Annotated in this window: 51 protein-coding genes, 1 pseudogene and 1 riboswitch (2 of these 53 only partly in view); of the genes and pseudogenes, 35 read left to right on the top strand and 17 right to left on the bottom strand. The window is 71.3% G+C overall.

From position 1 onward, the window contains the following. The 4 genes from ACZ60J_RS14745 to ACZ60J_RS14730 form a co-directional block, all read right to left on the bottom strand. A protein-coding gene (locus ACZ60J_RS14745; protein WP_469681943.1) for a hypothetical protein crosses the window boundary here: on the bottom strand, positions 1-698 show its 5' portion. It extends 46 nt beyond the left edge of the window; only the first 698 of its 744 coding nucleotides appear in the window; the start codon lies at positions 696-698; the stop codon falls past the left edge of the window. Continuing rightward, positions 695-2,668 carry a phosphatidylglycerol lysyltransferase domain-containing protein gene (locus ACZ60J_RS14740; protein ID WP_469681941.1) on the bottom strand — a complete coding sequence of 658 codons (1,974 nt, stop codon included), beginning with the start codon at positions 2,666-2,668 and terminating at the stop codon, positions 695-697. Before ACZ60J_RS14740 ends, ACZ60J_RS14745 begins: the two co-directional genes overlap by 4 nt. An 82-nt stretch (positions 2,669-2,750) precedes the next feature. Continuing rightward, on the bottom strand, positions 2,751-3,812 hold the full coding sequence (gene cobT / locus ACZ60J_RS14735; protein ID WP_469681939.1) for a nicotinate-nucleotide--dimethylbenzimidazole phosphoribosyltransferase: 1,062 nt from the start codon (positions 3,810-3,812) through the stop codon (positions 2,751-2,753). A 95-nt stretch (positions 3,813-3,907) separates the two neighbouring features. Continuing rightward, positions 3,908-5,113: a bifunctional adenosylcobinamide kinase/adenosylcobinamide-phosphate guanylyltransferase gene (locus tag ACZ60J_RS14730; protein ID WP_469681937.1), complete on the bottom strand. Its 1,206-nt coding sequence runs from the start codon at positions 5,111-5,113 to the stop codon at positions 3,908-3,910. A gap of 198 nt (positions 5,114-5,311) precedes the next feature. Here ACZ60J_RS14730 and ACZ60J_RS14725 point away from each other — a divergent pair. Together ACZ60J_RS14725 and ACZ60J_RS14720 are read left to right on the top strand one after the other, a co-directional pair. Further along, a pseudogene (locus ACZ60J_RS14725) lies at positions 5,312-6,627 on the top strand (RNA-guided endonuclease InsQ/TnpB family protein). Continuing rightward, positions 6,587-6,799, top strand: coding sequence for a hypothetical protein (locus tag ACZ60J_RS14720; protein ID WP_469681935.1), 213 nt, complete (start codon positions 6,587-6,589; stop codon positions 6,797-6,799). The pseudogene ACZ60J_RS14725 and the gene ACZ60J_RS14720 overlap by 41 nt, the downstream one beginning before the upstream one ends. A 104-nt stretch (positions 6,800-6,903) precedes the next feature. Here ACZ60J_RS14720 and ACZ60J_RS14715 read toward each other — a convergent pair whose 3' ends face one another. Both ACZ60J_RS14715 and ACZ60J_RS14710 read right to left on the bottom strand, forming a co-directional pair. Beyond that, on the bottom strand, positions 6,904-7,626 hold the full coding sequence (locus ACZ60J_RS14715; protein ID WP_469681933.1) for a class I SAM-dependent methyltransferase: 723 nt from the start codon (positions 7,624-7,626) through the stop codon (positions 6,904-6,906). Between the two features lie 89 nt (positions 7,627-7,715). Beyond that, on the bottom strand, positions 7,716-8,315 hold the full coding sequence (locus ACZ60J_RS14710; RefSeq protein ID WP_469681931.1) for a DUF3043 domain-containing protein: 600 nt from the start codon (positions 8,313-8,315) through the stop codon (positions 7,716-7,718). Between the two features lie 241 nt (positions 8,316-8,556). Here ACZ60J_RS14710 and ACZ60J_RS14705 point away from each other — a divergent pair, with 241 nt between their 5' ends. Together ACZ60J_RS14705 and pspAA are read left to right on the top strand one after the other, a co-directional pair. Further along, positions 8,557-9,351 carry a PspA/IM30 family protein gene (locus ACZ60J_RS14705; protein ID WP_469681929.1) on the top strand — a complete coding sequence of 265 codons (795 nt, stop codon included), beginning with the start codon at positions 8,557-8,559 and terminating at the stop codon, positions 9,349-9,351. A 13-nt stretch (positions 9,352-9,364) separates the two neighbouring features. Next, on the top strand, positions 9,365-9,643 hold the full coding sequence (gene pspAA, locus ACZ60J_RS14700; RefSeq protein ID WP_469681927.1) for a PspA-associated protein PspAA: 279 nt from the start codon (positions 9,365-9,367) through the stop codon (positions 9,641-9,643). A 51-nt stretch (positions 9,644-9,694) separates the two neighbouring features. Here the strand turns inward: pspAA and ACZ60J_RS14695 are convergent, their stop codons facing one another. After that, entirely contained in the window at positions 9,695-10,459 is a 765-nt protein-coding gene (locus tag ACZ60J_RS14695; RefSeq protein WP_469681926.1) for a hypothetical protein, read from the bottom strand. Between the two features lie 70 nt (positions 10,460-10,529). On the opposite strand from ACZ60J_RS14695, the gene ACZ60J_RS14690 reads away from it, so the two are divergent. From ACZ60J_RS14690 to ACZ60J_RS14680, 3 genes are all read left to right on the top strand, one after another. Beyond that, on the top strand, positions 10,530-11,351 hold the full coding sequence (locus ACZ60J_RS14690; protein ID WP_469681925.1) for an adenosylcobinamide-GDP ribazoletransferase: 822 nt from the start codon (positions 10,530-10,532) through the stop codon (positions 11,349-11,351). 267 nt (positions 11,352-11,618) lie between these two features. Then, positions 11,619-12,335, top strand: a complete 717-nt coding sequence (locus ACZ60J_RS14685) for a response regulator (protein ID WP_469681924.1) — start codon at positions 11,619-11,621, stop codon at positions 12,333-12,335. 212 nt (positions 12,336-12,547) lie between these two features. Beyond that, entirely contained in the window at positions 12,548-15,679 is a 3,132-nt protein-coding gene (locus ACZ60J_RS14680) for an efflux RND transporter permease subunit (protein ID WP_469681922.1), read from the top strand. A 99-nt stretch (positions 15,680-15,778) separates the two neighbouring features. On the opposite strand, the gene nadA is transcribed toward ACZ60J_RS14680, so the two are convergent. Continuing rightward, complete coding sequence (gene nadA, locus ACZ60J_RS14675; protein ID WP_254383450.1) at positions 15,779-16,981, bottom strand: quinolinate synthase NadA; 1,203 nt, start codon at positions 16,979-16,981, stop codon at positions 15,779-15,781. A 319-nt stretch (positions 16,982-17,300) separates the two neighbouring features. Between nadA and erpA the strand changes: the two genes are divergently transcribed. Further along, complete coding sequence (gene erpA, locus ACZ60J_RS14670) at positions 17,301-17,657, top strand: iron-sulfur cluster insertion protein ErpA (protein ID WP_243330017.1); 357 nt, start codon at positions 17,301-17,303, stop codon at positions 17,655-17,657. A 67-nt stretch (positions 17,658-17,724) separates the two neighbouring features. Here the strand turns inward: erpA and ACZ60J_RS14665 are convergent, their stop codons facing one another. Both ACZ60J_RS14665 and ACZ60J_RS14660 read right to left on the bottom strand, forming a co-directional pair. Continuing rightward, positions 17,725-19,227, bottom strand: coding sequence for a hypothetical protein (locus ACZ60J_RS14665; protein ID WP_469681920.1), 1,503 nt, complete (start codon positions 19,225-19,227; stop codon positions 17,725-17,727). A 93-nt stretch (positions 19,228-19,320) separates the two neighbouring features. Continuing rightward, complete coding sequence (locus tag ACZ60J_RS14660; RefSeq protein WP_469681919.1) at positions 19,321-19,539, bottom strand: hypothetical protein; 219 nt, start codon at positions 19,537-19,539, stop codon at positions 19,321-19,323. A gap of 131 nt (positions 19,540-19,670) precedes the next feature. Between ACZ60J_RS14660 and ACZ60J_RS14655 the strand changes: the two genes are divergently transcribed. Continuing rightward, a complete protein-coding gene (locus ACZ60J_RS14655; protein WP_469681918.1) occupies positions 19,671-20,648 on the top strand; it encodes a carbohydrate kinase family protein in 978 nt (325 codons plus the stop codon). A 255-nt stretch (positions 20,649-20,903) separates the two neighbouring features. On the opposite strand, the gene ACZ60J_RS14650 is transcribed toward ACZ60J_RS14655, so the two are convergent. Continuing rightward, positions 20,904-22,286, bottom strand: coding sequence for an aminotransferase class V-fold PLP-dependent enzyme (locus ACZ60J_RS14650; protein ID WP_469681917.1), 1,383 nt, complete (start codon positions 22,284-22,286; stop codon positions 20,904-20,906). Between the two features lie 303 nt (positions 22,287-22,589). Between ACZ60J_RS14650 and ctaC the strand changes: the two genes are divergently transcribed. From ctaC to ACZ60J_RS14630, 4 genes are all read left to right on the top strand, one after another. Beyond that, positions 22,590-23,564: an aa3-type cytochrome oxidase subunit II gene (gene ctaC / locus ACZ60J_RS14645; RefSeq protein ID WP_469681916.1), complete on the top strand. Its 975-nt coding sequence runs from the start codon at positions 22,590-22,592 to the stop codon at positions 23,562-23,564. Continuing rightward, the gene (gene ctaD, locus ACZ60J_RS14640) at positions 23,561-25,291 is read left to right on the top strand and encodes an aa3-type cytochrome oxidase subunit I (protein WP_469681914.1); all 1,731 of its coding nucleotides are present in this window, start codon (positions 23,561-23,563) and stop codon (positions 25,289-25,291) included. Before ctaC ends, ctaD begins: the two co-directional genes overlap by 4 nt. Next, positions 25,288-25,686: a cytochrome c oxidase subunit 4 gene (locus ACZ60J_RS14635; protein ID WP_274552284.1), complete on the top strand. Its 399-nt coding sequence runs from the start codon at positions 25,288-25,290 to the stop codon at positions 25,684-25,686. The genes ctaD and ACZ60J_RS14635 overlap by 4 nt, the downstream gene beginning before the upstream one ends. Before the next feature lie 138 nt (positions 25,687-25,824). After that, positions 25,825-27,072 carry a L,D-transpeptidase gene (locus tag ACZ60J_RS14630; RefSeq protein ID WP_469681913.1) on the top strand — a complete coding sequence of 416 codons (1,248 nt, stop codon included), beginning with the start codon at positions 25,825-25,827 and terminating at the stop codon, positions 27,070-27,072. 138 nt (positions 27,073-27,210) lie between these two features. Here ACZ60J_RS14630 and ACZ60J_RS14625 read toward each other — a convergent pair whose 3' ends face one another. Then, entirely contained in the window at positions 27,211-27,612 is a 402-nt protein-coding gene (locus ACZ60J_RS14625) for a hypothetical protein (protein ID WP_469681911.1), read from the bottom strand. A gap of 212 nt (positions 27,613-27,824) precedes the next feature. Here ACZ60J_RS14625 and ctaE point away from each other — a divergent pair, with 212 nt between their 5' ends. From ctaE to ACZ60J_RS14590, 7 genes are all read left to right on the top strand, one after another. After that, complete coding sequence (gene ctaE, locus ACZ60J_RS14620) at positions 27,825-28,445, top strand: aa3-type cytochrome oxidase subunit III (RefSeq protein WP_008738823.1); 621 nt, start codon at positions 27,825-27,827, stop codon at positions 28,443-28,445. Positions 28,446-28,522: 77 nt separating this feature from the next. Continuing rightward, entirely contained in the window at positions 28,523-29,332 is an 810-nt protein-coding gene (qcrC, locus tag ACZ60J_RS14615; RefSeq protein WP_469681910.1) for a cytochrome bc1 complex diheme cytochrome c subunit, read from the top strand. Continuing rightward, positions 29,329-30,387, top strand: a complete 1,059-nt coding sequence (qcrA, locus tag ACZ60J_RS14610) for a cytochrome bc1 complex Rieske iron-sulfur subunit (protein WP_469681908.1) — start codon at positions 29,329-29,331, stop codon at positions 30,385-30,387. The genes qcrC and qcrA overlap by 4 nt, the downstream gene beginning before the upstream one ends. Next, positions 30,384-32,036: a cytochrome bc1 complex cytochrome b subunit gene (gene qcrB, locus ACZ60J_RS14605; RefSeq protein WP_469681906.1), complete on the top strand. Its 1,653-nt coding sequence runs from the start codon at positions 30,384-30,386 to the stop codon at positions 32,034-32,036. Before qcrA ends, qcrB begins: the two co-directional genes overlap by 4 nt. A 211-nt stretch (positions 32,037-32,247) precedes the next feature. Next, a complete protein-coding gene (trpD, locus tag ACZ60J_RS14600) occupies positions 32,248-33,312 on the top strand; it encodes an anthranilate phosphoribosyltransferase (RefSeq protein WP_469681905.1) in 1,065 nt (354 codons plus the stop codon). Between the two features lie 105 nt (positions 33,313-33,417). Then, positions 33,418-33,534: riboswitch (SAM riboswitch) on the top strand. A gap of 251 nt (positions 33,535-33,785) precedes the next feature. Further along, on the top strand, positions 33,786-35,174 hold the full coding sequence (locus ACZ60J_RS14595) for an aminotransferase class V-fold PLP-dependent enzyme (protein WP_469681904.1): 1,389 nt from the start codon (positions 33,786-33,788) through the stop codon (positions 35,172-35,174). 13 nt (positions 35,175-35,187) lie between these two features. Continuing rightward, positions 35,188-35,778, top strand: coding sequence for a ferredoxin (locus ACZ60J_RS14590; RefSeq protein ID WP_469681903.1), 591 nt, complete (start codon positions 35,188-35,190; stop codon positions 35,776-35,778). A gap of 4 nt (positions 35,779-35,782) precedes the next feature. On the opposite strand, the gene ACZ60J_RS14585 is transcribed toward ACZ60J_RS14590, so the two are convergent. Together ACZ60J_RS14585 and ACZ60J_RS14580 are read right to left on the bottom strand one after the other, a co-directional pair. Then, entirely contained in the window at positions 35,783-36,064 is a 282-nt protein-coding gene (locus ACZ60J_RS14585; protein ID WP_469681901.1) for an Lrp/AsnC family transcriptional regulator, read from the bottom strand. Continuing rightward, a complete protein-coding gene (locus ACZ60J_RS14580; protein WP_469681899.1) occupies positions 36,061-36,783 on the bottom strand; it encodes a rhomboid family intramembrane serine protease in 723 nt (240 codons plus the stop codon). Before ACZ60J_RS14580 ends, ACZ60J_RS14585 begins: the two co-directional genes overlap by 4 nt. Before the next feature lie 147 nt (positions 36,784-36,930). Between ACZ60J_RS14580 and ACZ60J_RS14575 the strand changes: the two genes are divergently transcribed. From ACZ60J_RS14575 to ACZ60J_RS14545, 7 genes are all read left to right on the top strand, one after another. Continuing rightward, on the top strand, positions 36,931-37,170 hold the full coding sequence (locus ACZ60J_RS14575; RefSeq protein WP_008738811.1) for a hypothetical protein: 240 nt from the start codon (positions 36,931-36,933) through the stop codon (positions 37,168-37,170). Positions 37,171-37,209: 39 nt separating this feature from the next. Further along, positions 37,210-38,574 (top strand): NYN domain-containing protein, encoded by a 1,365-nt coding sequence (locus ACZ60J_RS14570; RefSeq protein ID WP_469682431.1) that lies wholly within the window; start codon positions 37,210-37,212, stop codon positions 38,572-38,574. A 259-nt stretch (positions 38,575-38,833) separates the two neighbouring features. Then, entirely contained in the window at positions 38,834-39,865 is a 1,032-nt protein-coding gene (locus ACZ60J_RS14565; protein ID WP_469681897.1) for a C40 family peptidase, read from the top strand. Between the two features lie 255 nt (positions 39,866-40,120). Beyond that, complete coding sequence (locus tag ACZ60J_RS14560) at positions 40,121-41,173, top strand: C40 family peptidase (RefSeq protein WP_469681895.1); 1,053 nt, start codon at positions 40,121-40,123, stop codon at positions 41,171-41,173. A 25-nt stretch (positions 41,174-41,198) separates the two neighbouring features. Continuing rightward, positions 41,199-42,380, top strand: a complete 1,182-nt coding sequence (locus ACZ60J_RS14555) for a hypothetical protein (RefSeq protein WP_469681894.1) — start codon at positions 41,199-41,201, stop codon at positions 42,378-42,380. Positions 42,381-42,549: 169 nt separating this feature from the next. Beyond that, entirely contained in the window at positions 42,550-43,692 is a 1,143-nt protein-coding gene (locus tag ACZ60J_RS14550; RefSeq protein ID WP_469681893.1) for a glycosyltransferase family 4 protein, read from the top strand. A 180-nt stretch (positions 43,693-43,872) separates the two neighbouring features. Then, the gene (locus ACZ60J_RS14545; RefSeq protein WP_469681892.1) at positions 43,873-45,489 is read left to right on the top strand and encodes a GMC oxidoreductase; all 1,617 of its coding nucleotides are present in this window, start codon (positions 43,873-43,875) and stop codon (positions 45,487-45,489) included. Positions 45,490-45,504: 15 nt separating this feature from the next. Here ACZ60J_RS14545 and ACZ60J_RS14540 read toward each other — a convergent pair whose 3' ends face one another. Next, a complete protein-coding gene (locus tag ACZ60J_RS14540; RefSeq protein ID WP_469681891.1) occupies positions 45,505-47,301 on the bottom strand; it encodes an AMP-dependent synthetase/ligase in 1,797 nt (598 codons plus the stop codon). Between the two features lie 228 nt (positions 47,302-47,529). Here ACZ60J_RS14540 and ACZ60J_RS14535 point away from each other — a divergent pair, with 228 nt between their 5' ends. From ACZ60J_RS14535 to ACZ60J_RS14510, 6 genes are all read left to right on the top strand, one after another. Next, a complete protein-coding gene (locus tag ACZ60J_RS14535) occupies positions 47,530-48,324 on the top strand; it encodes a metallophosphoesterase family protein (protein ID WP_469681889.1) in 795 nt (264 codons plus the stop codon). A gap of 84 nt (positions 48,325-48,408) precedes the next feature. Further along, a complete protein-coding gene (locus ACZ60J_RS14530; RefSeq protein WP_469681888.1) occupies positions 48,409-48,867 on the top strand; it encodes an SRPBCC family protein in 459 nt (152 codons plus the stop codon). A gap of 471 nt (positions 48,868-49,338) precedes the next feature. Next, on the top strand, positions 49,339-50,487 hold the full coding sequence (locus ACZ60J_RS14525) for an ArsA family ATPase (protein ID WP_469681886.1): 1,149 nt from the start codon (positions 49,339-49,341) through the stop codon (positions 50,485-50,487). Positions 50,488-50,581: 94 nt separating this feature from the next. Beyond that, on the top strand, positions 50,582-51,124 hold the full coding sequence (locus ACZ60J_RS14520) for a DUF5304 domain-containing protein (RefSeq protein ID WP_469681884.1): 543 nt from the start codon (positions 50,582-50,584) through the stop codon (positions 51,122-51,124). Positions 51,125-51,185: 61 nt separating this feature from the next. Continuing rightward, positions 51,186-52,127: an ROK family glucokinase gene (locus ACZ60J_RS14515; RefSeq protein WP_469681882.1), complete on the top strand. Its 942-nt coding sequence runs from the start codon at positions 51,186-51,188 to the stop codon at positions 52,125-52,127. Positions 52,128-52,203: 76 nt separating this feature from the next. Next, positions 52,204-52,953 carry an endonuclease/exonuclease/phosphatase family protein gene (locus ACZ60J_RS14510; protein ID WP_469681880.1) on the top strand — a complete coding sequence of 250 codons (750 nt, stop codon included), beginning with the start codon at positions 52,204-52,206 and terminating at the stop codon, positions 52,951-52,953. 443 nt (positions 52,954-53,396) lie between these two features. On the opposite strand, the gene ACZ60J_RS14505 is transcribed toward ACZ60J_RS14510, so the two are convergent. Together ACZ60J_RS14505 and ACZ60J_RS14500 are read right to left on the bottom strand one after the other, a co-directional pair. Further along, positions 53,397-53,963 carry a hypothetical protein gene (locus ACZ60J_RS14505; protein WP_469681878.1) on the bottom strand — a complete coding sequence of 189 codons (567 nt, stop codon included), beginning with the start codon at positions 53,961-53,963 and terminating at the stop codon, positions 53,397-53,399. Further along, complete coding sequence (locus ACZ60J_RS14500) at positions 53,956-54,735, bottom strand: alpha/beta hydrolase (protein ID WP_469681876.1); 780 nt, start codon at positions 54,733-54,735, stop codon at positions 53,956-53,958. The genes ACZ60J_RS14505 and ACZ60J_RS14500 overlap by 8 nt, the downstream gene beginning before the upstream one ends. 163 nt (positions 54,736-54,898) lie before the next feature. Between ACZ60J_RS14500 and ACZ60J_RS14495 the strand changes: the two genes are divergently transcribed. Beyond that, positions 54,899-55,654, top strand: a complete 756-nt coding sequence (locus ACZ60J_RS14495) for a lysophospholipid acyltransferase family protein (RefSeq protein ID WP_469682429.1) — start codon at positions 54,899-54,901, stop codon at positions 55,652-55,654. A 38-nt stretch (positions 55,655-55,692) separates the two neighbouring features. Continuing rightward, on the top strand, positions 55,693-56,385 hold the 5' portion of the coding sequence (gene macS, locus ACZ60J_RS14490) for a MacS family sensor histidine kinase (protein ID WP_469681874.1). Its footprint extends 516 nt past the window's final position; 693 of the gene's 1,209 nt are visible here — the first part of the coding sequence; the start codon lies at positions 55,693-55,695; its stop codon lies off the right edge, out of view.

The raw sequence follows: 56,385 nt of genomic DNA, 5'->3' as shown, positions 1-56,385 counted from the left end.
GGAGGGGCCGCGTCCCGGGGCCGCCCGAGCGGGGCCCGGGAGCGCTCGGGTCCCCACTTGGCGCGGACCAGGCAGATCAGCATCACCGAGGCGATCGCGGCCAGGTGTTCCTTGCCCGCCAGGTTGTCCTTGAAGAGCAGCTCGCCGATCATCACCAGGATGACGAGGGAGCCGGTCAGGTAGGCCCGGTAGCGCCAGCAGACGTAGACGGCGAGTCCGACCACCGCCGCCGAGGGCCCGGTGTCGTTGACGATCCTGTCCGACACGGGCAGGCCGAAGGGGTGGTCCGGACCGAGCGAGAGCCCGATCCGCGCGTACGTGGTCCCGGCCAGGGTGGCCACGTAGCCGATGACCAGCGTGCGCCACCAGCCGATGCAGATCTCCGCGATCCCGAAGACGAGGAGGATCTGCGCGAGCGCACCCCACACCGGCAGGTCCAGCGCCGGGACGAACAGCGACAGCGGGGTCCGCAGCAGGGCCAGCCAGAGCGGGTCGACGGCCTTGACCGACCCGAGGTCCTGCACCGGCTGGAAGCCCCATGACGTCTGCTGGAGGATCCAGAGGACGGCGGTCAGGCAGACCGCGCCGAGGGTCATCGGGATCGCCCGCCACCTGTCGCGGACGAGTGCGTCCCGGACCGTCCGGTACAGGGGCCCCCACTCGCGGCGGGCGAACCGCCGCAGTGAGGCAGTGGTCAACGCTTGCTCTCCAGATGTCTGCGGTGCATCCACTTCGGCAGCCCGGGTGCTTCCAGGAAGCCCTCGGCCCGGCCCGCGGCGATACCGATCCGCAGCAGGTCCGAACTCTTCTCGAAGAGCATGAACCTCGGTTCCCAGATCGGCCGGTATTTGGCGTTGGCCCGGTAGAGGGACTCGATCTGCCACCAGCGCGAGAAGAAGCTCAGCAGCGAGCGCCACAGACGCAGCACCGGACCGGCGCCGAGCTTCGACCCGCGCTCGAAGACGGAACGGAACATCGCGAAGTTCAGCGAGACCTGTGTGACCCCGATCTCCTTTGACCGCTCCAGGAGTTCGATGACCATGAACTCCATCAGACCGTTCTCGGAATCCCGGTCACGGCGCATCAGGTCCAGCGACAGCCCCTTGGGTCCCCAGGGCACGAAGGACAGCACGGCGCGCAGCTCGCCCTCGCCGTCGAAGCACTCCAGCATCACGCACTGGCCGTCGTCGGGATCGCCCAGCCGGCCCAGTGCCATGGAGAAGCCGCGCTCGGTCGCGCCGTCGCGCCAGTCGTCGGCGCGCAGCAGGAGCACGTCCATCTCCTCGGCCGGGATGTCGGCGTGCCGGCGGATGCGGACGGTGTACCCGGCCCGCTTGACGCGGTTGTACGCCTGGCGGACGGTGCGCATGGCGCGGCCCTCCAGGGTGAACTCGTCGGTCTCGACGATGGCCTCGTCGCCCAGCTCCAGCGCGTCCAGTCCGTGCCGGGCGTAGATCTGCCCGGCCTCCTCGCTCGCGCCCATCACGGCCGGCACCCAGCCGTGCTCGCGGGCCTCGGCCAGCCACGGGTCGATGGCGCCGGGCCAGGCCTCGGGGTCGCCGATCGGGTCGCCGGAGGCCAGCGAGACCCCGCCGACGACGCGGTAGGTGACCGCGGCCTTGCCGGTGGGGGACCAGATGACGGACTTCTCGCGGCGCAGCGCGAAGTAGCCCAGCGAGTCGCGGTCGCCGTGCCGGGCGAGCAGCAGCCGCAGCCTCTCCTCGTCCTCCTCGGTGATCGGGTCCACGGCGCGGCGCGAGCGGAAGGCCGCGAAGAGCACGGCGAGCAGCAGCAGCGTCGACATGACGTTGATGGCCACGTCCACCCAGCTCGGGGTGGTGATCGCGTTGTACGCCTTGTCGTCGGGGGCGAGGGTGACCAGCCGCATCACGCCGTACCGCCAGCGGGCCAGGAAGGTGGCGTCGGCGGCGTCCGGGTCGGTGTTGGTCGCACCGACCAGCAGGGCGGCGACCAGCGAGGTCACCAGCAGGCCGACGGAGGCGACCAGGCTGGCCAGCAGCGGGTTGGAGCGGTCGCCCTTGGCGTAGAACTCCCGGCGGCCCAGCAGCAGTGCGCCGACGAAGAGCGCGGTCAGCCCGAAGGCCACCCAGTTCTGCGGGTGGACGCGGAACTCCGGGTAGCAGAACTCGTACGAGCCCCCCGAGCACGGGGTGAAGGAGGCGACGGCGGCCATCGCGAAGGCCGCCAGCAGCAGCCCGCTGAGCACCAGGTTCAGGATCCAGGCCGCGCGCTTGCGGCGGCCCATGGTGACGGTGAGCAGCAGCGAGAACGCCGCGGAGGCGAAGCCCGCCGTGAGCAGGTACGGGGTGTAGAAATCGGCGGTGCTGTGCCGGCGCAGGTCCTGGCCGAGCGAGAACCACACCGCGCTGAGCAGGTTGACGAAGGTGACGGCCCGCAGGTACCAGACCGCGAAGGTGGCGCTGCGCCGCGAGCGGACGCTTCCGCGGCCGGTGCTCCGGGCGGCCCCCTGGCCGGCCGGTGCGGAACCTTGGGCGTTCGCCTGGCCGTTGGCCTGGGCGTTCGCCGGGGTGTTGGCCTGGGCGTTCCCCCGCCCGCCCCCCTGATTGTTTCTGCCGTTCGGATCCCCACCCGTACCTCGGTCGGTCTTCCGATCGGTCTCTGCGCTGGTCAAACGGACCTCTCCCATAAAAAGCGATGATATGGGGCATCGCGGTCCGTGCTGGGGTCCCGAGGGCCGCGGCCTGGTCAGGACCGCGGGCCCCGGTGACTCATTCGGTCGGCTCGGCCGCCCGTTCGGGGAGTTCCGCCGCGAGTGCGGCGGCCGCCTGGACGAGGGGGAGAGCCAGCAGCGCCCCGGTTCCTTCTCCCACAGTGACGCCGTGGTCGAGCACGGGGTTGAGTGCCATCCGGTCCAGTGCCTTCGCCTGGCCGGGCTCCCCGCTCGCCTGTCCGGCCAGCCACCAGTCCGGGGCCCGGAAAGCGGCCCGCTGGGCCACCAGCCCGCAGGCCGCCGAGACCACCCCGTCGAGGATCACGGGGGTGCGGCGCACCGCGCACTGGAGCAGGAAGCCGGTGATCGCCGCGACGTCGGCGCCGCCCACGGTGGCGAGCAGCGCGACCTGATCCCCGAGGACGGGCCGGGCGCGTCGCAGCGCGTCGCGGATCGCCGCGCACTTGCGCATCCAGGCCAGGTCGTCGATCGGCATGCCGCCGCGGCCCGTGACCACGGAGGCGTCGGTGCCGCACAGGGCGGCTACCAGGGTCGCGGCGACCGTGGTCCCGCCGACGCTCAGGTCTCCGAGGACGACCAGGTCGGTCCCGGAGTCGGCCTCCTCGTCGGCGATCCGGATGCCGAGCTGCAGAGCGGCCGCGGCCTCCTCGGCCGTCAGCGCGTCCTCGACGTCGATGCGCCCGCTGCCCCGCCGGACCCGGTGCTTGGTGATCTCCGGGGGCAGCAGGTCGGGGTCGCAGTCCAGGCCGGCATCGACGATCCGTACGGAGGCGCCGAGCCGCTCGGCCAGGATCGCCACCGGGCTCCGGCCGTCCAGGACGGCCCGTACCAGCTCGTGGGCGCCGCCGGCGGGACGTACGGAGACCCCCTCGGAGGCCACCCCGTGGTCGGCGGCGAACAGCACGACGCGCGGCCGCTCGATCGGCTTGACCGGCACCCGCCCCTGGGCGGCGGCGAGCCACTCGGCCAGTTCGTCGAGCCGCCCCAGCGCCCCGGCCGGCACGGCCAGCCGTTCACGGCGTTCCTCGGCGTCACGCCGCACGCCCGCGTCGGGGCGCTCGATCAGATCGGAGAAGTCGTCGAGATTCAGCGTGGTCATTTGCCAGAGGGTACAGCGGAGCCCCGGGGGGCTCGAACGCTCCTCACGCCCCGGGGCGTTGCCGCCGCGGGGCGGGGGCGCGTACGGCGCGGCGGCTACTGCTTCAGGGTCAGTGCCTGCCCCGCCACCACCAGGAGGACGTGCTCGCACTCCCCGGCGACCCCCGCGTTCAGCCGCCCCAGCTCGTCGCGGAACCGCCGCCCCGCCGACGTCGCCGGAACGACCCCGGAGCCGACCTCGTTGCTGACCAGCACCACCTGCCGGCGGGTGGCCCGGACCGCCGCCACCAGGTCGCCGACGCGCGCGGCCAGCTCCTTGCTCCCCCCGCCCGCCCAGACGGAGTCGTCCCAGGCACCGGCCCGGTCCATGGCGTCCGTGAGCCACAGCGCCAGGCAGTCGATGAGCAGCGCCGGCCCCTCCTGCGCCAGCAGCGGCACCAGATCGCAGGTCTCCACGGTCCGCCAGGACGCGGCCCTGCGCTCGCGGTGGAGCCCGATCCGCGCGGCCCAGTCCGCGTCGCCCTCGCGCGTACCGCCCGTGGCCACGTAGACCACCTCCGGGTAGCCGGTCAGCCGGCGCTCGGCCTCGTACGACTTGCCCGACCGGGCGCCGCCCAGGACCAGGGTCCGCCGCGGCACCTCGGGCGCCGGCCGGTACTCCCCGGCCGCCACCGTGGTCCCGTCCGGCACCGTCCGCGCACCCGCGGCGGCGCACCGGCGCTCCAGTTCCGCGCCCGGCGGGGTGTCGTGGTCCAGGTGGACGGCGATCACGTCCGTCGCCGGGCCCACCGCCCCGCTGGCCCGCAGCCGCGCCAGCGCCTCCGGCCGGCCGAGCACGTCCGCGAGGACCACGTCGTACGGGCGCCGCCCGCTGGTGCCCGCGGTCCCGGCCGGGGCGCCGCCCGGCGGCAGGTACAGCATCCGGGCACCGTCCGGCCCGGTCACCTCGTACCCGGTGCCCGGCGCGTCCATCGGCACGGCCCGCACCCGGTGCCCGGAGATCACCGCGAGCTCCCGCCCGTCCGGCACCCGCCCGGCCGCCGGCAGCCCCGGCGGCAGCTCGACGGCGGGGCCGTCGTGCGGGTGGGTCAGCAGGACCTGCCGTACGGCGGCCAGCGAATGCCCCGCCCGGGCGCCGGCGAGCACCGCCCCGGGCGTCAGGTCCAGCAGCAGCGCCCCGTCCACGAGCACGGAGGTGGCGGCGCGCGCCCGGGGCCCCACGGAGAGCGCGCACGCGGCGCAGGGACAGCCGGGGCGGGGCAGTCCTTCGGGCGTACCGGTGCCGAGCAGAGTCAGTTCCACAGGATGATCCTCCCGCGTCCCCGGGACTGCTGCGCGCCCGGTTCCTGGTGGCTCTGCGTGAAGGACGGCTCTGCGGGTGGTTCGGAGCCGCGTGAGCTGTTACCGCGGACAAAGAGACGACACGCCGCTTTCTCCCACATGGACCCCGAATCGACGTGACATCCTCCCGCTGCTCCTGAGAGCGCTACGGTCGCTCACGTGAAGCTCCGCTACAACTACCGGGTGTATCCAGATGCCTCTCAGCGTCGGGCGTTGGCGAGAACGACTGTCTACGCGACCGGAGGGAAGCGCACGCGGCGGGTATGCCCTACCCGGCGTCAGCCGATCTGTCCAAGGCGCGCATCACCCAGGCGAAGCGGACAACGGAGCGTTCCTGGCTGGCGGAGGTGTCAGCCGTGGTTCTCCAGCATGCGCTGAGGGATCTGGACGTTGCCTACAAGAACTTCTTCGACTCCGTTCGGGGCAAGCGAAAGGGCCGGAAAATGGCGCCGCCCCGGTTCAAGTCGAAGAAGGACGCCCGTCAGTCGATCCGGTTGAGCTCCAACGCGTTCTCGGTCCGGGCGAACGGCAGGGTGTATGTGGCCAAGGTGGGAGAGCTGCGTGTGATGTGGTCGAGGCCGTTGCCCGCCCCGCCGACCTCGCTCACGGTTGTCAAGGACTCGGCGGGCCGGTACTTCGCGAGTTTCGTCGTCGACCCTGAGCCTGAGCTTCTGCCCGAGGTGATTCCCGAAGTCGGAATCGACCTGGGGTTGTCGGTATTCGCCGTACTCTCCGACGGCACACGGATCCATTCCCCGAGGTTCTTGCGTCGGGCGGAGAAGAAGCTCAAACGCCTGCAGAGGGACCTCTCCCGCAAGGCGAAGGGGTCGAGGAACCGGGGCAAGGCCCGCGGCAAGGTGGCCCGGCAGCATGCAAAGGTGGCCGACCGGCGCAGGGACTGGCATCACAAGACGTCCACACGGATCATCCGCGACAACCAAGCGGTATACGTGGAAGACCTCGCGGTGTCCGGCCTTGCGCGCACCCGCCTGGCCAAGTCCGTCAACGATGCGGGGTGGTCCGCGTTCGTGAGCATGCTGGAATACAAGGCAGCCAAGCACGGTCGGTACTTCGGGAGGATCGGCCGGTTTGAGCCGACCTCCCAGGTTTGCTCCACGTGCGGGGTCAAGGACGGCCCCAAGCCGCTCCATGTCCGCATCTGGAGCTGTGGGGCCTGCGGTGCCGTGCACGACCGTGACGACAACGCTTCGAAGAACACACTGGCCGCCGGACGGGCGGACAGGCTAAACGCCTCGCAGAGCGCAGGTAAGACCGGGAGCAAGCTCCCGGCACAGCGTGTTGAAGCAGGAAGCCACCGAGACGGTCACGCGGCCGTTGTAGGAATTCCTGGCCCTTTGGCCAGGGAGCATGTCAATCTGCGGGCACACTCTAGGCGAGAAGCGTGTGAGAAGCGGACGAGCAACGGAGGCGGACATGGCGTGGACGTGGCGGTTCGAGACGGGCGACGGCAGTGAGACCAGCCCGTCGGTGGTGCCGGAGGAGTTCACCACGCAGGGGGACGCCGAATCCTGGATCGGCGAGTACTGGAAGGACCTGCTGGAGGGCGGTACCGAACAGGTGAAGCTGTCCGACGACAACGGGGTCCAGCTCTACACGATGAGCCTGCGCGAGGCCGCTGAGCTCTGACCGGCCCACACCGGTGCTGACCGGTACCGGCCCGGTGTGCGAGAGCCCGGACCCCTCGGGGGTCCGGGCTCGGCGGTGTCCGCGGCCGCTCTGCGGCCCGGGGCTCAGCCCCGGACGCCGCACAGGTGCAGCAGGGCCGCGACCCCGCGGTAGGGGTCGGTCCGCCCGGCGCGGTCCTCGGCGGCGAGCAGCCGCTCCAGTTCCGCCTCGGCGGGGAGCTTGTCCGCCGCCTCGGTGCCGTCGGTGAAGACGCGCACCCCGTACCAGGTCTGCAGCGGGGCGCCGATCCCCGACAGGGTCGCGGTCAGCGTGGCCAGCCGGTCCGCGCGCACGTCCAGGCCGAGCCGGTTCGTGTAGTCGACGCCCTCGAAGGCCGCCAGCGCTCCCGTCCAGTCACCGTGCAGGCCCGGCCGCATGGCGAGGGCGTCGCCGTTGCGCACCAGCAGGGACAGCAGCCCGCCGGGGGCCAGCATCCGGGCGAGCCCGGCGAGCATGGCGTCCGGCTCGGGCACGTACATGAGGACGCCGTGGCAGAGCACGACGTCGAAGCTGCCCGGCAGGAAGTGCGCGCCGGTCTCCCGGCCGTCGCCCTCCATGAGGCGGACGCGGTCCTGGATCCCGGCGGGCTCGGCGGCCAGCGCCTCGCGGGCGACGGCCAGCATCGCCGGATCCTGTTCCAGCCCGGTCACCATGTGCCCGGCGCGGGCCAGGCGCAGCGCCTGGGTGCCCTGGCCCATGCCGACGTCGAGGACGCGCAACCGCTGTCCCACGGGGAAGCGGTGCGCGATCTGCTCGTCCACCTGACGGCCGACGAGCTCCTGGCGCACCGCGTTGCGGAGCCCGCCCAGGCCTTCCAGCCACAGTCGGGCCCCGTCCGCGAAGCCACCCCCGCCGAACGCTCCGGGCGTTCCTGGGCTCAGGGCCGTTCCCCGCGCTTGACCTGAGGCTTCGGCAGACGCAGCCGGCGCATCTGGAGGGTGCGCATCAGGCCGTACGCGACGGCGCCGCGCTTGGGCTCGTTCGGGAAGCGCTGGTTCAGGGCCTTGCGCAGGCGGATGAACATGCCGATGGAGTCGACGATGATCAGCGCGATCACGCCGAGCCACAGCAGCAGCGCGATGTTCTGGATGGACGGCACCCGCACCATGCTCAGCACCAGGATGATCACGGCCAGCGGCAGGAACATCTCGGCGACGGAGAAGCGGGAGTCCACGAAGTCGCGCACGTAGCGGCGCACGGGACCCTTGTCGCGGTTGGGCAGATAACGCTCGTCGCCATTGGCGAGGGCCTCGCGCTGCTTGGTCATCTCGACCCGGCGGCGCTCACGAGCTCGCTTGGCATCCTCCTTGCGGTTGCCGGTCGAAGCCACCACGGCCTTGCGCTGCGACTGGGCCACAGCACGCTTCGGCGTCGGGCGGCCCTTCGGGGCCTGAGGGTCACGGGGCTGCGAGAGGTCGGCGCTCACCTTGTCGGTGGCGGCGTCCTTCTCTTCCTTGGAGGATCGGCTACCAAACACAAACCCAAGGGTACGTGGTCAGGGCCACGCGCCCCATCCCGCCGGGGAACGATCCGGCAACGGCGGGCGTCCTACCTGAGGGAAGCACCTACTCCTTACGCCTGACACGGCGGACGAGCAGTCGTCCTGGAGGAGGAGCGCATCCCCGCTCGAACAGTGCGGTAATAGAGGCAGGGCCCGTACTGTGGGTCTTGTTGGTGACCTGGAGCACAGTCCGTCTAGAAGGGGGCGCGCGAAGCCCATGAGCGGTGTCATGAAGCGTATGGGGATGATCTTCCGCGCGAAGGCGAACAAGGCCCTGGACCGGGCCGAGGACCCGCGCGAGACCCTCGACTACTCGTACCAGAAGCAGCTCGAACTGCTGCAGAAGGTGCGCCGCGGCGTCGCCGACGTGGCGACCTCCCGCAAGCGGCTGGAGCTGCAGCTCAACCAGCTCCAGGGCCAGTCCGCCAAGCTGGAGGACCAGGGCCGCAAGGCGCTGGCCCTGGGCCGCGAGGACCTGGCCCGCGAGGCCCTGTCCCGCCGCGCCTCGCTGCAGCAGCAGGTCAGCGACCTGGAGGTGCAGCACCAGACCCTGCAGGGCGAGGAGGAGAAGCTGACCCTCGCCGCGCAGCGGCTCCAGGCCAAGGTGGACGCCTTCCGTACGAAGAAGGAGACCATCAAGGCCACGTACACGGCCGCCCAGGCGCAGACGCGGATCGCCGAGTCCTTCTCCGGCATCTCCGAGGAGATGAGCGACGTCGGCCTGGCCATCCAGCGTGCCGAGGACAAGACGGCGCAGCTCCAGGCCCGCGCCGGCGCGATCGACGAGCTGCTCGCCTCCGGCGCGCTCGACGACCAGAGCGGCCTCGGCTCCAAGGACGACATCCAGGCCGAGCTCGACCGCCTCTCCGGCGGGACGGACGTGGAGCTGGAGCTCCAGCGCATGAAGGCCGAGCTGGCGGGCGGCCCCTCCGCCCAGCAGTCGGCCATCGAGGGCGGCGCCCCGGGCGCCGGCCAGCAGTCGCAGACCCAGCACCGGTTCGACAAGCAGTAGGACGGGGCCCGTCATGATTGTCCGCATCATGGGGGAAGGTCAGGTGGAGCTGGCGGACAGCCACTTCGCCGAGCTCAACACGCTGGACGACGAACTGCTCGCCGAGATGGAGAGCGGCGACGAGGAGGGCTTCCGGCGCACGCTGGGCGAGCTGCTCGCCGCCGTGCGGCGGCTCGGCGAGCCGCTGCCCGACGAGGCGCTGGAGCCGTCCGAGCTGATCCTGCCCGCCCCCGACGCCTCGCTGGACGAGGTGCGGGAGATGCTCAGCGACGACGGGCTGATCCCGGGCTGACCGGGAGCAGACGTGAAGAAGGGCCCGCCCCTCGGGGGGCGGGCCCTTCCGTCAGTGCGGCTCCTTCTCGGAGGGTCGTTCCGAGTCCGGGGTCCCGCCGATGAACTCCTCGAACTTCCGGCGCGGTCTGGACCACCGCCGGTCGTGGTGGAAGGCGCGCAGTCCGGCCTTGGCGCGGGCCTTCGGCCGGTTCGCGTAGAACTTCTTGGCGTACGGGGAACCGGGCCGGGCGAGGCGGATCGCCCCGATGAGGGCCACGAAGGGGATGACCACGCCGAAGAACGCGGTGCGCGCCTTGCCCTTCCACAGGGCGATCAGCGCGAGGAAGAAGTTGGTCGCCGTGTTCATGGCGACCAGGCCGCGGTTGTGCCGTTCGTCCTGGGTGAGGTCGTTGACCCCGAAGGGCAGGAAGCCGCCCAGGACCAGCGCCACGATCGCGGCCGTCAGGACCACGATCTCCACGCTCTTGCGGCCCTGCTCGCTCCAGTAGACGTCGTCCAGGTGCAGGATCAGCGCGAACTCGTCCAGCACCAGCCCCGCGCCCAGTCCGAAGATCACGGCCGACAGGCCCGCCCCGAAGCTGTGCCGGGCGCTCCCGATCGCCCCGAAGCCGCCGATGATCACGAGGACCACGCCGGGGACCACGTGGTGGATGTGCAGGCCGCCCGGGGTGACGTTCTTGAAGGGCCCCCGGCCCGCCCGGATCAGGCGGGTGATCACGCGGGTGACCAGGAAGGACAGGACGAAGGAGACCAGTGCGAGGAGCAGCGGGAGCTTCCCGGGCTCCACGATGTTGCGATACCACCAGTGACCCATGCCACCACCTCCCGATTTGGGGCCTTATGGGTAACTTACCGGTCCCGTCGAGCAGGTAGCGTTCGCGCCGATGACAGATTCGTACGACGGCCCGTCCCCGACGCCGCCCCCGGAGCGCGCCTCGCTGCTTGACGGGGTCCGCTTCGCCTTCGGCACGCTCACCGTGCTGCCCACCCGTATCACCCGCTGGGACCGTCCCGCCGCCCGCACCGGCATGGCCTGCGCCCCGCTCGCCGGGCTCGTCGTGGGGCTCCTCGCGGCCGTGCCCGGCGTGCTCCTCCTGGTCTGCGGCGGCGGGCCGCTGCTCGCCGCGGCCGTCACCGTCGCCGTGCCGGCGGCCCTGACCCGCGCCCTGCACCTGGACGGCCTCGCCGACACGGTGGACGGACTGGGCAGCGCCAAGCCGGCCGACGCCGCGCTGCGCATCATGAAGCAGTCCGACATCGGCCCGTTCGGGGTGGTGGCGCTGGTGTTCGTGCTGCTGGTCCAGGTCGCGGCGCTGGCGAACGTGTACGCCGACAGCTGGATCCGGGGAGCCCTGGCCGCCGTGCTCGCCGCCGTCACCGCCCGGCTCGCCATGACCCTGGCCTCCCGCGACGGGGTCCCCCCGGCCCGCCCAGAGGGGCTGGGCGCGGCCGTCGCCGGAGTCGTCCCGCGCGAGGCGGCCGCCGCCGTCGCCGGGCTCGTACTGGTCCTGTCCGCCGCCGCCGCACTGCCGCTGGGCCTGCCGGCCGCCGCGCAGCACGCGGCGGCGGTCCTGGCCGCCCTGCTGGCGGCCGAGGCCCTGCTCCGCCGGTGCGTGCGCCGCTTCGACGGGGTCACCGGGGACGTGTTCGGATCCCTGGCCGAGGTCTCGGCGACGACGGCCCTGGTCGTACTGGCCCTGGGCTAGGCCGTCTCTTTCGGATCGTGCCGGGCCCGCGGCGCCTGGCACCGCGCCTGGCCGCACTGCCGGGGCGACCGAGTACGCCCAGTACGCGAGCGCCCCGACAGCGCGCCCAGGCACGGCACCAGACGCCGCGAGCTCGGCCGACAAGATCCGAAAGAGATGGCCTAGACCGTCCCTTTCGGATCGTGCCGGGCCCGCGGTGTCCCGGGCACGGGCCGTCCGGGCCGTCCGGCCGGCCCCGCCGGGCGCGGGGCGACGTAGGGTCGGGGCGTGGAAACGACCCCGAACCAGGAACCGTCGCCCATCCGGGTGCTCCTCGCCGACGACCAGGCCCTGCTGCGCAGCGCGTTCAAGGTGCTCGTCGACTCCGAGGCCGACATGTGCGTCGTCGGGGAGGCCTCCGACGGGGCGCAGGCCCTCGAACTGGCGCGCGCGGTCCGGCCCGACGTCGTGCTCATGGACATCCGGATGCCCGGCACCGACGGCCTCGCCGCCACCCGGCTGATCAGCGCCGACCCCGAACTGGCCGGCGTGCGCGTGGTGATGCTGACGACCTTCGAGGTGGACGAGTACGTGGCGGCGGCCCTGCGGGCGGGCGCCTCCGGTTTCCTCGGCAAGGGCGCCGAGCCGGAGGAACTGCTCAACGCCATCCGCGTCGCGGCCGCCGGAGACGCGCTGCTCTCCCCGGCCGCCACCAAGGGGCTCATCGCCACCTTCCTCGCGCAGGGCGGCGGCGCGGGGGACACCCCCGCCGCGGGCGCCGCCCACGGACAGCGCCTGGCCGCGCTGACCGGACGCGAACGCGAGGTCCTCGTCCTCGTGGCCGCGGGCCTGTCCAACGACGAGATCGCCCGCCGGCTGGAGGTCAGCCCGCTCACCGTCAAGACCCACGTGAACCGGGCCATGTCCAAGCTCGGCGCCCGCGACAGGGCGCAATTGGTGGTCATCGCGTACGAATCGGGACTGGTCCGGCCCAGGGCCGAGTAGATCCGCAGGGCGGGGCGGAGTCGTCCCGAGCGGTTCGGAGTACTCCCGCCTACTGCGGACGCGGTATGCCCCGGATAAGGACGAGACCTGGGGGCGACGTCGGCGCGCCCGTGGGCACGAGAGGCTGAGGGGCCCCGCGCGTGCCCGAAGGCACGGCTGCCCGTCATGCCTCGTCGACGTCACCGCGTCCCTGCAGAGAGATCCCCATAGCCATGTTCCGGCTGTCCCGCTTCAGCCTCGCCCAAAGGGCGCTGATCGGCCTCGTGTCGCTCGTCGCGCTCCTCTTCGGCGCCATAGCCATCCCGCAGCTCAAGCAGCAGCTGCTGCCCTCCATCGACCTGCCGATGGTGACCGTGCTCGCGCCGTACCAGGGCGCCTCGCCCGACGTGGTGGAGAAGCAGGTCGTCGAACCGATCGAAGCCATGCTCAAGGGCGTCGACGGCATCACCGGCGTCACCTCCACCGCCAGCGAGGGCAACGCCCTGATCATGGCGACCTTCGACTACGGCGACGAGGGCACCAAGCAGCTCGTTGCCGACGTGCAGCAGGCCGTCAACCGGGCCCGCGTACGGCTGCCCGCCGAGGTGGACCCGCAGGTGATCGCCGGCTCCACCGACGACATCCCGACCGTGGTCCTCGCCGTCACCTCCGACAAGGACCAGCAGGCGCTGGCCGACCAGCTGAACAAGTCCGTGGTCCCCGCACTGGAGGACATCGCGGGCGTCGGCCAGGTCACCGTCGACGGGGTCCGGGACCTCCAGGTCACCGTCACCCCCGACGACGCCAAGCTCGCCGCCGCCGGCCTCGACGGCGCGGCCCTGGCCCAGGGCCTGCAGGCGGGCGGCGCCACCGTCCCCGCGGGCTCCTTCGACGAGGCGGGCAAGAACCGCACCGTGCGCGTCGGTTCGGGCTTCACCTCGCTCGCCCAGCTGGAGGACCTGCGCCTGAGCGCCGGACCGGGCAAGCCCGCCGTCCGCCTCGGCGACGTGGCGGGCGTGAAGCAGGAGCCGGCCAAGGCCGACTCGATCACCCGCACCAACGGCAAGCCCAGCCTCGCCGTGGTCCTCACCATGGACAAGGACGGCAGCGCCGTCGCCATCTCGGACGCGGTCGAGGACAAGCTGCCCGAGCTCCGCACCACCCTGGGCTCCGGCGCCGACCTGACCGTGGTCAGCGACCAGGGTCCGGCCGTCGCCAAGTCCATCTCGGGCCTGACCACCGAGGGCATGCTCGGCCTGGCCTTCGCGGTCATCGTGATCCTGGTCTTCCTCGGCTCGGTGCGCTCGACGCTGGTCACCGCGGTCTCCATCCCGCTGTCCGTCGTCCTCGCGCTGATCGTGCTGTGGACGCGTGACCTCTCCCTCAACATGCTGACGCTGGGCGCGCTCACCATCGCCATCGGCCGGGTCGTCGACGACTCGATCGTGGTCCTGGAGAACATCAAGCGGCACCTCGGCTACGGCGAGGAGCGCAGCAGCGCGATCATCACCGCGGTCAAGGAGGTGGCCGGCGCGGTCACCTCCTCCACGCTCACCACCGTCGCCGTCTTCCTGCCGATCGCCTTCGTCGGCGGCATGGTCGGCCAGTTCTTCGGCCCGTTCTCCATCACCGTCACCGCGGCCCTGCTGGCCTCGCTGCTCGTCTCCCTGACGGTCGTGCCGGTGCTCTCGTACTGGTTCCTGCGCGCGCCGAAGGGCGTCAGCGAAGGGGACGCCGCGAGCATCGAGAAGGCCCGCCGCGAAGCCGAGGAGAAGGAGTCCCGCAGCAAGCTCCAGACGTTCTACGTACGGGCGCTGGACCTGGTCACCCGCCGCCGGATCGCCACCCTGGCCGTGGCCGTCGTGGTGTTCGTCGCGACGCTGGGCATGACCCCGCTGCTCAAGACGAACTTCTTCGACCAGGGCGAGCAGGAAGTCCTCAGCATCAAGCAGCAGTTGCCGCCCGGCACCTCGCTGGCGGCCGCCGACGAGGCGAGCCGCAAGGTCGAGAAGGTCCTGGAGGGGACCGACGGCGTCAAGGACTACCAGGTCACCGTCGGCTCGTCCGGCTTCCTGGCCGCCTTCGGCGGCGGTACGGGCTCCAACCAGGCCTCGTACCAGGTCACGCTGGAGGACTCCGGGAAGACCGAGTCCGCCAAGAAGCACATCGAGACCGCCCTCAAGGGGCTCGACGGCATCGGCGAGACCACCATCGCGGCCGGCGACGGCTTCGGCAGCCAGAACCTCAGCGTCGTCGTCAAGGCCGGTGACGGAGCCGTCCTGGCGAAGGCCGCCGAGCAGGTCCGCGCCGAGGTGGCGAAGATCGAGGACGTCACCGACGTCCAGAGCGACCTGTCCCAGTCCGTACCCCGGATCTCGGTCACCGCCACCCCCAAGGCGGCGGAGTTCGGCCTGAACCAGGCGGCGCTCGGCGCCATCGTCGGCCAGGCCGTCCGAGGCAACCCGGCGGGCAAGGCCGTACTGGACGACACCGAGCGGGACATCGTCATCAAGTCCGCGCAGCCGGCCACCACCCTGGCCCAGCTGCAGGCGCTGCCCGTCGGCCCCGTGAAGCTCGGCGACATCGCCGAGGTCAAGGAGGTCCCCGGCCCCGTCGCGATGACCCGGATCGACGGCGCCCGCGCCGCGACCATCAGCGCGAAGCCGGTCGGCGACAACACCGGCGCCGTCAGCTCCACCCTGCAGTCGAAGATCAAGGCCCTGGACCTGCCCGCGGGCGCCACGGCCACCATCGGCGGCGTCGGACAGGACCAGAGCGAGGCCTTCGGCCAGCTGGGCCTGGCCATGCTCGCGGCCATCGCGATCGTGTTCATGCTGCTCGTCGCGACGTTCCGCTCGCTCGTCCAGCCGCTGATCCTGCTGGTCTCGATCCCGTTCGCCGCGACCGGCGCGCTCGGCCTGCTGCTGGTCACCGGCACCCCGCTCGGCGTCCCGGCGCTGATCGGCATGCTGATGCTCATCGGCATCGTCGTGACCAACGCGATCGTCCTGATCGACCTGGTCAACCAGTACCGCGCCCAGGGCTACGGCGTGATCGAGGCGGTCGTCGAGGGCGGCCGCCACCGGCTGCGCCCGATCCTGATGACGGCACTGGCGACGATCTTCGCGCTGCTCCCGATGGCGCTGGGCGTCACCGGCGAGGGCGGCTTCATCTCGCAGCCGCTCGCGGTGGTCGTCATCGGCGGCCTGATCAGCTCCACCCTGCTGACCCTGCTCCTGGTGCCGACCCTCTACACGATGCTGGAGCTCCGCAAGGAGCGCCGCAGTGCGAAGAAGAGGGCCCGCCTGAGCGTGGTCCCGACCCCGGCCGCCCCGGCCGAGGACGAGAGCCCGGTCAAGGTCTGACCACCGGCTCGGCACGGGCGTCCGTACGCCCGCACACGCCGAAGGGCCGCCCCTCGCAGGAGGGGCGGCCCTTCGGTCGTCCGGCGCGGAGCGGTGGAGCTACGGAAGCGCGAGCATCCGCTCCAGGGCGAGCTTGGCGAAGCTCTCGGTCTCCTTGTCGACCTGGATCTGGTTGACGAGGTTGCCCTCGGCCAGGGACTCCAGGGTCCACACCAGGTGGGGGAGGTCGATGCGGTTCATCGTCGAGCAGAAGCAGACCGTCTTGTCGAGGAAGACGACCTCCTTGTCCTCCGCGGCGAATCGGTTCGCCAGCCGCTGGACGAGGTTCAGCTCGGTGCCGATGGCCCACTTGGAGCCGGCCGGGGCCGCCTCCAGCGCCTTGATGATGTACTCGGTGGAGCCGACGTAGTCGGCGGCCGCCACGACCTCGTGCTTGCACTCCGGGTGGACCAGGACGTTCACGCCGGGGATGCGGGCGCGCACGTCGTTGACCGAGTCGACCGAGAACCGGCCGTGCACCGAGCAGTGACCGCGCCACAGGATCATCTTGGCGTTCCGCAGCTGCTCGACGGTCAGGCCGCCGTTCGGCTTGTGCGGGTTGTAGAGCACGCAGTCGTCGAGGGACATGCCCATGTCGCGGACGGCGGTGTTGCGGCCCAGGTGCTGGTCCGGGAGGAAGAGGATCTTCTCGCCCTGCTCGAACGCCCACTCCAGGGCCTTCTTGGCGTTGGACGAGGTGCAGATCGTGCCGCCGTGCTTGCCGGTGAAGGCCTTGATGTCGGCCGAGGAGTTCATGTACGAGACGGGGACCGTCTCGCCGGCGATGCCGGCCTCGGTCAGCACGTCCCAGCACTCCGCGACCTGCTCGGCGGTGGCCATGTCGGCCATCGAGCAGCCCGCGGCCAGGTCCGGCAGGACCACCTTCTGGTCGTCCGAGGTGAGGATGTCCGCGGACTCGGCCATGAAGTGGACGCCGCAGAAGACGATGTACTCGGCCTCCGGCTTGGCGGCCGCGTCCTTGGCGAGCTTGAAGGAGTCACCGGTGACGTCGGCGAACTCGATGACCTCGTCACGCTGGTAGTGGTGGCCGAGGATGAAGACCTTGTCCCCGAGCTTCTCCTTGGCGGCACGGGCGCGCGCCACGAGGTCCGGGTCCGACGGCGAGGGCAGGTCGCCGGGGCACTCCACCCCGCGCTCGCTCTTGGGGTCGGCTTCGCGGCCGAGCAGCAGCAAGGCAAGGGGCGTCGGCTGGACGTCCAAGGGCTGGTTGTCCAAAGGCTGGGCGGTGGTCACGACACGCACCCTTTCTGTTCTTCGACAAGGGACTTCTGAAGCCACTCTGAAGCCGCAGCTTCGACTTCTCGTCTATTTGACGCTATCTATCATAACTGCTTCACGTCACTTTGACGATGCCGATAGTGTCGATGTGACGAATTCGCCCGCCCGTCGCCCGCCGCCTCACGGGGACACACCACCGCGCGCTGGTGTGCGAGCATGGAATTTCTGAAACACGCGTCGGGTCCCGGAATGAATCCGCGGTCCCGCTCGTTGCCACCGACGGCAAGAGTCCGACGTTTCCCCGCTCCCGGCGGGGAGCCGCCCACTTCGGGAGTGAATGCAGATGTCCGTACAGGACGAAAAGACCACCGTGAGCGACGGCATCCTCCTGTCCGACGCCGCCGCCGAGAAGGTCAGGACCCTCCTGGAGCAGGAAGGCCGCGATGACCTGGCGCTGCGCGTCGCCGTCCAGCCCGGCGGCTGCTCCGGCCTGCGCTACCAGCTCTTCTTCGACGAGCGCTCCCTCGACGGCGACGTCGTGAAGGACTTCGACGGTGTGAAGGTCGTCACCGACCGGATGAGCTCCCCGTACCTGCACGGCGCGTCGATCGACTTCGTCGACACCATCGAGAAGCAGGGCTTCACGATCGACAACCCGAACGCCACGGGCTCCTGCGCCTGCGGCGACTCGTTCAACTAAGCCAGGCAGACGAGAGGGGCCCGACCGCGGACATCCGCGGGCGGGCCCCTCTCGTGCGTCCCGGCCCCTACTGGCGGGGGACGGCCTTGCCCGTGGTCGCGTCGATCACCTTGCGGTCGCCCAGCGGTTGCTGGAGCGTGCCCGACACCGTCATCTCCTGCGCCAGCATGATGCAGGCCTGCCCCGGCTTGTTCGGGGTGTCCGTGATCCTCACCATCACCGACCCGGGCTGCTCCCGGACCTCCAGGGCGTACGTGCTGCACACCCCGCCCCAGAAGTTCACGGTCAGCGTCCGGTCGGCCGAGGCGTACGAGAAACCGGGCACGGTCTGTCCCTTCGCGGGCGGGTCCACCGGGGTGGGCAGGTCGACCGGGGGAGTCTCCTCGGTCAGAGCCGCCGACTGGACCACCGTGTGGCCCGGGCCGCCGTCCTTGCCGGCCACCTCGAACAGCCAGCCCGGCACCAGGCCGCGGGCCCCGTCGACCGTGCCCGGAACCAGCCCCAGCTGGGCGCCCCGCACCGACTCGGTCCGCGTCGGCTTCATCGGCCGCGGTTCCGGGTTGCACGGCAGCGTGTCCGTGGCGCCGTCCGGGGAGTCCGGGGTCAGCGGAACGCTCGTGGCGCAGCCGCTCGGGCCCGGATCCCTGGCGCCGGAACCCCGCGCCTTGTCGTTGAGCCGGGCCAGCGCGTCGACGGCGCCGATCACCGGCTGGTCCGCGGCCCGCGCCGGAACCTTCAGCTCGCCGCTGCCCGACACCACCCGCGAGTCCGCCCCGACACCGATCCGGGTGGACCAGCCCTGCGTGGGCAGGCCGCCGATCACCGGATCGGCCGTCACCACGCGTACGGAGCCCTGGGCGACCCGCGCGTCGAGCGCGGCCGATCCCTGACCCACGGCCGCCAGCACCGGCGCGGCGGCGGCCTTGGCGGCCTCCTCGGAGACGGGCGTCCCGGAGGTGCCGCCGTGCTCCAGACCCAGGTCCTGGGGGAGGGTGGCCGGGCCGCAGGTGTCCTTGCCGCGCACACAGTCGTCCCCGGTGCCGCCGACCTGGAAGCGGGAGAAGTTCCAGGTCCCGGGAGCCTTCAGGTTCACCGTGAGCCGGGGCCCCGAGCCGTCGGCGCTCTCCCCGGCCTGCCAGGTCTCCCCGGTCAGCCGGGGCGCGCCGGAGATCCCCAGCGCCGTCGCGAGCCGGGCCACCTCGGCGGAGGTCACCTCACCGCCCGCCGCGAAGGTCGGCGCGGTGGCCGGGCCCTCCGGGAGCGGGACGTCGGCCGTGTACGTGACCCCGCCGCCGGACGGGTCGGGCTCACCGGGGGCGATGCCGGGCCCGGGCGGCGTGGGCTGCGCACGGGGCGCGGAGGCCGCGCTGTCGCCCGTACGCGCCCCGCCGGGGGCGGTCGACGCCCAGATGGCGGTGCCGCCGCCGGTCAGCAGGACGGCGGCCGCGATCGAAGCGACGGCCCAGACCTGCCGCCGCCGCGTGCCACGTGACGCACCGGGGGTCCCGGGCACCTCGGGTGTCGCGGACGCATCGGGTGCATCAACATGCTCGGGGTGTTCGCTGGTCACCGCATCGCTCCTTTGCCCGTCCCGCAGGGGGTGATGCGGGTGTGACGGAACAGACGCGGATCCGGTTCCAGGGGGGTGTCCGGGGGTGTCGGCCTAGTAGCCGTAGACCGCCGTGGAGGCGATGAGGCGGGCGGAGGCCGCCGGGACGCGGATCCCGATGATCTGCGAGGGGGCCACCCGATCCGGCCGCGGATCCGAGGGAACCGGCCAGTGCGGGGCCATCCGGGCGCAGTCGCCCAGCAGCTGTTCGAACTCGGTGCCCGCCGCGTTCCCGGAGGGCTGGACGTGCCCGAAGCCATCGGTGTAGGTCATGGGGCACGGTAGGCACGGCAGCGCGAGGGAAGAAAGACCTACTACGGGGTAGTTTCTGCCGGTCGGCCTCGGCCTGCCGAGCGGGTAGTTTTGAATGTCCCCTTGCCTTCCCTCGCAGGAGCGTCCACGCCGTGCGTATCGCAGTCACCGGCTCCATCGCCACCGACCACCTCATGACCTTCCCCGGCCGCTTCGCCGACCAGTTGGTCGCGGACCAGCTGCACACGGTCTCCCTCTCCTTCCTCGTCGACAACCTCGACGTGCGACGGGGTGGCGTCGGCCCGAACATCTGCTTCGGCATGGGCCAGCTCGGCGCCCGGCCGATCCTCGTCGGAGCCGCCGGCTCCGACTTCGACGAGTACCGCGCCTGGCTCGACCGCAACGGCGTCGACACCCAGTCCGTGCGGATCTCCGAGGTCCTGCACACCGCGCGCTTCGTCTGCACCACGGACGCGGACCACAACCAGATCGGCTCCTTCTACACGGGCGCGATGAGCGAGGCCCGCCTGATCGAGCTCAAGTCGGTCGCGGACCGGGTCGGCGGCCTGGACCTCGTCCTGATCGGCGCGGACGACCCCGAGGCGATGCTGCGCCACACCGAGGAGTGCCGCACGCGGGAGATCCCCTTCGCGGCGGACTTCTCGCAGCAGATCGCCCGGATGGACGGCGACAACATCCGCACCCTGATGGAGGGGGCGACGTACCTCTTCTCGAACGAGTACGAGAAGGGCCTCATCGAGGCGAAGTCCGGCTGGACCGACGCGGAGATCCTGACGAAGGTCGGCACCCGGGTCACCACCCTCGGCTCGAACGGCGTCCGCATCGAGCGGCTCGGCCACGACCCGATCGTGGTCGGCTGCCCGGAGGAGACCGCGAAGGTCGACCCGACGGGCGTCGGCGACGCGTTCCGCGCGGGGTTCCTGACGGGCCTGGGCTGGGGCGTCGGCCTGGAGCGGGCGGCGCAGGTCGGCTGCATGCTGGCCACGCTCGTCATCGAGACCCTCGGCACCCAGGAGTACACCCTGGCCCGCGCCCACTTCATGGAGCGCTTCACGAAGGCCTACGGCGACGAGGCGGCGGCGGAAGTCCAGTCCCACCTCCCGGCGTAACCCTGCGCGGCGCCGGGCCCAGCCGCCCTCCGCGGGCGGGCCCGGCGCACGGGTCTGGGTGCGGGTGCTCTGCCCTGCGGGGCGAGGTCCCCTACCCGACCTTCGCCCGTTCCCCGGGGCTCCCGCCCAGTCCCCGCGCCTCAAACGCCGGACAATCCAGCCCGTCCGGCGTCTGAGGACCGGGTCCGGGCAGAGCCCGGGGAACGGTGGAAGGGCGGGTGGGGGACAGCCCCGCAGGGCCGGCCCCGCCCCGGGTCAGACCGCCCGGCGGACCGTGTACGCAGTACCGACGGGGCGCGGGCTCTCACCCATATAGGTCTGCCCCCGCATCGCGCACCACGCCGGGATGTCCAGCCGCGCGACCTCGTCGTCCGACAGGACGGTCACCGTGCCCCCCACCGGAACCCGCCCGATCGCCCGGCCCAGCTCGATCACCGGCTGCGGACACCGCAGGCCGAGGGTGTCCAGCTCCAGGGACTCCGCGTCCGGATCGGCGGCCATCGCCGGCTCCACCGCGCCGAGTTGCTCCCGCACCCCCGCCACCAGCCCCGGCAGGACCTCCAGGAAGCCGTTGACCTCCGCCGCCGTCGTGCCGGCGGGCAGGGACACCCGTACGTTTCCCTCCGACAGCACCCCCATGGCCCGCAGGACATGGGACGGCGTCAGCGTCGAGCTGGTGCACGAGGAGCCGGAGGAGACGGAGTAGCCGGCCCGGTCCAGCCCGTGGAGCAGGGTCTCCCCGTCCACGTACAGGCAGGAGAAGGTGACCAGGTGCGGGAGCCGGAGGTCGGGATGGCCCACCACCTCCACGTCCGGCACCAGGCGGGCCACCCGCCGCCGCAGCCGGTCCACCAGGATCCGCAGGCGGGCCGATTCCGCCTCCGCCTCGGCGCGCACGGCCCGCAGGGAGGCCGCCGCGGCGACGACCGCCGGGAGGTTGACGAAGCCGGGGGAGCGCCCCGACTCCCTTTCGTCGGCGGGGCCTTGGGGAGCGAAGCGCACTCCCTTGCGGACCGCCAGCAGCCCGACCCCGGCCGGGCCGCCCCATTTGTGGGCGCTCGCGCACAGCACGGACCAGTTCCCGGGAACGGGCCCCCAGCCCAGCGACTGCGCGGCGTCCACCAGCAAGGGCACCCCGGCGGCGGTGCACACGTCGGCGACCTCCGCCACGGGCTGGACGGTGCCCACCTCGTGGTTGGCCGACTGGAGGCAGGCCAGTGCGGTGGAGGGCCCGAGGAGTTCCCCGTAGGAGGAGGGGGAGACGCGGCCGAACCGGTCCACCGGGACCTCGTCCACCCGCCCGCCGCCTGCGGCGTGGACCTCCGCCGCATGGAGTACGGAACTGTGTTCCACCGCCGATACGACCAGATGCCCGCCGACGCGCCGACGGCCCGCCAGGACCCCGGCCATGCCCGAGTGAACAGCGTGCGTCCCCGAAGGAGTGAACACGAGCTCGTCGGGACGGCACCCCACCGACTCCGCCGCCGCCTCCCGCGCCGCGTCCAGGAGCAGCCGGGCCCGGCGCCCTTCGCGGTACAGCCGGGCCGGGTCGGCCCAGCCTTCGTCAAGGGAGGCCTGGAGCGCCTGCCGGGCCACGGGGTGCAGCGGGGCGGCGGACGCGGTGTCGAAGTACGGCATCCGGTCACGCTAACCGGCCGCCACGCCGACGCGACGACCGGCTTGGGGCCTGTCGTCGAACTGCCGTCAGATGCCGTCGGGACCCCGCCATTCGGGGTCCGTTGGGCCGTCCCCCGTACGGCGGATCCATCCCTTCGGGGTCAGTAACGGCGCGTTGGGCACCCTCCCCGCGCGACCCCAAATAGCGTCCAGTAGGGTTTGGTCCGCATAAACATCCAAACCCCTGCCTGCGTCAGGGCCGGCGACCGACCCGAATGCGGCCGCGGCCGGCCGCGCGGGCCGAGACTCTCGGGAAGGCGCTACGTGAGTCCCTACGGCTCCGACCGCTCGCCGCGGCGCCCGATGCGGCGGAAGCTGCTGCAGGCGCTGACTGCGGGCGTGGTCCTGGCGACCGCCACTGGTTGCTCGTATACATGGAAAGACTTCCCCCGCCTCGGATTGCCCACCCCGGTCACTGAAGAGGCGCCTCGCATCCTCTCCCTGTGGCAGGGGTCCTGGGCGGCCGCTCTGATCACCGGCATCCTCGTGTGGGGCCTGATCATGTGGAGCGTCATCTTCCACCGGCGTAGCCGGACCAAGGTCGAGGTTCCCCCGCAGACCCGGTACAACATGCCCATCGAGGCGCTGTACACCGTGGTCCCGCTCATCATCGTCTCGGTGCTCTTCTACTTCACCGCGCGCGACGAGTCGAAGCTGCTCTCCCTCTCCGCCAAGCCGGCGCACACGATCAACGTGATCGGCTTCCAGTGGAGCTGGGGCTTCAACTACGTCGAGAACGTCGACGGCGATGCGGCGACTCCGAAGGCGGGCGAGGTTCCCAAGGAACTCGCCACGATCCCGGACCGCTACACCAAGGACTTCCCGGCGGGCGCCGAAGGCGTCTACACCAAGGGCGTCCCGAGCGACCGGAACCCGGACACCGGCAACCCGGGCCCGACGCTCTGGCTGCCGAAGGGCGAGAAGGTCCGCTTCATCCTGTCGTCGAACGACGTCATCCACTCCTTCTGGGTGGTCCCCTTCCTGTTCAAGCAGGACGTCATTCCGGGCCACACCAACGTCTTCGAGGTCACCCCGACCGAAGAGGGCACCTTCATGGGCAAGTGTGCCGAGCTCTGCGGTGTCGACCACTCCCGAATGCTCTTCAACGTCAAGGTCGTCTCCCCGGAGGCGTACAAGGCGCACCTGAAGGAGCTCGCGGAGAAGGGTCAGACCGGCTTCCTTCCGGCCGGTATCCAGCAGACCGACCCGGCCCGCAATGCTGAGGTGAACAAACTGTGAGCATCCTCAACCAGCCTCAGGGTGCCGCAGCCGACTCGTACGAGAACGAGTTGCCGCTGCGGAGCAAGAAGCCGGGCAACGTCGTCGTGAAGTGGCTGACCACTACCGACCACAAGACCATCGGCACGATGTACCTGCTCACGTCGTTCGTGTTCTTCCTCATCGGCGGCCTCCTCGCGCTCTTCATGCGCGCCGAGCTGGCCCGTCCGGGTACGCAGATCATGTCGAACGAGCAGTTCAACCAGGCGTTCACCATGCATGGCACGATCATGCTGCTGATGTTCGCCACCCCGCTGTTCGCGGGCTTCGCGAACTGGATCATGCCGCTGCAGATCGGCGCGCCCGACGTGGCGTTCCCGCGGCTGAACATGTTCGCGTACTGGCTGTACCTCTTCGGTTCGACCATCGCGGTGGCCGGCTTCGTCACCCCCTCGGGTGCCGCCGACTTCGGCTGGTTCGCCTACTCCCCGCTGTCGGACGCCGTCCGGTCGCCGGGCATCGGCGCCGACATGTGGATCATGGGTCTGGCCTTCTCCGGCTTCGGCACGATCCTCGGTTCGGTCAACTTCATCACCACGATCATCTGCATGCGCGCCCCCGGCATGACGATGTTCCGCATGCCGATCTTCACCTGGAACGTGCTGCTGACCGGTGTCCTGGTCCTGCTCGCCTTCCCGGTGCTGGCCGCCGCGCTCTTCGCGCTGGAGGCCGACCGCAAGTTCGGCTCGCACGTGTTCGATGCCGCCAACGGCGGCGCGCTGCTATGGCAACACCTCTTCTGGTTCTTCGGACACCCAGAGGTGTACATCATCGCGCTACCGTTCTTCGGAATCGTTTCCGAGATCATTCCGGTCTTCTCGCGCAAGCCGATGTTCGGTTACATCGGCCTGATCGCCGCGACGATCTCCATCGCCGGCCTTTCGGTGACGGTGTGGGCCCACCACATGTACGTCACCGGCGGTGTACTGCTGCCGTTCTTCTCCTTCATGACGTTCCTCATCGCCGTTCCGACGGGTGTGAAGTTCTTCAACTGGATCGGCACCATGTGGAAGGGCTCGCTGTCCTTCGAGACCCCGATGCTCTGGACGATCGGCTTCCTGGTCACCTTCACCTTCGGTGGTCTGACCGGCGTCATCCTGGCTTCGCCCCCGATGGACTTCCACGTCTCCGACTCGTACTTCGTCGTCGCGCACTTCCACTACGTCGTCTTCGGCACCGTGGTCTTCGCGATGTTCGCCGGCTTCCACTTCTGGTGGCCGAAGTTCACGGGCAAGATGCTGGACGAGCGCCTCGGCAAGATCACCTTCTGGACGCTGTTCATCGGCTTCCACGGCACCTTCCTGGTGCAGCACTGGCTGGGCGCCGAGGGCATGCCGCGTCGTTACGCGGACTACCTCGCGGCGGACGGCTTCACGCTGCTGAACACCATCTCGACGATCAGCTCCTTCCTGCTGGGCCTGTCGATGCTGCCGTTCATGTACAACGTCTGGAAGACGGCGAAGTACGGCAAGAAGATCGAGGTCGACGACCCGTGGGGCTACGGCCGTTCGCTCGAATGGGCGACGTCTTGCCCGCCGCCGCGGCACAACTTCCTCACCCTGCCGAGGATCCGGTCCGAATCCCCGGCATTCGATCTGCACCACCCCGAGATCGCGGCCCTCGACCACCTTGAGGACCACTCCGTGGCCGCCAAGGCCGTCGCTGGTGGCAAGGAGGCCGGCAAGTGAAGATCCAGGGCAGGATGTTCCTGTGGCTCGCCGCCTTCATCCTGATCATGACCGTCGTGTACGGCGTCTGGTCGAAGGAGCCGGTCGGCACCACCGCGCTCGCACTGGCCTTCGGCCTGAGCGCCATGATCGGCTACTACCTGGCCTTCACGGCCGCGCGCGTCGACCAGATGGCCCAGGACAACCTGGAGGCCGACGTCGCCGACGAGGCGGGCGAGCTGGGGTTCTTCTCCCCGCATAGCTGGCAGCCGCTCTCGCTGGCCATCGGTGGCGCCTTCGCCTTCATGGGCGTCATCTTCGGCTGGTGGCTGATGTACTTCTCCGCGCCGCTGATCCTGATCGGTCTGTGGGGCTGGGTGTACGAGTACTACCGCGGCGAGAACCAGAACCAGTAGCCGCACCCGCGCTGCCACCCACGGTGGCGGCCATCGCGTGAGACCAGGGGCCCGGACACCTCCAATGGAGGAGTCCGGGCCCCTCGTTTGCAGTCACCCCGCGCGCCGTAATTGTCAGATCTTCATAGCGTTGGCTCCATGAACCAGTCACCGCGTCTTTGGACCGTTATCGGCTGCTCCCTGCTGGTCGCGTCCCTCGGGGCAGGCGCCACCGCATGCGGGTCGGGCGACGACAACCCGCTGTCCGCCCGCCCCTACGACGCGGGCGACCACGTCGCCCTCAACCACCCCACCGGCAGCCGCCCGGTCGACCCGGACCGGCCCCTGGAGGTCACCGCCAAGAGCGGCGACGGCCGGATCACCGACGTGAGCGCCGTGGACACCCACGGACGCCGCCTGGCGGGCGAGTTGTCCGCCTCCGGCGACCGCTGGCACAGCACCGTCCCGATGGCCGCCGGCGTCCGCTACACCGTCCTCGTGAGCACCGAGGACGAGCGCGGCGCCCCCGGGCAGCGCACGCTCACCTTCGACACCACCCCGGCCCAGAAGGTCCTCAAGGTCGAATTCGGCCCGGACGAGGGCAAGTACGGCGTCGGACAGCCCCTCACGGCCGAACTCAACGAACCCGTCAAGGACAAGGCCGCCCGCGCCGTCATCGAGCGGGGCCTGATCGTCGACGCCCCGCCGGAGGCCGTGGGCGCCTGGCACTGGGTGGACGACAAGAAGCTCCACTACCGGCCCAAGGAGTACTGGCCGGCCAACACCACCGTGTCCGTCCGGAGCAACCTGGAGGGCATCAAGATCTCCGACGACCTGCACGGCGCCGCCTCCAAGCCGCTGAAGCTGGAGATCGGCGACCGCGTGGAGGTCACCACGGACGCCTCCTCGCACTGGCTCACGTTCAAGCGCAACGGGGAAGTGATCAATTCCATCCCGGTGACCACCGGAAAGCCGGGCTTCTCCACCCGCAACGGCGTCAAGGTGGTCCTCGGCAAGCAGTACTACGTCCAGATGCGCGGAGACACCGTGGGCATCGGCGGCAGCGAGTACTACAACCTGCCCGTCTACTACGCGACCCGTGTCACCTGGAGCGGTGAATACGTCCACGCCGCGCCGTGGTCCGTCGGCTCCCAGGGCTACGAGAACGTCAGCCACGGCTGCACCGGCATGAGCACGGGCAACGCCGCCTGGTTCTACGAGAACATCACCGAAGGCGACATCGTCCGCGTCATCAACAGCATCGGCGACGACATGGACACCTTCGGGAACGGCTACGGCGACTGGAACATGGACTGGAAGGACTGGCGCGAGGGCAGCGCCCTCCTCAAGGGCACCCAGGAAGGCCGCAGCCCGGTCGACCAGGCGCGCCTGCGCCCGCAGGTGTAACCACCGGGCCGGGAGCGCCCGGAGAGGCGCGAGGGCCCGGAGGGGCCACAACCGGGGCACGGGTGCCCGTACGGACCGTACGGGCACCCGTGCCCCGGTATACGCCGGTAAGGCGCTGTGCGGGGCTCACAGCCCCCGTTACGCCGCCGGCGAGATCCGCGCGCGCAGCAGACCCGCCAGGGCCTGCGCGAAGTCCACCGGATCAACCGGAAGGGTGACGGCCGAGTCCGCCCGGCTCCACGTGGCCAGCCAGGCGTCCTGCGGACGGCCCATCAGGAGCAGTACGGGCGGGCACTGGAAGATCTCGTCCTTGATCTGCCGGCACACCCCCATGCCCCCGGCCGGAACCGCCTCGCCGTCCAACACGCAGACGTCGATGCCGCCCGCGTCCAGTTCCTTCAGGACGGCCGGCAGCGTCGCGCACTCCAGGAACTCCACCGGCGGCAGGTCTGCGGCCGGCCTGCGCCCGGCCGCCAGCCGCACCTGCTCCCGGGTGCCCGCGTCGTCGCTGTAGACCAGAACCCGCGCAGTCGCCCGCATTTCGTTCCTCCACGTGTCCCGTGAATCACGTTGATGTTGCGCGGGATGCTACTCCGTCCGACCCGCTGTCAACATCGGTTCGCACTGCCTCGCCCGAGGGAAGGCCGGCGGGCGTCCGCAGGGTGATCTGATGGGCCGTTCGGGCCTTGCACACGCCCCTGACACTCCGAACGGCACCCCCCGGGGTGAGGGCGGGATAAGGGACCGACATAATGTCGGTCGTGGCGACAGCAACGACAGTAGATACCGGGCACGCGCACCCGACGGTCAACAGGCCGAACCTCGTCAGCGTGGGAACCATCATCTGGTTGAGTTCCGAGCTGATGTTCTTCGCGGCCCTCTTCGCGATGTACTTCACCCTGCGATCAGTGACAGGCGCCGAGTACTGGACAGAACAGGCCTCGGCCTTGAATCTGCCCTTCTCGGCGACGAACACGACGATCCTGGTGCTTTCCTCGCTCACCTGCCAGCTCGGCGTATTCGCCGCCGAGCGCGGTGACGTGAAGAAGCTCAGGACGTGGTTCATCATCACGTTCGTCATGGGTGCGATCTTCATTGGCGGCCAGGTGTTCGAGTACACCGAGCTGGTCAAGCACGAGGGCATGAGCCTCTCGTCCGGTCCGTACGGCTCGGTCTTCTACCTGACCACCGGCTTCCACGGTCTGCACGTGACGGGCGGTCTCATCGCCTTCCTGCTGGTCCTCGGCCGGACGTACGCGGCCAAGAGGTTCACCCACGAACAGGCCACGTCGGCCATCGTCGTGTCCTACTACTGGCACTTCGTCGATGTCGTCTGGATCGGCCTCTTCGCAACGATCTACCTGATCAAGTAGCGAACACGTCGCCGGGCACGTGCCCGGCACTCCATCCAGACACACCGACGCAGAAGATCCTGACACCGGGGTAATCCGTGAAAAAGCTCTCCGCACGACGACGCCATCCGCTGGCGGCGGTCGTCGTTCTACTCTTCGCGCTGGCGGTTACCGGGGGGCTGTACAGCGCCTTCGCGCCCGCGGGCAATGCGAAGGCCGACGAAACCGTCCAGTCCCTCGCCATCGAGGAGGGCCAGAAGCTCTACGCCGTCGGCTGCGCAAGCTGCCACGGAACCGGCGGTCAGGGTTCCTCTGACGGCCCCAGCCTGGTTGGCGTCGGCTCCGCTGCCGTCGACTTCCAGGTGATGACGGGGCGGATGCCCGCCCAGCAGCCCGGCGCCCAGGTGCCGAAGAAGCCCGTCATCTACACCCAGGCGCAGGCCGACCAGCTCGCCGCGTACATCTCCTCCCTCGGAGCCGGCCCGATCACGCCGACCGAGAAGCAGTACGACCCGGCGGGTGCCGACATCGCGAAGGGTGGCGAGCTGTTCCGCAACAACTGCGCGCAGTGCCACAACTTCACCGGTGAGGGCGGCGCACTGACGAACGGCAAGTACGCCCCCAACCTTGAGGGTGTCGAGCCGAAGCACATCTACGAGGCCATGCTCACCGGCCCGCAGAACATGCCCTCCTTCCCCGACAGCACCATGCCGGAGAAGCAGAAGAAGGACATCATCGCGTACCTCCAGCACGTCAACGGCGAGAAGTCGACCAACCCCGGTGGCCTCAAGCTCGGTGGCCTCGGCCCCGTCTCCGAGGGTCTCTTCGGCTGGATCTTCGGACTGGGTGCGCTGATCGCTGTCGCCGTCTGGGTCGCGGCCCACACCGCTAAGGCCAAGAAGTCATGAGTAGCCAAGACATTCCCGAAGAGAAGCACCTGCCGAGCGAGCAGGGCGACGCGCACCACGGTGCCGTGGCAGTGGCGGACGACCCGTTCGCCGACCCCGGCCTGCCGGTTCACCGGCCTCGGATCCAGGACATCGACGAGCGGGCCGCGAAGCGGTCCGAGCGCACGGTCGCCCTGCTGTTCACGCTGTCGATGCTGGCCACGGTCGCCTTCATCGCCTCGTTCGTGATCCTGCCGGTCGACAAGATCGTCTACATCTTCCCGCTCGGGAAGGTGAGCGCTCTCAACTTCGCCCTGGGCGTCAGCCTCGGCGCGGCCCTCTTCTGCATCGGCGCGGGCGCGGTCCACTGGGCCCGCACCCTGATGTCCGACGTGGAGGTCGCCGCCGAGCGCCACGAGATCGCGGCCCCGCCGGAGGTCAAGGCGCAGGTCATGCAGGACTTCGCGGACGGCGCGCGCGAGTCGGCCATCGGCCGCCGCCCGCTCATCCGCAACACGCTGTTCGGTGCGCTGGCCATGGTGCCGCTCTCCGCCGTCGTGATCCTGCGCGACCTGGGCCCGCTGCCCGAGGACAAGCTGCGCAAGACCATCTGGGCGAAGGGCAAGATGCTCATCAACCAGAACACGATGGAGCCGCTCCGCCCGGAGGACATCGTCGTGGGTTCGCTGACCTTCGCCATGCCGGAAGGCCTGGAGGAGGACGCGCACGACTTCCAGACGCAGATCGCCAAGGCCGCCCTGATGATCGTCCGCATCCAGCCGGAGAACATCAAGGACAAGAAGGAACTGGAGTGGTCCCACGACGGGATCGTGGCCTACTCCAAGATCTGCACCCACGTCGGCTGCCCGATCAGCCTGTACGAGCAGCAGTCGCACCACGTGCTCTGCCCGTGCCACCAGTCCACCTTCGACCTCTCCGACGGCGCCCGAGTCATCTTCGGCCCGGCTGGTCACGCGCTCCCGCAGCTGCGGATCGGCGTCAATGACGAAGGTTTCCTCGAGGCGCTCGGCGACTTCGAAGAGCCCGTCGGTCCCTCTTTCTGGGAGCGCGGATGAGCACTGCCACTACGAATTCATCAGCCGCTTCCGCGGCGGGCAAAGAGCGCAAGGCTCCGGCCGGCGAGCGCGTAGCCGACTGGGCCGACGGCCGGCTGGGCATCTACAGCCTCGCCAAGGCCAACATGCGCAAGATCTTCCCGGACCACTGGTCCTTCATGCTGGGCGAGATCTGCCTCTACAGCTTCATCATCCTCATCCTCACGGGTGTGTACCTGACGCTGTTCTTCCACCCGAGCATGAACGAAGTGCACTACGACGGTTCGTACATCCCCATGCAGGGTGTCGCGATGTCGGAGGCCTTCAAGTCGACCCTGGAAATCAGCTTCGACGTCCGCGGCGGTCTGCTCATCCGGCAGATCCACCACTGGTCGGCGCTGATCTTCATCGCGGCGATGCTCGTGCACATGATGCGCGTGTTCTTCACCGGCGCGTTCCGCAAGCCCCGTGAGGTCAACTGGGTCTTCGGCTTCCTGCTGCTGGTCCTCGGCATGTTCACCGGTTTCACCGGTTACTCCCTGCCGGACGACCTGCTCTCGGGCACCGGTGTCCGCTTCATGGAAGGCGCGATGCTGTCCGTGCCGATCGTGGGCACGTACCTGTCGTTCTTCTTCTTCGGCGGGGAGTTCCCCGGCGGCGACTTCGTGGGCCGGCTCTACTCGGTGCACATCCTGCTGCTGCCCGGCATCATGATGGGCCTGCTGGTGGCCCACCTGATCCTGGTCTTCTACCACAAGCACACCCAGTTCGCGGGTCCCGGCCGGACCGAGAAGAACGTCGTCGGCATGCCGCTGCTGCCGGTCTACATGGCCAAGGCCGGAGGCTTCTTCTTCCTGGTCTTCGGTGTCATCGCGCTGATCGCGGGCATCGCCTCGATCAACCCGATCTGGGCGCTCGGCCCGTACCGCCCGGACCACGTGTCCACCGGTGCGCAGCCCGACTGGTACATGGGCTTCTCCGAGGGCCTGATCCGTGCCATGCCCGGCTGGGAGATCAACCTGTGGGGCCACACCCTGGCCCTGGGCGTCTTCATCCCGTTCACGATCTTCCCGCTGGTCCTGGCCACCATCGCGGTGTACCCGTTCATCGAGTCCTGGGTCACCGGGGACAAGCGCGAGCACCACATCCTGGACCGCCCGCGCAACGCCCCCACGCGTACGGCCTTCGGTGTCGCCTGGCTGACGTGGTACGTCATCCTGCTGATCGCCGGTGGAAACGACATGTTCGCGCAGTACTTCCACCTGTCGATCAACTCGATCACCTGGTTCGCCCGCATCGGCTTCTTCGTCGGTCCGGTCATCGCGTTCATCATCACCAAGCGGATCTGCCTCGGCCTCCAGCGCCGGGACCACGACAAGGTGCTGCACGGTCGCGAGACCGGCGTCATCAAGCGTCTGCCGCACGGTGAGTTCGTCGAGGTCCACGAGCCGCTCTCGCAGGGCAAGCTGCACACGCTCACCTCGCACGAGCAGTACCAGCCGGCCGAGATCGGCGCCACGGTCGACGAGAACGGTGTCGAGCGCAAGGTGACGTCGGTCGAGAAGCTCCGCGCCAAGCTGAGCAAGGGCTACTACGGGGAGAACAACCAGATCCCGAAGCCCACGGTCGAGGAGTACAAGGAGATCCAGAGCGGCCACGGCCACCACTGATCTCCCGCACCACGGCTTCACACGCAACACACGCTTCACGCAGTACGCACCACGCATGACTGCTTGAGGGACTGATTTCGGTCAGTCCTGGTGTCGCCACGGCGAGAGCCCCGTCCAGTGTCTGGACGGGGCTCTTTGCCGTCCCCGGGGCTGGATAGGCTGAAGCCTTCGCATTCGACGTGGAATCCTCGATGAGCAGCAGGAGCGGACCATGAACCTGGTGACCCCGGCAGGCGGCGACAGCGTGGCGGCCCGCGGTTGGCCGGGCGTTCTGGAGGCCCTGCTGACCGGACGTGACCTCGGCGCCGACGACACGGCCTGGGCCATGGACCGGATCATGCGGGGGGAGGCCACCGACGCCCAGATCGCCGGTTTCGCGGTCGCGCTGCGAGCCAAGGGCGAGACCGTCTCCGAGATCAACGGCCTGGTCCGCGCCATGTACGAACACGCCAACCTCATCGAGGTGCCCGGCCGGACGGTGGACATCGTCGGCACCGGGGGCGACGGGGCCAAGACGGTGAACATCTCCACGATGTCGGCGATCGTCGTGGCCGGAACGGGCGCCAAGGTCGTCAAGCACGGCAACCGGGCCTCGTCCTCCGCGAGCGGCTCCTCGGACGTCCTGGAGAAGCTCGGCGTCAACCTCGACCTCACCCCCGCACGGGTCGTGGAGGTGGCCGAGGAAGCCGGGATCACCTTCTGCTTCGCGGTCAAGTTCCACCCCGCGCTGCGGCACGTGGCCCCGGCCCGCCGCGAGCTCGGCATCCGGACCACCTTCAACTTCCTCGGCCCGCTGACCAACCCGGCGAAGGTACGGGCCCAGGCCACCGGCGTGGCCGACGCGCGGGTGGCGCCGATCGTCGCGGGCGTCCTGGCGGAGCGGGGCTCCTCGGCCCTGGTCTTCCGCGGTGACGACGGGCTCGACGAGCTCACCACCACGGCGACCTCCCGGGTCTGGTGGGTCCGCGACGGCGAGGTCAGGGAGCAGGGCTTCGACCCGCGCGACATCGGCATCCCGCTGGTTCCGGTCTCCGCCCTGGCCGGCGCGGACGCCTCGTTCAACGCCGACGTGGCCCGCCGCCTGCTGGCCGGCGAGACCGGCCCGGTCCGCGATGCGGTGCTGCTGAACTCGGCGGCGGCCCTGGTCGCGCTGGACCCGGGTACGGGCACCCTGGAGGAGCAGCTCGCCGCCGGAGTCGCCCGGGCGGCGGAGTCGGTGGACTCGGGCGCGGCCCGTGCCGCACTGGCCCGCTGGGCGGCGGCGAGCAACGCCTGACGGATTCGGTTTCCACGGCTTCCGGCCAAGATCCAGCTTCGACCCCGGTCCGCCATGTGGACCGGGGTCTTGCGTTCGGAAGATCGTGTGGCAGGATGCTCCTCAGGTCACGAGTGACAGCGTTTAGGCCCCGGCTTGCTGTCCGGCAACCCTCCTTCCGTGGCGGGGTGCCCCGGGTGATGACCAGGTCGTAGGCAGTGAGGTCTACGGCAAGCGCGGATCCCTCGAACACCAGGGGTCCTGGTCTTCTGAGGAGCGTTTTCCGTGAGCAAGCGAATGCGATAGGGCGACTCCGCCCCTTCTTCACCCCTCGGAACAGGGTCACTTCCGCGTACCCGCAGCACATGCGCTGCCCACGCCGGCCGATCCGCACTCCGGGGCATTCCCGTACCCCGAACGGCCGCAGCGCCGTAGCCGTGTCGGCGGACGGGCACACCGAAGCCATTCAGACCTGCCTGCCGGGAGATACCGCCATGTCCGCAACCCTGAACGCCGCCGCCACCGCCACCCCCGCCACCGTCGTAGACCCGGCCTGTGCCGAGCCGCTGCCGGTCCTCGGCCGTGACGTCACCGTCCCGCTCGTCACCGGTGGCGAGGTCACCTACGCCGCCCTCGACTACGCGGCCAGCGCCCCCGCGCTGCAGCGGGTCTGGGACGACGTGGCCGCGTACGCCCCGTACTACGGCAGCGTCCACCGCGGCGCCGGCTACCTCTCGCAGCTCTCCACCGACCTCTTCGAGCAGAGCCGGGTCACGGTCGCCGAGTTCCTCGACTGCCGGCCCTCCGACCAGGTGGTCTTCACCCGGTCCACGACCGACTCCCTCAACCTGCTCGCCGCCGTGATCCCGGCCGACTGCCAGGTCTTCGTCTTCGAGACCGAGCACCACGCCTCGCTGCTCCCGTGGACGAACGCGCAGGTCACCTACCTCAACGCCCCCCGCACCCCGGACGAGGCCGTCGCCACCCTGGAGCGGGCCCTGGCCGACCGCGACCCGTACGGCCCGGCCCTGGTCTGCGTCACCGGAGCCTCCAACGTCACCGGCGAGCTGTGGCCCGTCAAGGAGCTCGCCGCAGCCGCGCACGCCCACGGCGCCCGCATCGTCCTGGACGCCGCCCAGCTGGCCCCGCACCACCCCGTCTCGGTCCAGGACCTCGACGTGGACTGGGTCGCCTTCTCGGGACACAAGCTCTACGCCCCCTTCGGCTCGGGCGTGCTCGCCGGCCGCGCGGACTGGCTCCAGGAGGCGGACCCGTACCTCGCCGGCGGCGGCGCCTCCCGCAAGGTGGCCCGCCGGGAGGACGGCGGCGTGGACGTCGAGTGGCACACCACCGCGGCCCGCCACGAGGCCGGCTCCCCGAACGTCATCGGCGTGTACTCCATCGCCTCCGCCTGCAAGGCCCTGAACGAGGCGGGCTTCGAGAACCTCGTCGCCCGCGAGCAGCACCTCGTCGCCAAGGTCCGCGCGGGCCTCGCCGAGGTGCCGGCGGTCCGCGTCCTGTCCCTCTTCGGCGACGACGCCCCCCGGGTCGGCGTCATCTCCTTCGTCGTCGACGGCTGGAACAGCTCGCACTTCGCCGCCGCGCTCTCCGCCGAGTACGGCATCGGCGTCCGCGACGGCCTGTTCTGCGCCCACCCGCTGGTCCGCACCCTCCTCGGCAGTGAGCCGCAGGCCCAGGGCGAGTGCGGAGCCCCGGAGGCGGCCCCGGGCGAGCGGTCCCTGAACGCGATCCGCGTCAGCTTCGGCGCCGGCACCCCCGACGAGCACGTGGAGCGCTTCGTCCGCGCCGTCAAGGAGCTCGTCGCGGACGGCGCCAAGTGGCAGTACCGCACCGAAGAGGGCCGCTGCGTCCCGGCCGTCTGACAGGCTGCGGGGCATGACGTACTGGGATCCGATACCGGCCGTGCGGGCGGCGGAGGCCGGGCCGCTGCCCGCTCCGGACGGCGGTACCTGGGTGCCCGACCCGAAGCACCGCCTGTTCTGGAACCCCCGACCCGACCGGTGGTCGGAGTGCGACTGGCGCAACGTGCCGGGGCCGTTCTACGGAGCGGGCACCGACAACTGCTGGATGGGTCGGCTGATCGCACCCGACAACGTGCTCTACGACGACGACTGGGGCGCGGAGTTCGTCTACCGCCAGCCCCGGAACCCCGTGGAAACCCTCGCAGTACTGGGCGCCGCCGCTCAGGATCCGATGGTGGGTTACGCCCAGGACGGTGACGACCACTGGACTCCGGAGCTGATCCGCGGGTGGTGGCGCGACCGGGCCCGCGTGCGGGAGTGGGCCGTGGCCCTGGACCGGCAGTGGTCGGTCTCTTCCCGCGAGGACGAGCGCGAGGCCGCGGGCGGCGCCCGCGCGTATGTCGCCCACATCGACGGGGACCTCGCCGGCTACCTGCGCGGGTACCTGTTCTGGCTCCAGGAGCACCGCCCCGCCCGGGCGGGCGAGGCGTTGCCGGGGCTCTGAAGGGCTACGCGTCGAGGCCGATCGCGAAGGCGGCTTCCAGGTCGTGCTGGGAGTAGGTGCGGAACGCCACGTGGGTGTCCGTCGCCTCCACGCCCGGGATCTTGCTGATGCGGCCGGGGATGATGTCGGCCAGGTCCTCGTGCCGGGCCACCCGGACCATCGCGATGAGGTCGTACGTACCCGTGACCGAGTAGACCTCGCTGACGCTGTCCAGCGCGGCGATGGCCTCGGCGATCTCGGGGATCCGGTCCACGCTGGTCTTGATGAGCACGAGTGCGGTGATCACGGTTGGCTGTCTCCCTCGCCGACTGTCACTGGTCGACCCACTCTAGTCCCACCCCGGTAGCGGACCCATGCGTACAGGAAGCCCACCGAGAAGCCCACGACGTGGGCCAGATAGGCGACTCCGGGACCGCTCGCCGCGCGGTGCGCCGCCAGCCACTGGAGCCCGAACCAGAACATCAGCACGATCCACGCGGGGAAGCGCAGCGGCAGGAAGAACAGGAACGGGAACAGGCTCGTCACCCGCGCCTTGGGGAACAGGTACAGGAAGGCTCCCAGGACCGCGGAGATCGCCCCGGAGGCCCCCACCAGGGTCTGGTCGGAGGAGACGTAGGCCGCCGCGTACGCAGCCAGGGCCAGGTAGCCCGTGCAGACGTAGAAGCAGAGGAACCAGGCCCGGCCCATGCGCCGCTCCGTCATCGCGCCGAAGACGTAGAGGAAGAGCATGTTGCCCAGCAGGTGCAGCCAGCTCCCGTGCACGAACAGGGCCGTGAGGGGGGTGAGTGCCGCCCGCCCCGAGCCGGTGAAGAGCTCGTCCGGGACCACGCCCCAGCGCCGGAAGTACGCCGTGCCCGTGGCCAGGAGCTGATCGCCCGTCCCGTAGACCGGGTTCAGCCCCGATGCAGGGCTCAGGACGAACACCACGCAGCAGCCGGCGATCAGCGCGTGCGTGACCACCGGGCCCCGGGCGGCCTCGCGTACGGCCTGCCACCTTACGATCATGCGAACGAGCATGACCCAGCCGGGCCCACCAGCGAGTGCGGCAGGCCGTAGGGTTACGAGCTACGCACGCACGCGCGCGCCGTCCGTGACGACACGGGAGGGTGTCGTGCTTGCGCCATGTGAGCGATAGAAGGAGAGAGCGGCCTGATGACGGTTCCCCTGCCGACCGACACCACCCGGTGGCGCTGCACCCTGTGCGGCAACCTCACCCGCTTCGACGTCACCCGTTCGTCGAAGGTCGTGGAGTACGTCCACCTGGACCTCGCCGGGGAGCCCAAGGTCGAGGAGCGCGAGGTGGTCAATGAGACCATCGAGTCGGTGCGCTGCCGCTGGTGCAACGCGGTGGACCAGATCGAGCTGGTCGACAGGCCGGGCGCGGACTCCTAAGGAGCCCCGCCCACAGGTGAACGACGGTAGGGGTGACGGATTGTGGAGCCAGCAAGCGGCGCTGAGCCGGCCGACGCGGCCGGCGACGCCGCGGAGGTCCTCGACCGCCCGCTGCCGGAAGGCGTGCGGCGCCGGGTCGTTGCGCTCGTCTCGGACGCCTTCGGCGGGCTGACGGTCGCGGACCTCCCGGCGCAGCTGCGCCAGTACGCCCGTTTCACCCCGACCCGGCGCGCCAAGTTCGCGGGCAACGCCATGGCCACGGCCGTGGAGAGCGACCCCGTCTTCCGCAGCCGGGTCGCCGAGAAGCTCCGCGAGGCGCAGGCCGACCTGGCCTCCGCGCTGGAGTCGGGCGCCCCGCCGGCCGCCGCCGATCCGCTGGACGTGGCGGCGGCCGCGTACGTGCTGCGGCCGGCCGGCTGGGTCAAGCTGGTCGCCGCCGCGGGCGAGGAGGCGCAGCGCGCCGACGCCGAGCGCGTCGACGAGGAGGCCCGCCGCGAGATGGAGCGGCTCCGCGAGGAGCTGGCCCACGTACGGGAACTGCAGCGCACCGGCGTCGACCAGGTTCGGGCCGAGCTGGACGCGGCGCGCAAGGAAGCGGAATCGCTTCAGCGCAAGCTGCGCAGTGCCCTCAGCGACGTCAAGCGGGGCGACGCGGCCCTGCGCAAGATCAACGCGGAGGTCGACGGCATCCGGGCCGAGGCAGCCGCCCAGGTGACCACCGCCGAGAGCGAGACCCGGCGGCTCAAGTCCCGCCTCGCGGAGGTGGAATCGGCGCTGGAGACCTCGCGCCGGGCCACCCGTGAGGGGCGCAGCATCGAGGACATGAGGCTGCGGCTGCTGCTGGACACCGTGCTGGACGCGGCCGCGGGACTGCGCCGGGAGCTCGCGCTGCCGCCGGTCTCCACGCGGCCCGCCGACACCGTGGAGGCCGTGGAACCGGGCCGGATGACCCCGAAGGACATCGCGGCGCGCGCCCTGTCGGAGACCGACCCGGCGCTGCTGGACCAGCTGCTGGCGCTGCCCCAGGCCCATCTGGTGGTCGACGGCTACAACGTCACCAAGACCGGCTACCCGACGATGCCGCTGGAGAAGCAGCGGCTGCGGCTGCTGGGCGGGCTGTCGATGCTCGCCGCGCAGACGGGCGCCGAGATGACCTGTGTCTTCGACGGGGCGGAACTGGCGGCCCCGGTGCTGCTCGCGCCGCCGCGCGGGGTGCGGGTGCTGTTCTCCAAGGCAGGGGTGACGGCGGACGAGCTGATCCGCCAGCTGGTGCGCGCCGAACCGGCGGGCCGTCCGGTGGTCGTGGTCTCCACGGACCGGGAGGTCGCCGACGGGGTGGCCAAGGCGGGTGCGCGGCCGGTGGCGTCCGCCTTGCTGCTGAAGCGGCTTTCGCGCGTTTCGTAACTGCTGGGCCCAATGCCGGAATTGACGGGCCCTCGCGGGAACGTAGGGTCAAGTCACCGACACGGAGCGTGCGCTGTAGGTAAAGAACCTGGTCGGACAGCGATTTTTTTGCCGACAGGATTTGAACTGATCACAGAAGGGTCACTAGGGTCAGCTCAAACCTTCGTGCGGTAGTTCACTCATTCGGGGTGGCAGCGAAGGTGTCGCCGAGCTGTTTCTCGCGTCATTCGGCGGCTCTAGGAAGAAGGAGCTCGCCTTCGTGGCGTCCCACCGTCGACCCAAGCAGCCGACCCGCATGCGCACGACCGTGCTCGGCGTCACCGCGGCAGCCGCCGTGGTCCTCTCGGGGCAGGCCGCCAACGCCGCCCCCGCCAAGCCGAGCAAGGACGAGGTCAAGGCCAAGGTCGACGCCCTCTACGAAGAGGCGGAGCAGGCCACCGAGAAGTTCAACGGGGCCAAGGAGCGCCAGGACAAGCTCGAGACCGAGATCGGTCAGCTCCAGGACCAGGTCGCCCGCGGCCAGGAAGACCTCAACGCGCTGCGCGGCACGCTCGGTTCGATGGCCAGCGCCCAGTACCGCAGCGGTGGCATCGACCAGTCGCTCGCGCTCTTCCTCTCGGCGGACCCGGACAACTACCTCGACAAGGCCTCCACCCTGGAGCAGCTGAGCGGTCAGCAGGTCGAAGCGGTCCAGAAGATCCAGGCCAAGCAGCGCACCCTCGCGCAGCAGCGCCAGGAGGCCGCCGGCAAGCTCACCGACCTCGACGCCACCCGCAAGGAGCTCGGCGAGAAGAAGAAGGCTTCCGCGGACAAGCTCGCCGAGGCCCAGGCCCTCCTGAACTCGCTGACCGCCCAGGAGCGGCAGGCGATCAAGGACGAGGACTCCCGCGCCAGCCGCGGCGCCGGCGACCGCGTCCCCGACCTCGGCAACGTGAAGCCCTCCGGCCGGGCGGGCGCGGCCCTCGCCGCCGCCAAGACCAAGATCGGCAGCGCGTACATATCGGGTCACGAAGGCCCCAACACGTTCGACTGCTCGGGCCTGACCCAGTGGGCGTACAAGCAGGCCAACGTGTCGATCTCGCGCACCACCTTCACGCAGATCAACGACGGCACCCGGATCGGCAGGAGCCAGCTCCAGCCCGGCGACCTGGTGTTCTTCTACGGCGACCTGCACCACGTCGGCCTGTACGCGGGCGGCAACACGGTGCTGCACGCCTCGAACCCGCGCAGCGGCGTCAAGTACGAATCCATGGACAACATGCCGTTCCAGTTCGGCGTGCGCGTCGGCTGACGCCCCCCTCCTCCGCACGAGGCCCCTCCGGACGCGCCGTACACCGCCCATCCGGGCGAATTCCGAGGCCCCGCTCTGACCACACGCCCCGCCGGTGACCTGCGTCTCCGACGGGGCGTCACTGTGCGTGCCCGCCGGAGGTCGTTGGCCGGTGCCCTCCCGCGCGGCTACTGTCTGCCAGCGCGGAACCCCGGCACACGGCCGTCCACGGAGGGCGGACCCGGGTCCCGCCCCAGCAGGAGGGAGCGGTTTCACGTGGCGTCCCATCGCCGGTCCGGGCCCAGCGCCCTCGACCGGAACACCAAGGTCACCGTCCTCACCGCCGCCGCGGCGGGAGCAGCGGTCGCCATGTCGGGCGCACCCGCCGGTGCGGCCCCCGGCCTCCCACAGGAGCCCTCCACGGGCACCCGCGCCCAGGTCGACCGGCTCTTCGAAGAGGCCGAACAGGCCACCGAACGCTTCAACCAGGCGGGCGAGCGCGCCGGCCGGCTCCGCGCCGAAGTCGCCCGCGTCCAGGACGCGGTGGCCCGCGGACAGGACCGCATCAACACCATGCGCGGGGTGCTCGGCGCCTACGCCGGAGCCCAGTACCGGGCCGGCGGCATCGACCCCGCCGTCGAACTGATGCTCTCCGACGACCCGGACGACTACCTCGCCAAGGCCGCCGCCCTCGACCGGCTGTCCGGCCGGCAGGCCCGCCAGCTCGACGAACTGCGCTCCGAGCAGCGCCGCCTCGGCCAGGAACGCCAGGAGGCCTCCCGCAAGCTCGCCGAACTCGACGCCCTGCGCGCCGACGTGGCGAAGGAGAAGCGCGCCGTCACCGCCAAGCTGGCCGCCGCCCGCCGCCTGCTCAACGCGATGCCCTCGCAGGAGCGCGCCGACTTCGACCGGGCCTCGCGCTCCGGAGGCCGCCCCGACGCCCTGCCCGAACTCCCCGACCCCGCGGCCTCCGGACCCTCCTCCGGGCGCGCCATGACCGCCGTGATGGCGGCCCGGTCCGCCGTGGGACGGCCCTACGTCTGGGGATCCACCGGCCCCTCCGGCTTCGACTGCTCCGGCCTGATGGTGTGGTCGTACCGGCAGGCGGGCGTCGCCCTGCCGCGCACCTCGCAGGCGCAGCGGCACGCCGGGCGCCGGGTCTCGCTGTCGGAGGCGCGCCCCGGGGACCTGGTGACGTACCGCTCGGACGCCAGCCACGTCGGCATGTACGTAGGCAACGGCCAGGTGGTGCACGCCCCGTACCCGGGGGCGCGGGTGCGGTACGACCCGGTCGGGATGATGCCGGTCTCCTCGGTGACACGGCCCTGAGGGCTGCGCTGCGTACGATCGGGTGATGCTCCCGGTCCTTCGCCGTCCGCCGCTGCCTCTGCCGGCGGTGCTGCTGTGCCTGCTGCTGCTCTGCGTGCCGCTGGCAGGATGCGGTTCCGGTTCAGGTTCCGGTACTCCTTCCGGTTCCGTTTCCGGAGCCCCCTCGGCTTCGGCGGACCCAGCCGAGCGGGAGGTGCGGCGGGCCGTCGCCGCCTGGTCGGCGGCCCCGCCCGCGGCCCTCGCGGCGATCCCGCTGGAAGGCTGGTCGTACGAGGTCTCCTCGGTCCGGGTGGACGGCGTACGGGCCTTCGCCCGCGCCGAGCTGCGCTACCGGCTCACCGGCTACGACGCCGCCCCGGCCGGCTCCGCCCGCGAGGTGGAGCTCACCCGCGACGGCGGCGGCTGGGCCGTGACCGCCGACCGGCCCGCCCCCGGAGCCCTGCCCCAGCTGTGGGACCAGGGCCCGGTGACCGTGGAGCGCGGGGCGCACGCCCTGGTGCTCGGCGGCGCCGGTCAGGGTTCCGGTTCCCTCTCCGCGATCGCCGCCGAGGCCGACCGGGCGGTGCCCGCGGCGAGCGCGGCCTGGCCGCGGCCGTGGGCGGGCCGGGTGGTGGTACTGGTGCCCGGCTCGCTGGACGCGATGGCGGCGCTGCTGGGGCGGCCCGCGGACGAGTACCGGGGCCTGGGCGCCGTCACCACCGGGCGGACCGGGGCGGGACCGGCCCCCGCCGACCGGGTCGTGGTGAACCCCGAGGGGTACGGGCAGCTCACGGCGGAGGGCCGTCAGGTGATCCTGACCCACGAGACCACCCACGTGGCGACCCGGGCGGCGACCACGTCCCGGACCCCGCTCTGGCTCTCCGAGGGCTTCGCGGACTGGGCCGCCTACCGCGACAGCGACCGGGGCCCGGCCGAGGTCGCGCCGGCGCTCGCCCGTGCGGTGCGGCAGGGCGCGCTGCCGGGGGCGCTCCCCGAGAACGGCGCCTTCGCCTTCGGCGGGGACGCGGACGCACTGGCGCGGGCCTACGAGAGCTCCTGGACGGCCTGCCGGCTCATCGCCGCCCGGTGGGGCGACGCGGCCCTGGTCTCCCTGTACGAGAAGGCGGGCCGCGAGTCCCTCCCGACGGCCCTGACCCAGACCCTCGGCACGGACCCCGCCACCCTGACCCGATCCTGGCAACAGTCCCTGACCGCCGAGTTCCGCTAGCCCGCACAGCGCGATTGCCCGCAGGGCGATTCCAGCCTCGCCGACGTTCGAGGCGCGGGGTCTGGGGCGGAGCCCCAGGGGTCTCGGGCGCTGCCCCGCAGGGGGTGCGCAACGCCGGGGTCGCCGGGCCGAGGGGACTCGGCGGGGGCTCCGGTAGGGTCGGCAGGCGATGGACAAGACGCTGATCGTGACCAACGACTTCCCGCCGCGGCCGGGGGGCATCCAGGCCTTCCTGCACAACATGGCGCTGCGCCTGGACCCCGACCGGGTCGTGGTCTACGCCTCCACCTGGAAGCACTCCGCGGAGGCCCGCGCCGCCACCGCCGCCTTCGACGCGGAGCAGCCCTTCCAGGTGGTCCGCGACCGTACGACGATGCTGCTGCCGACCCCCCGGGTCACCCGCCGGGCCGTGGGCCTGCTGCGCGAACACGGCTGCTCGTCGGTGTGGTTCGGCGCGGCAGCCCCGCTGGGGCTGATGGGACCCGCCCTGCGCCGGGCCGGCGCACGCCGGATCGTGGCGACCACCCACGGGCACGAGGCGGGCTGGGCGCAGCTGCCGGTCGCGCGCCAGCTGCTGCGCCGCATCGGCGAGGGCACGGACACCCTGACCTACCTGGGGGAGTACACCCGTTCGCGGATCGCCCCGGCCCTGACGGACCGCGCGGCGGTGCGCATGACGCAGCTCCCGCCCGGGGTGGACGAGAAGACCTTCCACCCGGGGTCGGGCGGCGCGGAGGTCCGTGCACGGCTGGGTCTGACGGACCGGCCGGTGGTCGTCTGCGTCTCCCGGCTCGTTCCCCGCAAGGGCCAGGACACCCTGATCGAGGCGATGCCGCGGATCCTGGCGGTCCTGCCGGACGCCGTCCTGCTGATCGTGGGCGGCGGCCCCTACGAGGCCGACCTGCGGGCCCTGGCCGCCTCGACCGGGGTCGCGGAGTCCGTCGTGTTCACGGGAGCGGTGCCGTGGTCCGAACTGCCCGCCCACTACGGGGCGGGGGACGTCTTCGCGATGCCCTGCCGGACCCGGCGCGGCGGGCTCGACGTGGAGGGCCTCGGCATCGTCTACCTGGAGGCCTCCGCCACCGGCCTGCCGGTGATCGCCGGCGACTCCGGAGGCGCCCCCGACGCCGTACTGGACGGGGAGACGGGCTGGGTGGTCCCCGGCGGAGCCCCGGCCGAGACCGCCGAACGCGTCGTCACCCTGCTCCGGGACCCGGCCCTGCGCGCCCGCATGGGCGAGCGCGGCCGCGCCTGGGTGGAGGAGAAGTGGCGCTGGGACCTGCTGGCGGAGCGCCTGCGCGAGCTCCTGTAGCGACCCCTCTCCGCACGGAGGGGGGATTATCGCCCCCAGGGCCGCGATCGCGGGCGGAGTCGGTCAAAGCGCACGGGCGCGGACCGGGCCCGCCTACGGTCGAGCCATGTCTGACTGTTACTCAGAAGCGTGTCAGTGCGGGTTATGGCCGGTTGAGCGGAATCCGCTCATGATGCGGCCATGACACCAAAACTGACACGTCGTCACGTTCTGGGCCTCGGCGCCCTGCAGACCGCGGCGGCCCTCGGCTTCACCCGGATCGGCCTGCAGTCCGCGGCGGCCGCCGAGCCCGCGGCCGCCGCGTACGCCCCGGCCATCGTCGTCGGCTCCGGCTACGGTTCCGCCGTCGCCGCGCTCCGCCTGGGGCAGGCCGGCGTGCGGACCGTCGTCCTGGAGATGGGCCGGCTCTGGGACACCCCGGGCTCCGACGGGAAGATCTTCCCCGCCACCTCCGCCCCCGACCAGCGCTCGATGTGGTTCCGCAACCGCACCGAGGCCCCGCTCGCCCAGTTCCTCTGGCTGGACGTGGTCAACCGCAACATCAGCCCGTACCCCGGAGTCCTGGACCGCGTGAACTACGGGGACATGTCGGTCTACGTCGGCCGCGGCGTCGGCGGCGGCTCCCTGGTCAACGGCGGCATGGCGCCCACCCCGAAGCGCTCGTACTTCACCGAGATCCTGCCCCGGGTGGACGCCGACGAGATGTACGGCACCTACTACCCCCGGGCCCGCGCCATGCTCGGGGTCAACGACATCGACCCGGCCTGGTTCGAGTCCACCGAGTGGTACCGCTTCGCCCGGATCTCCCGCAAGCACGCCCAGAAGACCGGACTGAAGACCACCTTCGTCCCCAACGTCTACGACTTCGAGTACATGAAGCGCGAGGCCGCCGGCACCGCCACCAGATCCGCCCTCGCCGGCGAGGTCATCTACGGCAACAACCACGGCAAGAAGAGCGTGGACAAGACCTACCTCGCCGCCGCCCTGGGCACGGGGAACGTCACCATCGAGACCATGCAGCGCGTGGTCGGCGTACGGCAGGACCCGGCCGGCGGCTACGTCCTGACCGTCCAGACCAGCGACCTCACCGGCCGCGTCACCCAGGTCCGGGAGCTCGGCTGCAAGCAGCTCTTCCTCGGCGCCGGCAGCCTCGGCACCACCGAGATCCTGCTGCGCGCCCGCGAGACCGGCACCCTGCCCGCCCTGAACGACAAGGTGGGCCTCGGCTGGGGCCACAACGGCAACGTCATGACCGCCCGCGCCAACCACCTGTGGGACACGGTCGGCGCCAACCAGGCCACCATGCCCGCCCTCGGCATCGACGACTGGGACAACGCCTCGAACCCGGTCTTCGCAGAGATCGCCCCGCTCCCGATGGGCTTCGAGCACTGGATCTCGATGTACCTGGCCATCACCAAGAACCCGGAGCGCGGGCACTTCACCTACGACGCCGCCAGCGACTCGGCGAAGCTCCAGTGGACCCGGGACCAGAACACCCCGTCCGTCCAGGCCGCCAAGCGGCTCTTCGACCGGATCAACCGGGCCAACTTCACCATCTACCGCTACGACCTCTTCGGCGACAACAAGAACTTCGCCGACAACTTCACCTACCACCCGCTGGGCGGCTGCGTCCTCGGGGACGCGACCGACGACTTCGGCCGCGTCAAGGGCTACCAGGGCCTCTACGTCACCGACAGCTCGCTGATCCCCGGATCGCTCGGCGTGAACCCCTTCGTGACCGTCACCGCCCTTGCGGAGCGGAACGTGGCGCGGGTCCTCGCCGAGGACCCGCGCTGACCCGGGGGGCCGCTCCTAGCCCCGGTAGAGGGCTTCGATCTCGTCCGCGAAGTCCTTCGCCACCACATTCCGCTTGAGCTTCAGCGAAGGCGTGATGTGTCCGGACTCCTCCGTGAACTGGGAGGGCAGAATGCGGAATTTCCGCACCGATTCCGCCTTGGAAACCGCCGCGTTGCCGTCGTCCACGGCCTTCTGGACGGCGGCGATGAGGTCCGCGTCCTCGCGCAGCTGGGCCGCCGTCACACCGGCCGGCTTGCCGTGCTCCGCGGCCCACCGGCCCAGGAACTCCTCGTCGATGGTGACCAGCGCGGCCACGAACGGCCGCGCGTCGCCGACCACCATGCACTCCGCGACCAGCGCGTGCGCCCGGATCCGGTCCTCGATCACCGCGGGGGCGACGTTCTTGCCGCCCGCCGTGACGATGAGCTCCTTCTTGCGCCCGGTGATCGCCAGGTAGCCGTCCTCGTCGAGGGTGCCGACGTCACCGGTGTGGAACCAGCCGTCGGTCAGCGCCTCGGCCGTGGCCGTCGGGTTGTTCCAGTACTCCTTGAAGATGTGCTCGCCGTGCAGCAGCACCTCGCCGTCGTCGGCGATGCGGACCACGGAGCCGGGGAGCGGCTGGCCGACCGTACCGATCTTCGTCTTGTCCCACGGGTTGAAGGCCGTGGCCGCACAGGACTCGGTCAGCCCGTAGCCCTCCAGCACCGTGAAGCCGATGCCGCGGAAGAAGTGGCCGAGCCGCTCGCCCAGCGGGGCCCCGCCGGAGATCGCGTACTCGCCGCGCCCGCCGAGGACCGTGTGGAGCTTGCTGTAGACCAGCTTCGAGAACAGCTTGTGCTTGAGCCTGAGCCCCAGGGACGGGCCGCCCGGCAGGTCCAGCGCGCGGCTGTACGCGATCGCCGTCTCGGCGGCGGCGTCGAAGATCTTGCCCTTGCCGTCGGCCTGGGCCTTGGCGCGGGCCGAGTTGTAGACCTTCTCGAAGACCCGCGGCACGCCGAGGATCAGCGTGGGGCGGAAGGACTGCAGCTCGTCGGTGAGGTTCTTGATGTCCGGTACGCAGCCCAGCCGGATCGGCGCCAGCACGGCCGCCACCTCCACCAGGCGGCCGAACACGTGCGCGGCCGGCAGGAAGAGCAGTACGGAGCACTCGCCGGTCCGGAACAGCGGGTGCAGCCGGGCCACGATGTTGCCGACCTCGGCGAAGAAGCTGCGGTGGGTCAGCACGCAGCCCTTCGGGCGGCCGGTGGTGCCGGAGGTGTAGACGATGGTGGCCGGGTCGTCGGCGCCCGCGAGCGCGCTGCGCTCGTCGAGCACGGCGTCGGAGATTCCGGCGCCGGCCGCCTCCAGCGTCTTCAGGGCGCCCTGCTCGATCTCCCAGACCTCGCGCAGCTCCGGCAGCCGGTCGCGCAGGGCGGCCACGGCCGCGGCGTGCCCGGGGGACTCCACGACGACGGCGACGGCGCCGGAGTCACCGAGGATCCACTGGATCTGCTCGGGGGAGCTGGTCTCGTACACGGGGACCGTGACGCCGCCCGCGCTCCAGATCGCGAAGTCGATCAGCACCCACTCGTAGCGGGTGCGGGAGATCAGGGCGACCCGGTCGCCGGGCTCGATGCCGGCCGCGATCAGGCCCTTCGCCGCGGCGCGGACCTCGGCGAGGAACTCCGTCGCGGTGACGTCCTGCCACGCGCCGGCGACCTTGCGGGCCATGACGGCGGTGTCGGGATGCTGAGCGGCGTTGCGGCGGACGAGATCCGTCAGGTTCCCGTCCGACGGGACCTCGTACAGGGCCGGAAGGCTGAACTCGCGCAAGACTGCTGCTCCTCTGGGCGCCATCGCCACCATGTGGACCGACGCGACGTTACCCACCGGTAGGCGGTTCCGGATAGAGGGAACCGGCCAGATGTTCCCTGCGTCACATGTCGCGACCGTGTCCTGTCGACATTAGTCGACCCCCTTTGCGACTCGGAAGTAACCGCAGGTCCGGCCGCCTGGCCCGATTCCCTCCCCCCGGTGGCCCGGCGCGCCTAGGGTGGCCGCATGGGTGGCTCTATGGGTGGCATCAAGAACCGGACACGGGTCCACGTGGTCAGCGACGTCCACGGCAACACCGAGGCCCTGGCACGGGCCGGGGACGGCGCCGACGCACTGATCTGCCTGGGCGACCTCGTCCTCTTCCTCGACTACGCCGACCACTCGCGCGGCATCTTCCCCGACCTCTTCGGCGTCGAGAACGCCGACCACATCGTCGAACTGCGCACCGCCCGCCGTTTCGAGGAGGCCCGGGAGTTCGCCCGCGGACTGTGGGCCGGGCTGGACCGGGAACGGCTCGTCGAAGGCGCCGTCCGGCGCCAGTACGCCGAAATGTTCGCCGCCTTCCCCCGGCCCACGTACGCCACGTACGGCAACGTCGACATCCCCGGGCTCTGGCCCGAGTACGCCGGCCCCGGCCTCACCGTGCTCGACGGGCAGCGGGTCGAGATCGGCGGCCGGGTCTTCGGCTTCGTCGGCGGCGGCCTGCCCTCGCCGATGCGCACGCCCTACGAGGTCCCCGAAGAGGAGTACGCGGCCAAGGTGGAGGCGCTGGGCGAGGTCGACGTGCTCTGCTCGCACATCCCGCCGGAAGTGCCCGAGCTCTGCTACGACACGGTGGCCCGCCGCTTCGAGCGGGGGAGCGGGGCCCTGCTCGCCGCGATCCGCCGGATGCGGCCCCGGTACGCGCTCTTCGGCCATGTCCACCAGCCGCTCGCCCGCCGGATGCGGATCGGCGCCACCGAGTGCGTGAACGTCGGGCACTTCGCCGCGACAGGAAGGCCGTGGGCCCTGGAGTGGTGAGGTCATGACGCGCGATAGCCTTCACGCGGCGGCCCCAGGACCGTCCGCACACTTCCTCGAACTCCCCCCGGAGGAGCGACCGCGATGGCGGAACACACCAGCTCGAGCATCACGATCGAGGCGGCCCCGGCCGACGTCATGGCCGTGATCGCCGACTTCGCCCGCTACCCGGAATGGACCGGCGAGGTGAAGGAGGCCGAGGTGCTGGCGAAGGACGACGCCGGCCGGGCCTCCCTGGTCCGGCTGCTGCTGGACGCGGGCGCGATCAAGGACGACCACACGCTGGCCTACACCTGGCCGGCCGAGAACACGGTCAGCTGGACCCTGGACAAGTCCCAGATGCTGCGGCAGCTCGACGGGTCCTACCAGCTGGCGCCGGTGGCGGGCGGGGCGCGCACCGAGGTGACCTACTCGCTGACGGTCGACGTCAAGATCCCGATGCTCGGCATGATCAAGCGCAAGGCGGAGAAGGTCATCATCGACCGCGCGCTGGCGGGCCTGAAGAAGCGAGTGGAAAGCCGCCCCGGCGGTACCTCCTCTTAACGAGTCGCTCGCACCGCTCGGCCCTTGCGGGCCTCCCGGGCTTCGCGCCGCTGCGCCGGACTCCGTCCGTCGGTGGTCGGTCGGGGCTGTAGCCCCTGCCGTCCCGGCGCGCGGCCGGTGGGCGGGTGCGGCTGGGTCGGCCCTGCGGGGCGAGGTCCCCTACCCGCCCTTCGCCCGTTCCCCGGGCTCTGCCCGGACCCGGTCCTCAAACGCCGGACGGGCTGGATAAATCCAGCCTCGCCGGCGTTTGAGGCGCGGGGTCCGGGGCGGAGCCCCAGGGGGTCCGGGGCGCAGCCCCGGGGAACGGGCGAAGGGCGGGTAGGGGAACTCCGCCCCGCGCAGCGGTGAGCCGCAGGTGGGGCTGCGAGTGCCGGGGGCCCGTGCGCCCGGCGGGCTTCGGGGGCGTGCGAGGCTGGCGGGGGTACCCGGCGGCTCGCCCCGGGGCCAGGCACAAGCGGAGCTAGGAGCAGCATGCACACCCTTCTCGTCACCGGCCCCGGCGGCGCTGGCCGGAGCACCGTCGCGGCGGCCACCGCACTCGCCGCCGCCGGGCAGGGGCACCGCGTGCTCCTGCTCTCCGCCGGCCCCGCCGACCCGCCGGTCACCCCGCAGGGCACGCTCCGGGTGACCCGCGTCGACTCCGGCGAGGAGTTCCGCCACGAGCTCGTCGCGCTCCAGGAGCGCGGCTCCGCGGTGCTCGGGATGCTCGGCGCACGCCCCCTGCACACCGACGAGATCACCGAGCTGCCCGGCGCCGAACAGTTCGCCCTGCTCCGCGCCCTGCGCCGGGCCGCGGACGAGCCCGGCACCGACCTCGTGGTGGTCGACATGCCTCCGCTGCACCAGGCGATCACCACCCTCGCCCTCCCCGCCCAGCTCCGCCGCTACCTCGCCCGGCTGCTTCCCACGGAGCGCCAGGCGGCCCGCGCCCTGCGGCCCGTACTGGCCCAGCTCGCCGGCGTTCCCATGCCCGCGCAGTGGCTGTACGAGGCCGCCGCCCGCTGGGACGAGGACCTGGCGGCCGTGCAGGACGTCCTGGAGGCCCCCACCACCTCCGTACGGCTCGTCGCCGAGCCGGGACCCGCCGCCGACGCCGCGCTGCGCCTGGGCAGGCTCGGGCTCGCCCTGCACCGGCTGCCCGTCTCCGCGCTCGTAGCCAACCGGATGCTGCCCGCCGGATCCGCCGACCCGTGGCTGGCGGGACTCGCCGCCCAGCAGGAGAAGTACGCCGCCCAGTGGGCCGGGGACGAGAGCCTCCCGGTGCTCCCCGTACCCCACCTGGGCCGGGACCCGCACGGTCCCGAGGACCTGGCGGAGCTGGCCCCGGCCCCCGCCCCGGCGATCGCGCCCCGCCCCGCCTGGCCCGTGGAGGACCGGATCGCCGAGGACGGGGTGCTGCTCTGGCGGGTTCCGCTGCCCCGTGCGGAGAAGCCCGAGCTCGGGCTGGTCCGGCGCGGAGACGAGCTGCTGCTCACGGTGGGCCCGTACCGCAGGATCGTTCCGCTGCCGTCGGTACTGCGCCGCTGCACCGTCTCCGGCGCCGCCCTCGTCGACGACGAGCTCCGCATCCGCTTCACTCCGGACCCGGACCTGTGGCCGCGGAGCGGAGAGCGGGCGTAGCGGGCGGCCTGGGGGGCGTACCTCCGTTCGGGTAACGTCGGAGGGAGCAGGAGTCCGTCCCGCACGCCCAGCCGCCGCCGCAGGAGAGTCCGCCATGAGCGAGGCCACCGACCGTCCCACCGATCCCTCCTCCGGGGACGACGCCTGGGCCGAGGCCTGTGCCGAGGACCTCGCCGCCGAGCAGGAGCGCCGCAGGTCCGAGCAGGGAGCCTCCGCGGGCGCCGGCACCGGGACCGCCGCCGAGGAGCTGTTCAAGCTCTTCGAGGCCGTCGCCGACAAGGTGTCCGACAAGGTCTCCGCGCTGAACAACCCGCTGTTCGGCGTCGCCGCGCAGGGCGCCGTACGGCAGTTCGTCAACCAGGCGAAGACCGCCGCCAAACCGGTCGTCGAGCGCAATCCCGAGGTCTTCGACCACCTCGCCGCGGCGGGCTCGGAGCTGCTCGCCGCCTACCGCTCCGCGGTCGAGGGCCACGAGCGCCGCTGGACCCGCGACGAGCGGGTCCCGGGCTGGGGGAGCGGGACCGGGACCGCCGGGACTCCCGGGACCGCAGAAAGCACCGAAAGCGCCTCCGGGAACGCGAAGGACCCCCGTGACGAGGGCGAAGACGGCCCCGCCGAGCGGATCGATCTCGACTGAACGCCCTCCTCCCTCGGGTACGGTTGACAGTGGCGGGGTTTGACCGGAAACCGAGGGACTAATGGGACTCACCATCGGCGTCGACATCGGCGGCACGAAGATCGCGGCCGGCGTGGTCGACGAAGACGGCACCATCCTTGAGACGTACAAGGTGCCCACGCCGCCGACCCCGGACGGAGTGACCGAGGCGATCTGCGCCGCCGTCTCCGAGGTCAGCGCCAGCCACACCATCGACGCGGTCGGCATCGGCGCCGCCGGATACGTCGACGACAAGCGCGCGACCGTACTCTTCGCGCCGAACATCAACTGGCGGCACGAGCCGCTCAAGGACAAGGTCGAGCAGCGCATCGGCCTGCCCGTGGTCGTCGAGAACGACGCCAACTGCGCCGCCTGGGGCGAGTACCGCTTCGGCGCCGGCCAGGGCCACGACGACGTCATCTGCATCACGCTCGGCACGGGCCTGGGCGGCGGCATCATCATCGGCAACAAGCTCCGGCGCGGACGCTACGGCGTGGCTGCCGAGTTCGGCCACATCCGGGTCGTCCCCGACGGCCTGCTGTGCGGCTGCGGCAGCCAGGGCTGCTGGGAGCAGTACGCCTCCGGCCGCGCGCTCGTCCGGTACGCCAAGCAGCGCGCCAACGCCACCCCCGAGAACGCGAAGGCGCTCCTCGCGCTCGGCGACGGCACCCCCGAAGGCATCGAGGGCAAGCACATCAGCGAAGCGGCCCGCGCCGGCGACCTGGTGGCCATCGACTCCTTCCGCGAACTGGCCCGTTGGGCCGGCGCCGGCCTCGCGGACCTGGCCTCGCTCTTCGACCCCTCGGCGTTCATCGTCGGCGGCGGCGTCTCGGACGAGGGCGACCTGGTCCTCGACCCGATCCGCAAGTCCTTCAAGCGCTGGCTGATCGGCGGCGCATGGCGCCCGCACGCGCAGGTGCTCGCCGCCCAGCTGGGCGGCAAGGCCGGTCTGGTCGGCGCGGCGGACCTGGCCCGCCAGGGCTGAGGCCCGCACGCCCCGTCAGTGAACTGCCCGCCGCGCCCCCTGGGGTGCGGCGGGCAGTCTCGTTATGTTGCGGGGTATGGACCTCACCGAGCTGCCGAACTCCCGCACCGAAGCCGATGGTTCCGCCGTGATCCGGGTGCTCTCCTACAACGTCCGCTCGCTGCGCGACGACGAGGACGCACTGGCCAGGGTGATCCGCGCGTGCGAGCCCGACCTGGTGTGCGTCCAGGAGGCGCCGAGGTTCTTCCGGTGGCGCAAGCACGCGGCGCGGCTCGCCTCGAAGTGCGACCTGGTGGTCCTGTCGGGCGGCGCCACCGCGGCGGGGCCGCTGCTCCTGTGTTCCCTACGGGCCTTCGTGGAGCGGACCGAGGACATACTGCTGCCGCTGACACCGGGCCGCCACCGGCGGGGCTTCGCCACGGCCGTCGTACGGCTGGGAGGAGTCCGGGTCGGGGTGCTGAGCGCCCACCTGTCGCTGGACGGGCCCGAACGGCTGGCCCAGTCGGAGCTGCTGCTGGAGCGGCTCGCGGGGATGGACGTGCCGTACGCGATCGCGGCGGGGGACATCAACGAAGGCCCCTCCGGGCCCGCCTTCCGGCGGCTCGCGGGGGCCCTGCAGGACTGCCGGGCGGTGGCGCCGTGGGGTGGGGAGCACACGTGGGTGCGGTCCGCGGTGCCGCGCCGCATCGACGCCGTCTTCGCCACCGCGGGCGTGGAGGTCCTCGCCTGCGGCGTCCCCTCACCCCTGCCGGGAGTCACCCCCGACGACCTCACCCGCGCCACGGACCACCTCCCGGTCCTGGCCACCCTCCGCCTACCCGCCTGAGTCCCGCCTTCGTGGCTCGGCCGCGTGCGGGTGGTCTGCCCTGCGGGGCCGGGGTCCCCTACCCACCCTTCGCCCGTTCCCGGGGGCTGCGCCCCGGACCCGTTGCCGCGTGCGGCGCCGTTGCCGGGGACCAGTCCCCGGACCCCTGGTCCTCAAACGCCGGACGGGCTGGTTTTGCCGCTGCGCGGCACAATCCAGCCTCGCCGGCGTTTGAGGCGCGGGGTCTGGGGCGGAGCCCCAGGGGGTCCGGGCGCAGCCCGGGGCCGGACGGGTCAGGGCGGAGCCCTGGGAACGGTGGAAGGGCGGGTAGGGGATCTTGCCCCGCAGGGCCGACCCAGCCACACCCGCCCACCGGGCCTCACGCCGGGACGGCAGGGGCGGCAGCCCCGACCGGCTACCGCCGGACGGAGTCCGGCGCAGCGGTGCGAGTGGTGCGTAAGAAATCAAACGACCGCGCCGCGCCCGGGGTCGTCGTCCTCGTCCTCGTCGGTGGACATCCGCGCGACCAGCGTCGCGAACCCGCCCAGGAAGCCACCGACGCCCAGCGTCGTCAGCCACCAGGTCATCTCCCACTGGAGCAGCACCGCCAGGAGCAGCAGGACCGGTCCGCCCACCACCGCCAGCCAGGCGAACTTCGACGTCGTGTCCGCCTCCGGCAGCTCCGGCTCCGGGGGCACGAAGTGCCCCTCGTCCTTCGCGGCCTCCGGGGAGTCGTCCGGCTCGGCCAGGGAGTGGTCCCGGGGACCCGGACCGGGCCCGATCCCCCCGCCCACGCCCGGGGCGAAGACCACCGAGCTGCCGAGAGCCGCCGACGGCGGCTCCGGGGTGGCCGGGTCGGCTGCTGCCGGTTTCACGTCCTCCTCCGGCAGGAGGAGGTTCTCGATCGGCCGGAACGGTCTCGCGCCGGGCGGATCCGCCGGCTCCTGGCCGTAGCCGGCGACGATCGCCGCCCACGCCGCTTCCTCGTCCAGCGGGGGGACGCCCCCGGAGGACTCCTCGTGCTCAGCCACCGCTGGCCGCCCCCTCCCTGCCCAAGCTCTCCGACAGCCGTCCGACGAACGCGTAGCTGTCCGCGAAGATCTTCTCCGCGTCATGGTCCAACGTCGCGACGTGGTAACTCTGTTCCAGCAGCGTTTCGGTGACGTCCGTGGAGGACACCCGCGCCAGGATCCGCGTCGAGTCCGCCGGCCGCACCACGTGGTCCTGCGGGCTGTGCAGCAGCAGCAGCGGCTGCGTCACCTGCGGCAGTTCGGTGTCCAGCATCTGCAGGAACTTCCGCAGCGAGTGCGCGGCCCGGGTCGAGACCCGGTCGTAGCCGACCTCGTCCGCACCCGGCTTGGCGATGTCGCTCGCGATGCCCGGGGTCGACCGGACGAAGTGCTTGACCACCGGCAGGGCCACGGCCAGCGGGTCGTGGATCTTGTTGACCGGGTTGACGAGGACGATCCCGCTGATGCTGTCCCCGTGCTTCGCCGCCAGCCGCAGGGTCAGCGCGCCGCCCATCGACAGCCCGAACACGAACACCTCGTCGCAGGTGTCGAGGAGCTCCCGCAGCGCGCGGTCCACCTCGGCGTACCAGTCCTGCCAGCCGGTGAGCTGCATGTCCTGCCAGCGCGTCCCGTGCCCCGGGAGCAGGGGCAGCGACACCGTCAGTCCCTGCGCGGCCAGATGGTCGGCCCAGGGCCGCATCGACTGGGGGGAACCGGTGAAGCCGTGGCAGAGGAGGACGCCGACCTTTCCGCCCTCGTGGCGGAACGGCTCGGCTCCAGGGAGGACGGGCACCAGGGTCTCCTTAGAGGGGGGCGTGGGGTGCGTAGCGCTGTGTGACTTCACCGTACGCGACGGGGGTGGCACCGACCAGGGTCGTCGGACGGCTCCGGGCGCGACCACGGGATATGGTCTGTTCGACAGACACAGGAAGGCTTTCGAGTTGATCTACGGCGCAATGAAGTTCTCGATCGGCGGTTCCCTGAAGCTCGCTTTCAGGCCGTGGGTGGAGGGCCTCGAGAACATTCCCGCAGAGGGGCCGGCGATCCTCGCGAGCAACCACCTGTCCTTCTCCGACTCCTTCTTCCTGCCGGCCGTGCTGGACCGGAAGGTGACCTTCATCGCGAAGGCGGAGTACTTCACCTCCCCGGGCGTCAAGGGCAAGCTGACGGCCGCCTTCTTCAAGGGCGTCGGCCAGCTCCCGGTGGACCGTTCGGGTGCGCGCGGGGCCGGCGAGGCCGCCATCAAGAGCGGCATCGACGTCATCGAGCGCGGAGAGCTGTTCGGTATTTACCCCGAGGGGACGCGTTCACCCGACGGCCGGCTGTACCGCGGTAAGCCCGGCGGTCTGGCCCGGGTGGCGCTGGCCACCGGCGCGCCCGTGATCCCCGTCGCGATGATCGACACCGAGAAGATCCAGCCGCCCGGCAAGGTGGTGCCCAAGCTGATGCGCCCGGGCATCCGGATCGGCAAGCCGCTGGACTTCAGCCGCTACCAGGGCATGGACGGGGACCGCTTCATCCTCCGCTCGGTGACCGACGAGGTCATGTACGAGATCATGAAGCTCTCCGGCCAGGAGTACGTCGACATCTACGCGACGGCCGCCAAGCGGCAGATCGCCGATGCGGAGAAGGCCGCCGCGAAGAGCGGGAAGGCCGAGAAGGCGGAGAAGGCCGAGCCGGCCGGACCGGCCGCCGCGGACACCGACAAGTAACAGCACACGGGCGGGACCGCCCGTACGGGGTGGGGGATATGGCGAAGCGCGAGCGCGTCGTACGCATGTCGGTCGAGCAGCCGCTGTGGCGTGCCCTGACGGCCTACCGGCTGCTCACCATGGTCTACGCGGCCCTGCTGTTCGCCTCCGCCTACAAGGAGTTCGACCGCCCCTGGATCGCGGCCTCCTACCTCGCCTTCCTGGCGGGCTGGACCCTGGTCACGCTCCCCAAGGTGGCGGGCGCCACCAGCTGCACCAAGCGGTTCCTGGGCGCGGACCTCACCGTCGCCTGCGTCGGGATCCTGCTCACCCCGCTCGCGGACAGCCACGAACGGGTCGCGGGCGGCGGCCCCACGCTCCCCTCCATATGGACCGCGGGCGCGGTCCTCGCCTTCGCCCTCAAGGGCGGCTGGCGCTGGGCCTGTTTCGCCTCCAGCTTCGTCGCCGCCGCGAACCTCGTGCAGCGCGGCGAGCCCACCCGGGACACCCTGCACAACGTGCTCCTGGTCTGGGTGGCCTCCATCGCCATCGGCTACGTCGTCGAGGTGGCCCGGGCCAGTGAGGCCACCCTCGCCCGCGCCCTGGAGATCGAAGCGGCCACCCGGGAGCGCGAACGCCTCGCCCGCGACATCCACGACGGTGTCCTCCAGGTCCTCGCCATGGTCCAGCGGCGCGGCACCGAACTGGGCGGGGAGGCGGCCGAACTGGGCCGGATGGCGGGGGAGCAGGAG

The sequence above is a fragment of the Streptomyces sp. NPDC104226 genome, from assembly GCF_055584085.1.
Note: the sequence above shows the minus strand (reverse complement) of the source record. Positions and strands in the feature narration are given on the sequence as shown.

Bases quoted from the DNA above. Each gene is read 5' to 3' on its own strand.
- ACZ60J_RS14740 (WP_469681941.1), bottom strand. From the start codon at position 2,668: ATGGGAGAGGTCCGTTTGACCAGCGCAGAGACCGATCGGAAGACCGAC.
- cobT (WP_469681939.1), bottom strand. From the start codon at position 3,812: ATGACCACGCTGAATCTCGACGACTTCTCCGATCTGATCGAGCGCCCC.
- ACZ60J_RS14720 (WP_469681935.1), top strand. From the start codon at position 6,587: ATGGCGTGGACGTGGCGGTTCGAGACGGGCGACGGCAGTGAGACCAGC.
- ACZ60J_RS14705 (WP_469681929.1), top strand. From the start codon at position 8,557: ATGAGCGGTGTCATGAAGCGTATGGGGATGATCTTCCGCGCGAAGGCG.
- pspAA (WP_469681927.1), top strand. From the start codon at position 9,365: ATGATTGTCCGCATCATGGGGGAAGGTCAGGTGGAGCTGGCGGACAGC.
- ACZ60J_RS14695 (WP_469681926.1), bottom strand. From the start codon at position 10,459: ATGGGTCACTGGTGGTATCGCAACATCGTGGAGCCCGGGAAGCTCCCG.
- ACZ60J_RS14690 (WP_469681925.1), top strand. From the start codon at position 10,530: ATGACAGATTCGTACGACGGCCCGTCCCCGACGCCGCCCCCGGAGCGC.
- ACZ60J_RS14680 (WP_469681922.1), top strand. From the start codon at position 12,548: ATGTTCCGGCTGTCCCGCTTCAGCCTCGCCCAAAGGGCGCTGATCGGC.
- erpA (WP_243330017.1), top strand. From the start codon at position 17,301: ATGTCCGTACAGGACGAAAAGACCACCGTGAGCGACGGCATCCTCCTG.
- ACZ60J_RS14660 (WP_469681919.1), bottom strand. From the start codon at position 19,539: ATGACCTACACCGATGGCTTCGGGCACGTCCAGCCCTCCGGGAACGCG.
- ACZ60J_RS14650 (WP_469681917.1), bottom strand. From the start codon at position 22,286: ATGCCGTACTTCGACACCGCGTCCGCCGCCCCGCTGCACCCCGTGGCC.
- ACZ60J_RS14630 (WP_469681913.1), top strand. From the start codon at position 25,825: ATGAACCAGTCACCGCGTCTTTGGACCGTTATCGGCTGCTCCCTGCTG.
- ACZ60J_RS14625 (WP_469681911.1), bottom strand. From the start codon at position 27,612: ATGCGGGCGACTGCGCGGGTTCTGGTCTACAGCGACGACGCGGGCACC.
- ctaE (WP_008738823.1), top strand. From the start codon at position 27,825: ATGTCGGTCGTGGCGACAGCAACGACAGTAGATACCGGGCACGCGCAC.
- qcrA (WP_469681908.1), top strand. From the start codon at position 29,329: ATGAGTAGCCAAGACATTCCCGAAGAGAAGCACCTGCCGAGCGAGCAG.
- qcrB (WP_469681906.1), top strand. From the start codon at position 30,384: ATGAGCACTGCCACTACGAATTCATCAGCCGCTTCCGCGGCGGGCAAA.
- trpD (WP_469681905.1), top strand. From the start codon at position 32,248: ATGAACCTGGTGACCCCGGCAGGCGGCGACAGCGTGGCGGCCCGCGGT.
- ACZ60J_RS14595 (WP_469681904.1), top strand. From the start codon at position 33,786: ATGTCCGCAACCCTGAACGCCGCCGCCACCGCCACCCCCGCCACCGTC.
- ACZ60J_RS14590 (WP_469681903.1), top strand. From the start codon at position 35,188: ATGACGTACTGGGATCCGATACCGGCCGTGCGGGCGGCGGAGGCCGGG.
- ACZ60J_RS14580 (WP_469681899.1), bottom strand. From the start codon at position 36,783: ATGATCGTAAGGTGGCAGGCCGTACGCGAGGCCGCCCGGGGCCCGGTG.
- ACZ60J_RS14575 (WP_008738811.1), top strand. From the start codon at position 36,931: ATGACGGTTCCCCTGCCGACCGACACCACCCGGTGGCGCTGCACCCTG.
- ACZ60J_RS14555 (WP_469681894.1), top strand. From the start codon at position 41,199: ATGCTCCCGGTCCTTCGCCGTCCGCCGCTGCCTCTGCCGGCGGTGCTG.
- ACZ60J_RS14550 (WP_469681893.1), top strand. From the start codon at position 42,550: ATGGACAAGACGCTGATCGTGACCAACGACTTCCCGCCGCGGCCGGGG.
- ACZ60J_RS14545 (WP_469681892.1), top strand. From the start codon at position 43,873: ATGACACCAAAACTGACACGTCGTCACGTTCTGGGCCTCGGCGCCCTG.
- ACZ60J_RS14535 (WP_469681889.1), top strand. From the start codon at position 47,530: ATGGGTGGCTCTATGGGTGGCATCAAGAACCGGACACGGGTCCACGTG.
- ACZ60J_RS14530 (WP_469681888.1), top strand. From the start codon at position 48,409: ATGGCGGAACACACCAGCTCGAGCATCACGATCGAGGCGGCCCCGGCC.
- ACZ60J_RS14525 (WP_469681886.1), top strand. From the start codon at position 49,339: ATGCACACCCTTCTCGTCACCGGCCCCGGCGGCGCTGGCCGGAGCACC.
- ACZ60J_RS14520 (WP_469681884.1), top strand. From the start codon at position 50,582: ATGAGCGAGGCCACCGACCGTCCCACCGATCCCTCCTCCGGGGACGAC.
- ACZ60J_RS14515 (WP_469681882.1), top strand. From the start codon at position 51,186: ATGGGACTCACCATCGGCGTCGACATCGGCGGCACGAAGATCGCGGCC.
- ACZ60J_RS14510 (WP_469681880.1), top strand. From the start codon at position 52,204: ATGGACCTCACCGAGCTGCCGAACTCCCGCACCGAAGCCGATGGTTCC.
- ACZ60J_RS14495 (WP_469682429.1), top strand. From the start codon at position 54,899: ATGAAGTTCTCGATCGGCGGTTCCCTGAAGCTCGCTTTCAGGCCGTGG.